Source organism: Ensifer sp., assembly GCF_031989085.1.
Taxonomy (GTDB): domain Bacteria; phylum Pseudomonadota; class Alphaproteobacteria; order Rhizobiales; family Rhizobiaceae; genus Ensifer.
On sequence record NZ_DALZXU010000002.1, the window covers coordinates 55,695 to 113,365 of the forward strand.

44 protein-coding genes, 1 pseudogene and 1 riboswitch (1 of these 46 only partly in view) are annotated in these 57,671 nt (G+C 56.4%); of the genes and pseudogenes, 33 read left to right on the forward strand and 12 right to left on the reverse strand.

All coding sequences use genetic code 11. From position 1 onward, the window contains the following. A protein-coding gene (locus RTP54_RS13270; RefSeq protein WP_312363338.1) for a LacI family DNA-binding transcriptional regulator crosses the window boundary here: on the reverse strand, window positions 1-245 show its start. Its footprint begins 787 nt before the window's first position; 245 of the gene's 1,032 nt are visible here — the first part of the coding sequence; the start codon lies at window positions 243-245; its stop codon lies off the left edge, out of view. 143 nt (window positions 246-388) lie between these two features. Between RTP54_RS13270 and RTP54_RS13275 the strand changes: the two genes are divergently transcribed. From RTP54_RS13275 to RTP54_RS13380, 23 genes and pseudogenes are all read left to right on the forward strand, one after another. Further along, window positions 389-1,480, forward strand: coding sequence for a fatty acid desaturase family protein (locus RTP54_RS13275; protein WP_312363340.1), 1,092 nt, complete (start codon window positions 389-391; stop codon window positions 1,478-1,480). 36 nt (window positions 1,481-1,516) lie between these two features. After that, a complete protein-coding gene (locus RTP54_RS13280; RefSeq protein ID WP_112811413.1) occupies window positions 1,517-1,834 on the forward strand; it encodes a MocE family 2Fe-2S type ferredoxin in 318 nt (105 codons plus the stop codon). A 53-nt stretch (window positions 1,835-1,887) separates the two neighbouring features. Continuing rightward, window positions 1,888-3,114 carry an FAD-dependent oxidoreductase gene (locus RTP54_RS13285; RefSeq protein WP_312364375.1) on the forward strand — a complete coding sequence of 409 codons (1,227 nt, stop codon included), beginning with the start codon at window positions 1,888-1,890 and terminating at the stop codon, window positions 3,112-3,114. 45 nt (window positions 3,115-3,159) lie between these two features. Next, complete coding sequence (locus tag RTP54_RS13290) at window positions 3,160-3,957, forward strand: 3-methyl-2-oxobutanoate hydroxymethyltransferase (protein WP_312363344.1); 798 nt, start codon at window positions 3,160-3,162, stop codon at window positions 3,955-3,957. Between the two features lie 85 nt (window positions 3,958-4,042). Next, entirely contained in the window at window positions 4,043-4,861 is an 819-nt protein-coding gene (locus RTP54_RS13295; protein WP_312363345.1) for a sterol desaturase family protein, read from the forward strand. Between the two features lie 160 nt (window positions 4,862-5,021). Continuing rightward, entirely contained in the window at window positions 5,022-6,008 is a 987-nt protein-coding gene (gene cysP, locus RTP54_RS13300) for a thiosulfate ABC transporter substrate-binding protein CysP (protein ID WP_312363346.1), read from the forward strand. 92 nt (window positions 6,009-6,100) lie between these two features. After that, complete coding sequence (gene cysT / locus RTP54_RS13305; protein WP_112811417.1) at window positions 6,101-6,922, forward strand: sulfate ABC transporter permease subunit CysT; 822 nt, start codon at window positions 6,101-6,103, stop codon at window positions 6,920-6,922. 2 nt (window positions 6,923-6,924) lie between these two features. Beyond that, complete coding sequence (gene cysW, locus RTP54_RS13310; protein ID WP_409517126.1) at window positions 6,925-7,812, forward strand: sulfate ABC transporter permease subunit CysW; 888 nt, start codon at window positions 6,925-6,927, stop codon at window positions 7,810-7,812. After that, on the forward strand, window positions 7,809-8,828 hold the full coding sequence (locus RTP54_RS13315) for a sulfate/molybdate ABC transporter ATP-binding protein (protein ID WP_312363350.1): 1,020 nt from the start codon (window positions 7,809-7,811) through the stop codon (window positions 8,826-8,828). The genes cysW and RTP54_RS13315 overlap by 4 nt, the downstream gene beginning before the upstream one ends. Before the next feature lie 126 nt (window positions 8,829-8,954). Then, window positions 8,955-10,886: a glycosyltransferase family 2 protein gene (locus RTP54_RS13320; protein ID WP_312363352.1), complete on the forward strand. Its 1,932-nt coding sequence runs from the start codon at window positions 8,955-8,957 to the stop codon at window positions 10,884-10,886. Window positions 10,887-11,005: 119 nt separating this feature from the next. Beyond that, entirely contained in the window at window positions 11,006-12,046 is a 1,041-nt protein-coding gene (locus RTP54_RS13325; RefSeq protein WP_312363353.1) for a hypothetical protein, read from the forward strand. Then, on the forward strand, window positions 12,046-12,618 hold the full coding sequence (gene rfbC / locus RTP54_RS13330) for a dTDP-4-dehydrorhamnose 3,5-epimerase (RefSeq protein ID WP_312363355.1): 573 nt from the start codon (window positions 12,046-12,048) through the stop codon (window positions 12,616-12,618). The genes RTP54_RS13325 and rfbC overlap by 1 nt, the downstream gene beginning before the upstream one ends. Before the next feature lie 13 nt (window positions 12,619-12,631). Then, a complete protein-coding gene (rfbB, locus tag RTP54_RS13335; RefSeq protein ID WP_312363357.1) occupies window positions 12,632-13,687 on the forward strand; it encodes a dTDP-glucose 4,6-dehydratase in 1,056 nt (351 codons plus the stop codon). A 2-nt stretch (window positions 13,688-13,689) separates the two neighbouring features. Beyond that, complete coding sequence (gene rfbD, locus RTP54_RS13340) at window positions 13,690-14,568, forward strand: dTDP-4-dehydrorhamnose reductase (protein WP_312363359.1); 879 nt, start codon at window positions 13,690-13,692, stop codon at window positions 14,566-14,568. 130 nt (window positions 14,569-14,698) lie between these two features. Next, a complete protein-coding gene (gene rfbA / locus RTP54_RS13345) occupies window positions 14,699-15,559 on the forward strand; it encodes a glucose-1-phosphate thymidylyltransferase RfbA (RefSeq protein WP_312363361.1) in 861 nt (286 codons plus the stop codon). Between the two features lie 31 nt (window positions 15,560-15,590). Then, complete coding sequence (locus RTP54_RS13350) at window positions 15,591-20,381, forward strand: glycosyltransferase (protein ID WP_312363363.1); 4,791 nt, start codon at window positions 15,591-15,593, stop codon at window positions 20,379-20,381. Between the two features lie 246 nt (window positions 20,382-20,627). After that, window positions 20,628-21,107, forward strand: a pseudogene (locus tag RTP54_RS31065) (glycosyltransferase); the annotation flags it as partial. A gap of 165 nt (window positions 21,108-21,272) precedes the next feature. After that, entirely contained in the window at window positions 21,273-21,824 is a 552-nt protein-coding gene (locus RTP54_RS13355; protein ID WP_312363365.1) for a hypothetical protein, read from the forward strand. A gap of 50 nt (window positions 21,825-21,874) precedes the next feature. Continuing rightward, the gene (gene wecB / locus RTP54_RS13360; protein ID WP_312363367.1) at window positions 21,875-22,987 is read left to right on the forward strand and encodes a non-hydrolyzing UDP-N-acetylglucosamine 2-epimerase; all 1,113 of its coding nucleotides are present in this window, start codon (window positions 21,875-21,877) and stop codon (window positions 22,985-22,987) included. A 13-nt stretch (window positions 22,988-23,000) separates the two neighbouring features. Continuing rightward, on the forward strand, window positions 23,001-24,455 hold the full coding sequence (locus tag RTP54_RS13365; RefSeq protein WP_312363368.1) for a glycosyltransferase: 1,455 nt from the start codon (window positions 23,001-23,003) through the stop codon (window positions 24,453-24,455). Further along, entirely contained in the window at window positions 24,452-25,468 is a 1,017-nt protein-coding gene (locus RTP54_RS13370) for a glycosyltransferase family 4 protein (RefSeq protein WP_312363370.1), read from the forward strand. The genes RTP54_RS13365 and RTP54_RS13370 overlap by 4 nt, the downstream gene beginning before the upstream one ends. Before the next feature lie 103 nt (window positions 25,469-25,571). Continuing rightward, window positions 25,572-28,433, forward strand: coding sequence for a hypothetical protein (locus RTP54_RS13375; protein ID WP_312363372.1), 2,862 nt, complete (start codon window positions 25,572-25,574; stop codon window positions 28,431-28,433). Between the two features lie 339 nt (window positions 28,434-28,772). Further along, window positions 28,773-29,123, forward strand: coding sequence for a transposase (locus RTP54_RS13380; RefSeq protein ID WP_409517127.1), 351 nt, complete (start codon window positions 28,773-28,775; stop codon window positions 29,121-29,123). Window positions 29,124-30,015: 892 nt separating this feature from the next. On the opposite strand, the gene RTP54_RS13385 is transcribed toward RTP54_RS13380, so the two are convergent. The 6 genes from RTP54_RS13385 to RTP54_RS13410 are packed head-to-tail and all read right to left on the reverse strand — an operon-like array spanning window position 30,016 to window position 36,892. Beyond that, entirely contained in the window at window positions 30,016-31,317 is a 1,302-nt protein-coding gene (locus RTP54_RS13385; RefSeq protein WP_312363374.1) for a hypothetical protein, read from the reverse strand. Further along, a complete protein-coding gene (locus RTP54_RS13390) occupies window positions 31,310-32,365 on the reverse strand; it encodes a hypothetical protein (protein ID WP_312363375.1) in 1,056 nt (351 codons plus the stop codon). The genes RTP54_RS13385 and RTP54_RS13390 overlap by 8 nt, the downstream gene beginning before the upstream one ends. A gap of 14 nt (window positions 32,366-32,379) precedes the next feature. Continuing rightward, the gene (locus RTP54_RS13395) at window positions 32,380-33,633 is read right to left on the reverse strand and encodes a hypothetical protein (protein WP_312363376.1); all 1,254 of its coding nucleotides are present in this window, start codon (window positions 33,631-33,633) and stop codon (window positions 32,380-32,382) included. A 10-nt stretch (window positions 33,634-33,643) separates the two neighbouring features. Then, window positions 33,644-34,297: an ABC transporter ATP-binding protein gene (locus RTP54_RS13400; RefSeq protein WP_312363377.1), complete on the reverse strand. Its 654-nt coding sequence runs from the start codon at window positions 34,295-34,297 to the stop codon at window positions 33,644-33,646. After that, the gene (locus RTP54_RS13405; protein WP_312363378.1) at window positions 34,294-35,043 is read right to left on the reverse strand and encodes an ABC transporter permease; all 750 of its coding nucleotides are present in this window, start codon (window positions 35,041-35,043) and stop codon (window positions 34,294-34,296) included. The genes RTP54_RS13400 and RTP54_RS13405 overlap by 4 nt, the downstream gene beginning before the upstream one ends. 13 nt (window positions 35,044-35,056) lie before the next feature. Continuing rightward, the gene (locus tag RTP54_RS13410) at window positions 35,057-36,892 is read right to left on the reverse strand and encodes a glycosyltransferase family 2 protein (RefSeq protein ID WP_312363379.1); all 1,836 of its coding nucleotides are present in this window, start codon (window positions 36,890-36,892) and stop codon (window positions 35,057-35,059) included. Between the two features lie 636 nt (window positions 36,893-37,528). Here RTP54_RS13410 and glmS point away from each other — a divergent pair. Then, window positions 37,529-39,355: a glutamine--fructose-6-phosphate transaminase (isomerizing) gene (glmS, locus tag RTP54_RS13415; protein WP_312361927.1), complete on the forward strand. Its 1,827-nt coding sequence runs from the start codon at window positions 37,529-37,531 to the stop codon at window positions 39,353-39,355. A gap of 720 nt (window positions 39,356-40,075) precedes the next feature. Here the strand turns inward: glmS and RTP54_RS13420 are convergent. After that, window positions 40,076-41,026 (reverse strand): class I SAM-dependent methyltransferase, encoded by a 951-nt coding sequence (locus tag RTP54_RS13420; protein ID WP_312363380.1) that lies wholly within the window; start codon window positions 41,024-41,026, stop codon window positions 40,076-40,078. Window positions 41,027-41,495: 469 nt separating this feature from the next. After that, a riboswitch (TPP riboswitch) is annotated at window positions 41,496-41,598 on the forward strand. 141 nt (window positions 41,599-41,739) lie between these two features. Here RTP54_RS13420 and RTP54_RS13425 point away from each other — a divergent pair. From RTP54_RS13425 to traA, 9 genes are all read left to right on the forward strand, one after another. Then, complete coding sequence (locus RTP54_RS13425) at window positions 41,740-42,483, forward strand: ABC transporter permease (protein ID WP_312363381.1); 744 nt, start codon at window positions 41,740-41,742, stop codon at window positions 42,481-42,483. Between the two features lie 34 nt (window positions 42,484-42,517). After that, on the forward strand, window positions 42,518-43,465 hold the full coding sequence (locus RTP54_RS13430) for an ABC transporter substrate-binding protein (protein ID WP_312363383.1): 948 nt from the start codon (window positions 42,518-42,520) through the stop codon (window positions 43,463-43,465). Then, a complete protein-coding gene (locus RTP54_RS13435; RefSeq protein ID WP_312363385.1) occupies window positions 43,462-44,202 on the forward strand; it encodes a hydroxyethylthiazole kinase in 741 nt (246 codons plus the stop codon). Before RTP54_RS13430 ends, RTP54_RS13435 begins: the two co-directional genes overlap by 4 nt. Continuing rightward, window positions 44,189-44,851 (forward strand): thiamine phosphate synthase, encoded by a 663-nt coding sequence (gene thiE / locus RTP54_RS13440; RefSeq protein ID WP_312363387.1) that lies wholly within the window; start codon window positions 44,189-44,191, stop codon window positions 44,849-44,851. The genes RTP54_RS13435 and thiE overlap by 14 nt, the downstream gene beginning before the upstream one ends. After that, window positions 44,848-45,657, forward strand: a complete 810-nt coding sequence (gene thiD / locus RTP54_RS13445) for a bifunctional hydroxymethylpyrimidine kinase/phosphomethylpyrimidine kinase (RefSeq protein WP_312363389.1) — start codon at window positions 44,848-44,850, stop codon at window positions 45,655-45,657. The genes thiE and thiD overlap by 4 nt, the downstream gene beginning before the upstream one ends. Continuing rightward, complete coding sequence (locus RTP54_RS13450; protein WP_312363390.1) at window positions 45,647-47,527, forward strand: TRAP transporter large permease; 1,881 nt, start codon at window positions 45,647-45,649, stop codon at window positions 47,525-47,527. The genes thiD and RTP54_RS13450 overlap by 11 nt, the downstream gene beginning before the upstream one ends. Window positions 47,528-47,548: 21 nt before the next feature. Further along, entirely contained in the window at window positions 47,549-48,550 is a 1,002-nt protein-coding gene (locus RTP54_RS13455) for a TRAP transporter substrate-binding protein (RefSeq protein ID WP_312363392.1), read from the forward strand. A gap of 11 nt (window positions 48,551-48,561) precedes the next feature. After that, window positions 48,562-49,437, forward strand: a complete 876-nt coding sequence (locus RTP54_RS13460) for a LysR substrate-binding domain-containing protein (RefSeq protein WP_409517128.1) — start codon at window positions 48,562-48,564, stop codon at window positions 49,435-49,437. A gap of 425 nt (window positions 49,438-49,862) precedes the next feature. Then, window positions 49,863-53,177, forward strand: a complete 3,315-nt coding sequence (traA, locus tag RTP54_RS13465) for a Ti-type conjugative transfer relaxase TraA (RefSeq protein ID WP_312364379.1) — start codon at window positions 49,863-49,865, stop codon at window positions 53,175-53,177. Window positions 53,178-53,276: 99 nt separating this feature from the next. On the opposite strand, the gene RTP54_RS13470 is transcribed toward traA, so the two are convergent. The 4 genes from RTP54_RS13470 to ugpB form a co-directional block, all read right to left on the reverse strand. Next, window positions 53,277-54,329 carry a sn-glycerol-3-phosphate import ATP-binding protein UgpC gene (locus tag RTP54_RS13470; protein WP_312363395.1) on the reverse strand — a complete coding sequence of 351 codons (1,053 nt, stop codon included), beginning with the start codon at window positions 54,327-54,329 and terminating at the stop codon, window positions 53,277-53,279. Further along, the gene (ugpE, locus tag RTP54_RS13475; RefSeq protein ID WP_312363396.1) at window positions 54,329-55,177 is read right to left on the reverse strand and encodes a sn-glycerol-3-phosphate ABC transporter permease UgpE; all 849 of its coding nucleotides are present in this window, start codon (window positions 55,175-55,177) and stop codon (window positions 54,329-54,331) included. The genes RTP54_RS13470 and ugpE overlap by 1 nt, the downstream gene beginning before the upstream one ends. A 9-nt stretch (window positions 55,178-55,186) precedes the next feature. After that, the gene (gene ugpA, locus RTP54_RS13480) at window positions 55,187-56,068 is read right to left on the reverse strand and encodes a sn-glycerol-3-phosphate ABC transporter permease UgpA (RefSeq protein WP_312363398.1); all 882 of its coding nucleotides are present in this window, start codon (window positions 56,066-56,068) and stop codon (window positions 55,187-55,189) included. A 71-nt stretch (window positions 56,069-56,139) separates the two neighbouring features. Further along, window positions 56,140-57,447: a sn-glycerol-3-phosphate ABC transporter substrate-binding protein UgpB gene (gene ugpB, locus RTP54_RS13485; RefSeq protein ID WP_409517129.1), complete on the reverse strand. Its 1,308-nt coding sequence runs from the start codon at window positions 57,445-57,447 to the stop codon at window positions 56,140-56,142. Window positions 57,448-57,671: the final 224 nt, after the last annotated feature.

Here is a 57,671-nt window from a genome sequence, read left to right on the forward strand (position 1 = left end):
ACGATCTGATAGAAGGCTTGCTGCGGCTTCTGCAGCAGGAAGCCGAGGCGGTATTGCGGCAGATCCTCGAAGACGCGCTGTCGCAACAGGCCGACGGCGTGATAGCCGATGCCCTTGGCGGCGTCATAGACCCGGCGCGCCGTCTCTTCGCGCACCGGGTGTCGGCCGTTGAGAACGCGGTCCACGGTGGCGACGCTAACACCGGCAGCGCGGGCAAGATCGGCGATCGTCGGTCTGTTGCTCATGGGCGGCCCCTGAAATGATTCCATCACTCATGCAATGCAGGTCTTGATGGTATTTGAGAGAATATATCATCACTGCATTGAGGACTTGCAGAAGTCAACCTATCGTCAAGGTCACGAGATCGGGAATGGCGGAGGAGAGAGTGATGGCGGTGGTTCCGACGAAGCGTGATTACAGCCTGCTGGGGCGCGATGCCCAGGCAGCCGTCGCCAACGGGCTTTCGGCGGCGGAGTGGTATCACACCGACATTCCGCGCAAGCAGATGAAGGAATTGATGAAGCGCGAGGATGGGCCGGCCATTCGCGATACCGCCATCTGGTTCGGCAGCCTCATTCTCTTCGGCGGCCTCGGCGTCTATTTCTGGGGTAGCTGGCTGGCCGCCCCCTTCTTCCTTGCCTATGGCGTGCTCTACGGATCGGCGTCCGACAGCCGTTGGCACGAATGCGGCCACGGCACGGCGTTCAAGACGATGTGGATGAATGACGCCGTCTACCAGGTCGCCTGTTTCATGATCATGCGCAATCCGGTGACCTGGCGTTGGAGCCACACCCGGCACCACACCGATACGGTTATCGTCGGCCGGGATCCCGAAATCGCTGTCATGCGCCCGCCGGATCTCATGCGGCTGGTCCTGAACTTCTTCGGTATTCTCGATGTCTGGCACGCGGTCATCGATATGTTGCGAAACGCCTTCGGCGTCATCAGCGCGGCGGAAAAAACCTTCATTCCGGAAATGGAGCAGCCGAAGGCGATCCGGGTCGCGCGTATCTGGCTTGCGATCTACCTCGCAACGATCGGCCTGTCCTTCTATCTCGGCTCGATCCTGCCCCTGATGCTGATCGGTCTGCCCCGCCTCTATGGCGCCTGGCACCACGTTTTGACGGGCCTGCTTCAGCATGGCGGGCTTGCCGACAACGTCACCGATCATCGGCTGAACAGCCGAACGGTCTACATGAACCCGATCAGCCGCTTCATCTACTGGAACATGAACTACCACGTCGAACATCACATGTTTCCGATGGTGCCCTATCACGCGCTGCCGCGCCTTCACGCGATGATCAAGCACGACCTGCCGGAACCCAACCCATCGATGCTTCACGGCTACCGAGAGATGATCCCGGCCTTCCTGCGCCAGCTGAGGAACGAGGACTACTTCCTCAAGCGCGCACTGCCGCTGACGGCAAAGCCCTATCGCGAAGAGTTTCATAACGACGCCCTGGTGCATGCCGCCGAATAGGCACACCAGCCGATAACCAACATTGGGAGGAAAGCCATGAGCGGCAACTGGATAGAAGTCTGCGCGACTGATGCGATCGACGAGGAGGATGTCATCCGCTTCGACCATGAGGGACGGACCTTTGCCGTCTACCGCAGTCCAGACGACGAGTACTTCGCGACCGACGGGCTTTGCACCCACGAACACATCCACCTCGCCGACGGGCTTGTCATGGACGACATCATCGAATGTCCGAAACACAACGGTCGCTTCAATTACAAGACAGGCCAGGCCAAGGGCGCGCCGGTCTGCGTCAACTTGAAGACCTATCCGGTCAAGGTCGAAGCCGGCAGCGTTTTCATCGCGGTGGCTTAAGCGCAAACCCCATTGCCCAATGTCAGAACAGGGACAGGCCGATGAACAAGCCCTTGAACAGTATCGTCATCGTCGGTGCCGGAGAATGTGGCGCACGAGCGGCCTTCGCCCTTCGGGAAAAGGGCTATGAAGGCGAGATCACTCTCGTCGGCGCCGAGCCGCATCTGCCCTATGAGCGGCCGCCGCTGTCAAAGGAAGGCTTGGCCGAAGGGTACGGTCCCAAACATGTCGCTGATGCTAAAGGGTATGATGCCGCGAGGATTGCGGTAATCACTGACGCGATAGTCGAGGCGATTGATCGCGCCGCCAAGACGGTGCGAACAGCCGACGGACGGGAGCTTTGCTACGATCGGCTTTTGCTTGCAACGGGCGCCAGCCCCAGGCTCTTTCCCGGGCAGCCTCTGGCAACACCGCAGATCCTGACGCTTCGCACGCATGCAGACGCTGCGGCCATTCGCTCGAAGCTCGCACCCGGCAAGGTGCTCGCCATCATAGGCGGTGGGTTTATCGGGCTGGAGCTTGCAGCCACTGCCCGCAAACTTGGCGCAGAGGTCGTGCTGCTCGAAGGTCTGTCACGGGTGCTTTCCCGTGGTGTGCCGGAAGAGATTGCCGCAATCGTTGCCGAACGTCATCGCCTGGAAGGCGTCGACATCCGGTGCAACGCCGCGATCGCCGGCATCGAAGCAAGCGCGCAGAAGGTCAACATTGCCCTTGCAAATGATGACGTCGTTGTCGCCGACCTCGTCGTTATCGGAATTGGTGCCGTGCCGAACACCGCACTGGCCGAGGCTGCCGACCTTGCCATCGACAATGGCATTGCCGTCGATGAGACGCTTTGCACCTCCGATCCCGACATTTTTGCCGCGGGCGATTGCTGCTCCTTTCCGCTCGGTCATTATGGTGGCCGGCGCCTGCGGCTCGAAGCCTGGCGCAACGCCCAGGATCAGGGAACCCTCGCCGCCGCCAATCTGCTCGGTGCCGCAGAGCCGATCGTCAGCCTGCCCTGGTTCTGGTCTGATCAATACGACCTCACCCTGCAGATCGCAGGCCTTGCCGAAGGCGCTGAGACGACCGTGCGGCGCGACCTAGGGGACGGCGCCTTCATTCTCTTCCATCTGGACGCGAGCGGCCGACTGCTAGGCGCCAGCGGCATCGGCAAGGGCAACGCTGTCGCGCGCGATATTCGCCTTGCCGAGATGCTGATTGCCGCCGGCAAGCGACCCAACCCGCAGGCGCTCGGCTCGAACGAAACCAAGCTGAAGGCGCTGCTTGCCGCCTGAGGCGTGCCCTTCTTTCATGATGACACGCGATACCAGGAGATCCTGATGCAAAACCGCCGCCCGACCGTTGCCGACCTGCTGTCGATCAAGGGTAAGAGACAATTGACGATGCTGCGGGTGGAAACGCTTGAGGAGGCCGAAGCCGCCGAAGCGGCCGGCATCGATCTTGTATCGGTTCCGCCAGCCCTGCTCGGGCCGGAGTTTCGCGAAGTGGCGCCAACCTGTTTTGCCTTTCCCGGGCTCGAATACGGCGATCTCGTCACGGCGGACGAATACATCCGCGCCGCCTTCAAGGCGCTGAAGGCGGGCGGCGATGCCGTCTATTGCGCTGCCAGCCTCGCAACCGTCCGGCGTATGCGCGAGGAGGGCATCCCGGTCTGCGGCCATGTCGGCCTCATTCCCTCAAAGGCCACCTGGACCGGCGGTTTTCGTACAGTCGGCAAGACGGCAGCAAGCGCGATCGATATCTGGCGGCAGGTGAAGGCGCTGGAAGAGGCCGGGGCCTTTGCCGCCGAAATCGAGGTGGTGCCGGGCGAAGTCGCCGCCGCAATCAGCATGAAGACATCGATGCTGATGCTCTCCATGGGCGCCGGCACGGGCTGCGACGCGCAATATCTGTTCAGCGATGATGTGCTTGGCGCCAATCGCGGCCACGTTCCCCGCCATGCAAAGATCTACCGCGATTTCGCCGCCGAATATGAGCGATTGCAGCGCGAACGCATCGCTGCTTATGCGGAGTTTGCGCAGGATGTGCGGTCCGGTGCCTACCCGGAGAAAGCCCATCAGGTCGGGATTGAGAAGGCGGAACTCAGCGCGTTCCTCTCTGACCTGGAACGGGCGTAGGACTGCGCCTTGCTTGCCTTGCGTGGTGGGGTTGGTGTATTCAGCCTGTCTGTCCATCTCCCACGCTGCAGCACCGGATCTCCACTTGAACGCGTTCGTCGAGGGTACCCTGACATTTCTCGCCATTCTCGCGGCCATCTATGCCGCGACGGTGCTTGTCTATTTCGCGCTCGGCTATGGCATCACCTGGCTAAACGACCGCAATCCGGAACGCCGCATCCAGAAGGGGCGGCGAGGGGAGAAGCGCAAGGCGATCGAGATCCGCCAGAGCATGGCCTCCATCCTCGTAACCTGCACGTCGGTGGCGATAGGCCTCTTCGTCCAGTATCAGGGATGGACGCTGTTTGCGCCATGGGACTTCAGCTGGTGGACGGCTGTGCCGCTCTTCCTGCTTTGCATGGTGCTTTTCGATGCGTGGTTTTATTTCGCCCATCGGCTGCTGCACACCAAGCTGTTCTATAAATACCACCTGCTGCATCACCGCAGCGTTGCCCCGACGGTGTGGAGCAACGATTCGATCGGTCTCGTCGATACGGCGCTGTCTCAGGGCTACTATGCCGTCATCACTTTCGTTGTTCCGTTTCCACCGCTGATCCTGCTGGCGCACCGGCTCTTCGATCAGATCAACGGGACTTTCGGTCATGCGGGCTTCGAGTACTTCGCCTCGCCGACTGCGCGCTATCCCTGGCCGCTGCTCTGCACCACCTACCACGACCAGCATCACGCCGAGTTCAAATACAATTACGCCAACTTCTTCTCCTTCTGGGACCGCGTTTTCGGTACGATTTCCCCGGTCTATGATCGGCGCGTGGAGACTTTCGAGGGCGAGGCGCCGGCCATCACCCTGAAGAAACCTTCAACGCCTGCTCCCGCGCAGGAAGCAACGGCAACCTCAGATCGGTAAATGGCGGGCAACATCCGCAACGCCATTTTCTCTGATATCCGAATTCGTTAGTTGATTTTTCCCGCACGGATAACAACCTCGGATCACCGTGCCTCGTCGTCTCCGGTAGCGGCAGCTAGGTTCCATGCAACCTACCGCCTCTATTCCACCGGAGATACAGATGAAGAAACTGCTGATCGCGGGCGCCGCCTTTGTCGCGCTGTTGACCGGCCCGGCCTTTGCCGATGCGCCGACCACCCTTCTCAACGCGTCCTATGACGTGGCGCGCGAAGTTTTTGCGGCCGAGAACGAAGCTTTCATCAAGGCGCATCCCGGTATCACCGTCGACCAGTCGCATGCCGGCACCTCGAAGCAGGCACGCGCCATCGTTGAAGGCCTGGAGGCCGACGTGGTGACCTTCAACCAGGTGACTGACATCGACTTCCTGGCAAAGAACGGCTTCGTTGCCGAGGGCTGGCAGAAGGAATTTCCGAACAATGCCTCGCCCTTCTACTCCTTCCCGTCCTTCCTGGTGCGTGCCGGCAACCCGAAGGGCATCAAGGACTGGAGCGATCTCGCCCGCGACGACGTGAAGGTGGTCTTCCCCAACCCGAAGACTTCGGGCAATGCCCGCTACACCTATCTGGCGGCAACCGCTTACGCCAAGGAAGCCTTCAAGGATGATCCGGCCAAGGTCACCGAGTTCGTCAAGAAGATCTTCGACAACGTTCCGGTCTTCGACACCGGTGGCCGCGCGGCAACGACGACCTTCGTCGAGCGCGAAATCGGCGACGTGATCATCACCTTCGAGGCGGAAACCCGCTCGATCGCCAAGCAGTACGGTACTGACAAGTTTGAAAGCGTCGTGCCCTCCGTCAGCCTGCTTGCTGAATTCCCGGTCGCCGTCGTCGACAAGGTGGCCGACAAGCGCGGCTCGCGTGAACTGGCCAAATCCTATCTCGATTTCCTCTACACTGAGCAAGGCCAGAAGATTGCCGCCGAATACGGCCACCGCGTCCACAACGAAAAGGTTGCCGCCGAGTTCAAGGACCAGTTTCCGGAGATCCGCCTGGTCAAGGTTGAAGACGTCTTCGGCGGCTGGAGCAAGATCAAAGACGAACATTTTGCCGCCGGTGCCACGCTCGACCAGATCTACGGCAATCGCTGACACGCGATAGCAGGTCGAACCTTTTTGCCCGGCGAGCCCTGCTCGCCGGGTTCTGCCGTGAATGAAAGCCATGCCGCCGTGGAGGCGATCTCTTGAAACGCAATGTTCTGCCCGGACTTCCCTTGTCGCTGGGCATCACCCTCTTTTACGTCGGGCTGATCGTCGTGCTGCCGCTCGCGGCACTCGTGTTCAAGGCGGCAAGCCTTGGTCCCTCGGAATACTGGGCGATCGTCTCTTCCCCCCGTGCCGTCGCCAGCTACAGGGTAACGGTGCTTTCGGCGCTCGTCGCCACCGCCTTCAATCTCGTCTTCGGGCTGGCGCTCGCATGGGTTCTCGTTCGCTACCGCTTTCCGGGCAGGCGCATCGTCGATGCGATCGTCGACCTGCCTTTCGCGCTGCCGACGGCCGTTGCCGGCATTGCCTTGACCACGCTCTTTGCCTCGAATGGCTGGTTCGGGTCGCTGCTGGCGCCCCTCGGCATCAAAGTCGCCTACACCCCGCTCGGCATCATGGTCGCCATGTGCTTCACCAGCCTGCCCTTCATCGTGCGCACGGTGCAGCCGGTGCTCGAAGACCTCGATCCGGCGCTCGAAGAGGCGGCGCAATCGCTCGGGGGATCGGACCGCACCATCTTCCTGCGCGTCATTCTGCCCTTGCTGATGCCGGCGCTGCTCGCCGGCCTGTCGCTCTCCTTTGCCCGCTCGCTAGGGGAATTCGGCGCGATCATCTTCATTGCCGGCAACCAGCCGATGGAGACGGAAATCACCGCTCTGCTCGCCTTCATCCGGCTTGAGGAATACGACTATCAGGCGGCAGCCGCGATCGCTTCGGTGCTGCTGATTACCGCGTTCCTGATGCTCGCTGCCACCAATCTGCTGCAGGCGCGTGCCTTGCGCTACACCGCGAGGTCCTGACGATGACGCCGAGCAGACGCAAGCCGCCCCGTGTCGGCGACGGGCCGATCATCCGCCGCGTGCTCATCGGCACGACGCTGTTCTTCGGCGCCATCCTGGTGCTCGCGCCGCTGATCGTGATCGCTGTCGAGGCCTTCAGCCAGGGTTTGAAGGCCTATGCCGCGACGATCGCCCATCCCGATACCCGCCACGCCATCCTCATGACGGTGGCGACCGCGCTGATCGCCGTGCCGATCAACACTGCCTTTGGTCTGGCCGCGGCCTGGGCGATCACCAAGTTCGACTTCTGGGGCCGGCGCGCGCTCCTCGTCGTCATCGAGATCCCGTTCTCGATCTCGCCGATCGTTGCGGGCGTTGCCTATCTCTTCGTCTACGGCCTGCAGGGTCTGTTCGGCCCGATGCTTGAGGCGGCCGACGTCAAGATCCTCTTCGCTCTGCCGGGGATCGTTCTCGCCTCGATGTTCGTGACGGCGCCGTTCGTCGCGCGCGAACTCATTCCGCTGATGCAGGCGCAGGGCAGGGACCTTGAGGAGGCAGCAACGTCGCTTGGCGCTTCCGGCTGGCGCACGTTCTTCTCCGTCACGCTTCCCAACGTGAAATGGGCGCTGCTTTACGGCATCGTTCTCTGCAATGCCCGCGTCATGGGCGAGTTCGGTGCGGTCTCGGTAGTCTCCGGCAACATCCGCGGCCAGACGAACACGCTGCCGCTCCATATCGAGCTGCTCTATCACGACTACCAGGCGGCTGGCGCCTTTGCCTCCGCCTCGATCCTCGCGACGCTTGCCGTCGTCACCATCATTGCCAAGGTCGCGCTCGAGCGCCGCGGTGCCGGCCGCAGGCCTGCACTTGCCGCTGCCGCCAAGGACCAGAACGCAGGAACCAGCCCATGAAGATCCGTCTCGACCAGGTGGTCAAAACCTTCGATACGTTCCGCGCCGTGCGTGGTGTCTCGCTCGATATCGAGAGCGGACAGCTGGTGGCGCTGCTCGGGCCTTCCGGCTCCGGCAAGACGACGATCCTGCGAATGGTCGCCGGCCTCGAATATGCTGACGGTGGTCACATCTATTTCGGCGATCAGGACGCAACGGATATTCCCGTGCGCGACCGCGGCGTCGGATTCGTCTTTCAGCACTATGCGTTGTTCCCGCATATGACCGTCGGCGAAAACATCGCCTTCGGCATGAAAGTGTCGAAGACCAGGCGCAGCAAGCCGGAAATCGCAGCGCGGGTTCAGGAACTGCTGCGCCTCGTCAGGCTCGAAGGGCTTGGTGACCGCTTTCCCGCCCAGATCTCCGGCGGCCAGCGCCAGCGCGTGGCGCTTGCCCGCGCGCTGGCGGTCGACCCGAAGGTGTTGCTACTCGACGAACCTTTCGGCGCGCTCGACGCCAACGTCCGCCGCGATCTCCGCCGCTGGCTGCGCGAGATCCACGACGAACTGGGGATCACGACCCTCTTCGTGACGCATGATCAGGAAGAGGCGCTCGATCTCGCCGATCGCGTTGTGATCCTCGACCAGGGTCGGGTCGTGCAGGAGGGCACGCCTGCCGAAGTGTGCCGAGAGCCGAATTCGGCATTCGTTATGCGGTTTCTGGGGGATGCGAACCGGCTCTCGGCGAATGTTCGGGGCGGGCAGGCCTTTGTCGGCGAGACCGCGATCGAGGCGCAGGCGTCGAGCGATGGTCCCGCGGAGATTTATCTGCGGCCAGGCGACATCGAATGGCAGCCCGCGGGAGAGGGGCTGGCCGCTTCGGTCGTCCGCGTCCTCGACCGGCCGGGCAGCCGACGTGTACTCGCGACGGTGGAAGGTGGAGCCGCACTGGAGTTTGACGTCGCGCCCGAGACCGACGTCAGGGCCGGCCAAGAAGGCCGGCTGACGATCAAAAGGGCGCGCCTGTACCCAGCCTGAGCCGCGTGGGAAAGACCGGGAATGGGTTTGCTCGGGTAAAGCGACATTTACGAGTTAAATTTCGGCCAAGCCTCTGGCATAAGCGGATACCGAATCCGGTTTCGTTGAGTTGCAAGATTGAGAACGATGGCTGACGCTTTAGAGGATGCGTTCGAGGTGCCGCTCGACGGGGCTCCGGAATCCTATGCCGACCATCCCATCGTGCTGACGGTCCATGACCCGGAGCATCGGCTCGGACTTCGTCCGAGACTGGCACTGCACCGGAAAGGCAGGGTTCCCGCGACGGTATTCCGCTCTTTCCTGATCAGTCGCAAAGGGCGGGGGCGGTTTTACGGCTGGATGCCGGTGCAGTTCGAAGGCGCCACGCTCTTCGCCGATGGTGCGACAACGCAAGGAGCGGCGGAAACAGCGCCCGAGATCCGCGTGCGGCGCCTGTCACTGTTCGAACTCGCGATCACTCTTGTCCTGCGAGCCCCCCTGATGATCCTGCGCATCCTGCGCCTGCTGTTGGTGGGTAACGTGAAAGGTGCCGCGTTCCGTTTCGTCAGACAATGCGACGCCCTTTCGGCGCCCGACTATCGCGATTGGCTCGCGGCTCAAGAGACAGCAGAGCGCGCGGAAGCGCCTGATCCGCCCGACGAATGGCCGCTGAAACCCCTTGTCTTCGTTTCTATCGAAGACGGAAACGAAGGGGCTGTGGCTGAAACTCGGGTTTCGCTTGCCAATCAGACCTGGCGCGGCCACGTGGAGGTGCCAGCCATCGACGTTGCCGGCCGGAAAAACGGCGATGCGGCGCAAGCTCATCTGTGGATGCGGATTCCGGCGGGCATGCGCCTGGCCCCGCGTGCGTTGGAGCGTTTGGTCAGGCCTTTCGCCTTCTCGTCTTTGGTGGCGGCCGTCTATAGTGACGAGGATCAAATCGACAGGCGAGGCCGCCGCGTTGCGCCGTTCTTCAAGCCGGCCTGGAACCCGCCCTTGGCGCAATCGGGGTGGCTTCCGCTCGATGGCGCGCTCGTTCGCCTGGCTGACCTGCCCGGGGGCGTCGATCTCGTATCCATGCCGTTCGCAGAGCTTGTCGCAAAAGCTGCCAACCGACGGCCAGGTGCGGTTCTTCATGTGCCGCGGGTGCTCGTGCACAGGAACGCTCCATACCGACCAACGACACGGGTTGTCGCGCCTCGGCCGCGTTCTGCTGAGGCCCCCAAAGTGAGTGTCGTGATCCCGACGCGCGACCGGGCCGACCTGCTCGAGGCGTGTTTGAAGGGCCTGTTTGAAGGGACCTCGGGTGTCGAACTGGATGTAATTGTCGTCGATAACGATAGCAGCGATCCGGCCGCGCTCGCACTTATGCAGCGGTATGAAGTGGCTGGGCTTATCCGCCGCGTGGCGCTTCCCGGGCCGTTCAATTTTTCAACGGCTTGCAACCTCGGTGTCGCCACATCGCGCCACGAATTGATCCTGCTGCTCAACAACGACGTCGAGCCATTGCAACCCGGATGGCTCGCGAATCTCACTGCGGAACTGGATAATGAAGAAGTCGGTGCGGCCGGCTGCTTGTTGTTCTTTCCGGACGGATATGTGCAGCATGGCGGCGTGACGTTCGGCGCCGGCACTGTTGCCCGCCACAGCTTTCATTTCCTCCATCCGCAGTCCGGCGAGGATCATGGCCTATTGCGCGAGCGACGCGAGGTCTCGGCGGTTACGGCAGCCTGTCTGTTGACGCGCAGAAGCCTTTGGCAGCATCTCGGCGGTATGGATGAGGAAAATCTGACTGTCGCGTTCAACGATGTGGACTACTGCGTCAAGGTACGGCAAGCGGGCATGAAGATTATCTGGACGCCTGATAGTGCCATGTTGCATAGAGAGTCGGTCTCACGAGGTGCGGATAACACACCGGAAAAGCTGCGCCGTTTTGCGCGCGAGGAACAGACAGTCTACCAGCGGTGGGGCGATTTCTTGCGGAACGATCCGTACCACAATCCGAACCTTTCGCTGATCGCCGAAGATCTGGTCCTCGAGGCCCATCCGCGCGATCTGTCGCCGAGGTCATCGGGATGACGGCTCTCAGAGAACGGCTTGCGCTTTGGATCGAGAAAGGGCTGCCGCGACCGCGCTTGAGACGCGGCGCAACCGGTTCTCCCCGCGGGCCGGTCAAGAGGATCATCGTCTTCGGACGCATGCCCAACCCGACCTACGACTATTATTTCGCAGCGCGGCTCGAAGCGCCGGGCATGCCCCCGTTCCAGGCTGTCGACATCAGGCACGGCAATCTTGGCGAACTGGACCCGCAAGGGGCCTTCATCATCGTCTGCCGCTACGCTTCGCCGGACGTGCTGACCTGGCTCGACACCCATGCGGATCGCTTTTCCGGGGTCGGCCTCTTCCTCGACGACGATATCCCAGCGGTTGTGACGGGAAGTGACGCCGATCTCTCCTACCGCCTGTTTCTTTATTTTCGAGCCCTTTGGCCCCTGCGCCGTCTCAATCGCCACCTCGATATCGTCTGGGCCTCGACACGGCATTTGGCGTCGACATTGCAGTTGCATCAGGTCCAGGTGCTGCCTCCGGCGCCGCCGGAACGCTTGTGGAAGCGCGCTGCCGATGACGCCCACGCTGCAAACCCAGCCTCGGACCAGGTGTTGATCGCCTATCACGCGACGGGTGTTCACCTCGAAGAACACCGCTTTCTGCGTCCTGTTATCGAGAAAGTCTTGGCGCAGCGACCGCAGACTCGCTTCGAGGTCTTCGCCGACGGGCGTGCGGCATCAATCTGGGCCGGTATGGAGCGTGTATCTGTGCGAAAACCGATGCCCTGGGCCGACTATCTTGCCGACGCCGAACAACGCACGATCGACATCATGCTCGTACCCCTTCACCCGTCGCGCGTGAACGATAGTCGCGCTCCGACGAAGCGGATCGATGTCGCGCGGTACAAGGCAGCCGGGGTGTTTTCAGAAGGGGTCGTGTATGGCTTTCCCGGTGATGATGCTGAAGTTCGCCTTCCTTATGACGCCATGATCTGGTGCCAAACGATCAATGAACTCGCCGGCAATCTGCAGGAGCGCCGGACGAGCGCCGCGGCGACGAAAGAGGCCGCCTTGCAAATGACGTTGGCAGCAGCTACGGGAGTTGCTGATCTGAGCCCTGAGCAATCCATTCAGCGACGCCATCCGGGCTCGACCACTGTCACACACGATCGAAATACGGGTGCGTTCTGATGACTTCCAAGGTGCTGTTGCTTCACCCGAAACGATTTGGTGACGATCGAGGTTGGTTTTCGGAAGTTTACAACGAAAAGGCATTCGCGGCGTACGACATTCACGACCGCTTTGTTCAGGACAATCACTCGCTCTCAGTTCCGATCGGTACGTTAAGAGGCTTGCATTTTCAGACGCCGCCTTATGCGCAGGCAAAACTTGTTCGATGCATCCGTGGCCGGATATTCGACGTCGCTGTTGATATTCGTCGTGGTTCACCGACCTTCGGACGGTGGGTTGGTGCAGAGCTTTCTGCTGAAAATGGACACCAACTCTACATACCCATCGGTTTCGCACATGGATTCGTGACGCTCGAAGCCTCAACCGAGGTGACCTACAAGGTGTCCAGCCTTTATTCTCCGCAGAACGATGGCGGTATCATCTGGAGTGATTCTGAGCTCAGTATCGAATGGCCGCTGCCCATGGGCGTTGCACCGATCCTGAGCTCAAAAGATGGTCAACTGCAACGACTGCGTGATTTCGATAGCCCCTTCGACTATGACGGTATTCCGCTAGAGCTGGCTGAAGTGTAAGGGAAGATAGACTATGCGCATTCTTGTTACCGGCGGCGCCGGCTTCATTGGATCGGCCCTTGTTCGACATCTCATTGGGAACACCGAACATGAAGTCCTGAACTTCGATAAACTCACTTATGCCGGTACGCTGACATCTCTTTCCTCCGTCGCGTCTTCGCCACGATACAGCTTCAAGCAGGGGGATATCTGCGATGAGCGTGCCGTGGCCACTGCAATCCAGGACTTTCAACCTGATGTGATTACCCATTTGGCCGCAGAGTCGCACGTTGATCGATCGATCGATGGGCCGGGGGCATTCATACAGACGAACGTTGTCGGCACGTACACCATGCTGACAGCGGCATTGGACTATTGGCGCGGGCTCGAAGGCAGACGGCGAGAGCAATTCCGCTTCCATCACATTTCCACAGACGAGGTTTTCGGCTCACTCGGTGAAACCGGCTATTTCACCGAAAAGACACCGTATGACCCGCGCTCGCCTTATTCAGCGTCCAAGGCAGGGTCCGATCATCTCGTCTCCGCTTGGGGGCACACGTACGGTCTGCCGGTGCTGATCACCAACTGCTCGAACAATTACGGCCCCTACCATTTTCCAGAAAAGCTCATTCCGTTAATGATCGTGAAGGCGCTGGCCGGCGAGCCGCTCCCGGTGTACGGAAACGGTGCGAATGTTCGCGACTGGTTGTATGTGGAGGACCATGTTCGGGCGCTGCAAAGCGTTTTCGAGCAGGGCGTGCCCGGCCAGACCTACAACGTGGGCGGAAATTCGGAGCGCCGGAACATCGATGTCGTCGAGGCCGTGTGTGGTGTATTGGATCGCTTGCAGCCGCGCGAAGACGGCCACTCCTATTCCCAGCAGATCACATACGTCGCTGATCGACCTGGCCACGATCAACGCTATGCGATCGACGCGGCGAAGATAGCAGATGGGCTAGGCTGGCGGCCACTCGAGAGTTTCGAGAGCGGTATCGAAAAGACGGTTTCCTGGTACTTGGACAATCGCAATTGGTGGGCGGAAATTCTCGACCGAACGCAAGCGGCGACACGACGCGGTCTGGGTGGTTGAAGATGCGGAGGATCTTGATAACCGGGGGCACGGGGCAGGTTGGTACCGAACTTCAGGCGTGTTCATGGCCTGACGATATCCAACTCGTCGCGCCGACGCGGCGCGAACTCGACCTGAGCGATTGCGAAAGTATTCTCGACTATATCGCGAACGGCGAATTCTGCGGTGTCATTAATTGCGGCGCCTATACTGCGGTAGATCGCGCAGAAAATGACGTCCTCGCTGCTTGGCGAATAAACGCATTGGCGCCGGCAGCAATTGCGGCGGCGACCGGGAAGCGGGGCATCCCGGTCGTGCACATGTCTACCGACTACGTGTTTGACGGACGGAAAAACGAGCCTTACAGCGAAGATGATGCGGTCGCCCCAATCGGTGTCTATGGTGCCTCCAAGGAAGCAGGCGAACAAGCGATTAGGACGGGGAACCGGCGCCATGTAATTGTCCGCACCGCGTGGGTTTTTAGCGCCCATGGCGCTAATTTTGTGAAGACGATGCTGCGCCTCGGCGAGGAACGGGCGCTAATCAAGGTGGTCGATGATCAACGCGGATGCCCGACCGCTGCTTCGGATATCGCGTCTGCCCTAGCCCTGATTATACTTCGCTTAATCGAGGATGGACATGCTCCCGCAGGCACCTACAACTTTGTCAACGATGGCTCCGCGACTTGGTTCGATTTCGCACGCGAAATATTTGAGCAGCGCAGGGCCGCCGGGTACATGGTTCCGGCGCTGGAAGCGATATGCACAGATCAATATCCGACCCCGGCCCGACGCCCGACGAACTCCAGGCTAGGAACTGAGAAATTTAGAAGGGATTTTGCGATGGATCCGCGCGATTGGACATCAGCCCTGCGCCACGTTCTGGACGCGCTTTCTAAATGAGCCTGCGAACAAGAGGTGTTGCACGGTTGACTTTCGAAGGTGCACCCTCGACCCTAGTTCTAACGATCTTCCGATATCATGCAGTTCATTTTTCCCTGCGTGGAAAAGTAAGTAGGGGAATGGAGTTTTGATGAAAGGTATCATTCTGGCTGGGGGCTCGGGATCGCGGTTGTATCCTGCGACGCTTGTTGTGAACAAACAGCTTTTACCAGTTTATGACAAGCCGATGATCTACTACCCACTTTCGACATTGATACAGGCCGGTATATCGGATGTGTTAATTGTCTCAGCAGGGGAATTCGTTGAAAGCTATAAGCGGCTTTTGGGAGACGGTTCTGACTGGGGAATTAGCATAAGATATGCCGTGCAAAACTCCCCAGACGGACTAGCGCAAGCGTTCGTTATTGGCGAAGATTTTATTGGCAGCGACAATGTATGCTTGATACTTGGCGATAATATTTTCTTCGGCGCAGGGCTGGAGAACATGCTTTCTCGAGCCAGGGCTCGCGCTTTCGGCGCGACAGTTTTCGCATACGAAGTAGAGGACCCCCGGCGTTATGGTGTCGTCGAACTCGATATACATCGACGCGCTGTGTCCCTAGAGGAAAAGCCTATAACGCCAAAGTCAAACTTTGCAGTGACGGGCTTATATTTTTACGACAACCGAGTCATAGAAATCGCAAAGCAGCTAACGCCGTCTCCTCGTGGAGAGTATGAGATTACTGATGTCAACAAAGAGTACATGCAAAGGGGTGAGTTGTTCGTTGAAACGATGACCCGTGGCTATGCTTGGTTAGATACCGGAACCCACGATAGCCTTCTTGAAGCGTCGGAGTTCGTTCGAACAATTCAACATCGCCAAGGAACGCAGATTGCGTGCTTGGAAGAAGTCGCCTACCTCCGCGGGTTAATAAGCAAGTCCGATGTTCAACGGATAGGGCGGAAGTACGAAAAAACAGCATATGGACGATATCTGCTTCGGATCACCTAGCAGGGCGCCGTCGATGAGAATGGAAAGTTTAATGAAACGAAAGCTCGGTTGGTTTGCAAGAGTAGTCCAACGGGTTCGCCCGAGCGCTAGGGTGCTGTTTGATCCTGATTTCTACCTAAGGATGAATGGCGATGTCCGGTTGAGTGGCATTGAGCCCTGGTATCATTACCGCAGGCACGGCTTCAAAGAAGGTCGAAAGCCAAATTACATCTTTGATCCGAGTTGGTACTTGGCGCGATACCCCGATGTGAAAGCGTCGGGAGTTGAACCGTTGCTTCATTATTTCGCGCACGGCTTTGGCGAAGGGAGAGACCCGGGGCCAAAGTTCTCAACCAGCGCCTACCTTTCAATGTATCCCGACGTGGCGGCAGCGCACGTAAATCCTTTACTTCACTATTTGAATTACGGTCGAAGTGAAGGGCGGGCAACCGTATTGGCGGGGGCCGCCCTGAACTGCTCGGCCGGCGGCACAAGAATGAACGGTGAGCCGAATGCAAATTCGGTTGACGAGCATTATGCAATCGCCAGCAGCGGCTTTTTTGACCGTGAATATTATTTGTCGAGATACCCTGAAGTTGCTGCGAGTGGATTAGACCCGGTCACACATTTCTGCACTCAGGGTTGGCGAGAGGGATGTTGGCCAAATCCAGACTTCGATGTCTCCTACTACCTGGAGAACAACCGAGATGTTGCGGCGTTGGGTCTGAACCCGTTGCTACACTGGATTGATCACGGGCGCGGAGAAGGACGTAAGGTTGGCGCAGTCCAACTGCGCCTTGACGATACTGACCCGAACGGAAATCCCACCGTAATATTCTTGTCTCACGAGTCCTCCCGCACGGGAGCCCCTCGCGTATTGCTCAATCTAATCGAATGGGTTTCTGTAAATACAAGCATACCATTTCGTATTGTAATTGGATCTAGAGGGCCGTGGTCTGATAGGTTCGAGGCGCTTGGCGAGTGCTTCCATATGGATGCTGATCACGGGATTTCTTTCGACCGCAAACTTAGGGAGTTTTGTGGCGATAGAGTTGGTCTCATATATGCAAATACAATTGCCGCTGGACACTACATCCACCACTTGGATTTCCTCGACGCGGAAGTGTTAACTCATGTCCATGAGATGGAGAACCTTTTTTTACTTTATGAAGACTCCTTCCGAGCCCTGAAGGAGCGATCGTCCAGGTTCATAGCGGTGTCCGAGGGTTCCACGACTGCATTGCGAGATCGTGGAGTTCCCACCCGTTTTATAGATTACCTTCCACCATTCGTGACGCCGCAGTCGCCAACGGAAATTGGGGAGCGGTTGAGTGGCCATCGCATAATCTTTGGATGCGGGACGGCCGAAAACCGTAAAGGCTTCGATATTTTCTGTGAGGTGGGCGCGGCCTTGAAGCGATCTGCCTCATTGAATTTTCGAATGTATTGGATTGGCGCTGCCAGCGAAAGTATGCCTGATCCAGAGCTTGAAATCATCAAACGTGGCGTCAGTGATGTTGTAACGTGGCTTGGACCCAAAGACGCACCGGTAGACTATTTTCGACAAGGTCATGTTTTTTTGCTTCCTTCTCGCGAGGATCCCTTCCCATTGGTTTGCCTTGAAGCAGCGCAGCTTGGCTTGCCAGTGGTTTGCTTCGATTACCGCGCAGGGGGCATGTGCACTTTCGTAGAAAAAGACGCCGGTGCCGTTATCGACTATTTGGATGTAGAGCAGATGGCTGCAAAGGTGCGTGATCTGCTTAATGATGATTCTTACCGCGCGGCGCTTGGCATGAGAGCTAAAGAGAAGGCGCATTCCGACTATAGCGTCGATAAAGCTGGTCGACATATTGTTGGCCACTTTCCGGAGTTTACGCTTAACCCTGATGCTACGTGGCTTGATGTCGCCCTGCGGCGTATCGACCGGTCGCAAATCGTTTCATTCGATATATTTGACACATTGATTACGCGGCGGCTGAACCAGCCCGATATCGTCTTCGACCTACTGGAGTTTAGGCACACTCACCGCGAGGCCGCACCAATAAAACTATTTTCCGAACGCATGGATACCGCGGGCCGTGTTCTGATGGCGTTCGGCGGAAGTCGAGATGATGTTGATATAGATCAGATCTATGCCGAAATGGCGTTCTTCCGGAACTCGGAGATAGAGAAAGATCTCGAAATATCTGTTTCTGTTGCTCATCCTACCGCATTGTCTCTATACAGGTACGCATTGGAAAAGCGAAAGAAGATATTTATTGCAAGCGACATGTATTTAGATGCAGCTACTATAGAAACGATTCTTCGACGGAATGGGTTTACGCATTGGGATCAACTTTTTCTTTCGTCCGTCCTTGGTAAAAAGAAGGAAAGCGGGCGCATGTATGATTTACTAAAGGAGCGCGCAGAGGAATTTGGTGTAGCGCCAAATAACATCCTACATTTTGGCGATAACCGGCATAGCGATGTGGATATGGCCCGTCGAGCCGGCTTGAAGGCCTCGCATTTTCCAGCGCTCTACGAAGAGCGTGTATCAGCTGTAGATCCCCATGTTGATGTCAGCAATCTTTCCCAGATTGGTCGGCTCTGGGGTAGTTTCTCTGAACAGTCGTTGAAGCTTTGGCGCAAGACCCCAACTGGCTCCTCCGCGACGTTCCTCACTCGCCTTGGCTTTGAGGTCTCTGGCCCGCTCGCAGCGATGATGGCGCTATTCGTGAAGCAGACCGCAGACGAGGTTGGTGCGTCCAATATTGTCTTCATGGCCCGTGACGGGCGGATTATGAAGGACGCATTTGACGAATTGTTCAAAGATGATATCGCGTCCAGTAAATATGTTTCGCGCTACCTGCACCTATCTCGTGCAACAGTCGTTCCAGCCACCTTTGAACGCCAGTTATCGTCGAATGATGTCTATTTCCTGTTAGAGGGGCTGCATTTAGGCGCGATGCCACTGTCTTACTATCTTGTTAAAGCAGGGTTGGACCCCTCCGATCGTCATGTCGTTAGCAAGGTGAAAAAGCACTTCATTGGCACAGAGTTTGTTCCCGATTGGAGCCATCTTTCTATCGCCGCAAAACTCATCCGCAGTTTATCGGAGGAGATTTTCTTGGCGGCTTCTCAAAAGAGAGACCTTCTGAAGGGATACTTGGAGCAAAACGGTCTACTAGAGCCTGGGAAATTTCTCATCGTGGATGTTGGTTGGTTACTCAATATACAATCACGCCTTGAAAGTTTCATTAATAAAATCGATCGTAATGTAACTGTACTTGGCTGTTACGTCGGATCTCGAGATCGCGTGAGCAAAAGCGTGAAACACAGGGCGCTTTTGTTTGATTGCGGTGACCCAAGTTATTATGCCAAATTCGTAGAGGCTAATACGACGCTTTTTGAACTACTCTTTTCCGCTCCTGAGCCACCGGCAGACCGTCTTGAACGGACAGAGAGCGGGCAGGTGGAGCCTGTATTGAAGAAGCTAACTTCTCCACTTCCCACAGAATTTAGCACTGCATTAGAACTTCAGTTTGGAGCCCGCGCGTACTTCGAATACATCTCGGGGGCATTTTCGGATTTTCTTCCGCAGCAGGTTTCCCGGGATTACTTCTTCGCTCTGTTTAAAGGACTGGTACAAACTCGTACGCCCTTAGCACATGTCATGCTTAACGGAGTTGAGGTCAAGCTCGGGGGACACCACGAACTTCGACAGATCCAGAACCTTCTACCGGAGCGGCTTAATGTAGAATACACAATAAGCCCGCGAGACGAGTATTTCGAGCCAAAGGTGCTGTATGGAGATCCGAATCGCCGCGTCGTAGTAATTACTTCGGCCGGCCTCGGTAACGCTTCGACCCGGTATCGAGCGTTATGGTTCGCGGAATCTATGAACAAAGTTGGCTACGAAACCGTGGTGATCCATGCGAGCACCCCCTTAGAAAAAGCGCAACATTTCATAACTCGAGCCTGTGTTGTCGTCTTCCAGCGCTGCTTCGAGGCGCAAGGAAATGTCGAGTCGTTCTACCGCGTTGCGAGGGGGGCCAGCTTGCCTTGCATAGGTGAAATGGACGATTTGATTCTACCTGACCAGATAGCCATTGTAGGATCAGTTAAGGGTGGCGAGTGGAAAGTTGACGAAGCGGAGTTCGTGGCGCGGTCCTATGACAATTTTATGCGTAAGATGGATGGTTTCGTAGTTTCGACACCAGCCTTGAAGAGTGTGTTTGAAAGTCGGTACGCCAAAAAGGCTGTTGTCTATCGCAATAAAGTGCCAGCGACGTACGTGAGTGAGCCGGAGAGAAGCTTCGATGAGCTTCGGATGGTGTACGCATCGGGTACGCTTTCCCACAAAGCCGATTTTTCAATAATTGAAAACTCACTGTATCAGTTCTTGAAAGAACGTCCCGGTACCAAGCTGACATTACTTGGTGCAGTACAAAGTTCAGATCGGCTATTATCTCTGAAAAACGTACATAGTCTACCGTTATTGCGTTATGACGCTATGATGAGTGAGCTTAAGAAACACAATATTCTTCTTGTGCCGCTCGAACAGACGACGTTCAACGAATGCAAGTCTTCGGTGAAGTTCGTAGAAGCTGGTTCGGTCTCAATGGCGGTTTTGGCTTCCAAGGTTGCCGAATTTGATATGGCAGTTGATAATTGTCGGAGCGGGTTCATCGCTGTCACAGACGAAGATTGGTATGAAGTTCTAAGCCGATTGGCGGACGATCCCTCGATACTGCGTAAAATTGGAGGTGCAGCGCGGACGTCTGTGGTGACATCTTTCACAACTGACTTCATAGAATCCGAAGTTCGCGAGTTTTTCGATTGCTTGGGTCGCGCAGACGAGTAGGGTGTAAGATTAGCTGCAGGTCAATCTATCGGTTGGACCTCGGATAGTTTCGCCGGGCTCAGCTGGAGCAATTCTGCCAAGGGATTGCCCAAATTCGGGGGATGGTAGGTCTCCGCCAAAGAGAGAGCGGAGCGTCAAGCGTGAAATCATTTGAAACTGATAGTAATCTCAAAATGATGCTTCAATTTCTTCCAAAAACTGCAATTAAAATGGAGGTCGAAAAGGGAGCATATCGTGCAATCAGTAGTGCATATTCATATTCTAGAGGCCATTGGTCTCGGTGGCCTGGAGTCACGCCTAGAAGCAATTCGATGTCTCGATAGTACTGTCCAGCATATATTGGCGATACCATCTGGCTGGCGTAGCAGCGTCCCAACTTTTTGGGGCGGAGATGTTCTTGAGCTCCCGGTCAATCCAAACTTGCTGTGCGACTACAAAGGGCTCGTGCTCTTCCAAGAATCGCTATCAAGCATTCTTCATCTCTATCCACGCAGTGTCATTCATACGCACACACCGTGGCCCGCTATCGCAGTTGCGTCGGCGCCGTGTATGGCAACAAGTGTACACGTCCACACCCTTCACGGGCCAATATGGATACCGTGGCTAGGAAAGGGCAAAGGCATCTTTCACGCTGTAATCACGAATTTGGTTGACCGAGCGATTGCTGTGTCCGGTGAGGTGCGAGCGCGCGCAAACTCAGTCGGCCTAACTCGTCGATTGCTAATGATCTCAAATGCTTCAGCAACGGAGCGCTCAAGTGTAACGAAAACGAAGAAGGCTTCCGGAACTTCAATGCTAAAGGCCGCGTTCGCGTCACGGTTTGATGTCGGAAAGTGTGAGGGTCTCTACGAACTTTTGGAAATGTTAAGAGATTGCCCTGACGTGGTCCGCTTGGACATTTTTGGCGACGGCCCACTGTTACATGAAATCACACAAAAAGTTAAGGAAGTTGGAGGGCAGATTCGAGTGATGGGGGCCGATCATTCGTTCAAAACTAAAATACCTGACTATGACTTGATAATCGGCGAAGGGCGCGTCGTATTGGAGGCTTTGTCGGCTGCCAAGCCTGTGCTTTTGTGCGGTTCACAGCTTGCTGGCTTCGTAACGTCTGAAAACATCGACGCTATTGAATACTCGAATTGCACATCTCGTGGGTTGAGCGATGTCAAGCCACCGTCTTTAGCTGAACTACTAAATCCTCCCGCTCCACCTCCGATGCCAGCGTGTCTTTCAATACCTGAACTGAACGCATATCTAGCGATCCGTTCAAATAGAGCAGTTGTTGCGAGGCAGCAGTTCTCGGCCAATTTTAAGAATGTGATCCTTTGCCAGGAGCGCGAAAGGATGAATGTAATTGACATAATAGACGGGCTGGAACAAGAGAGCGGCGGTGGATGTGCGTTGTTGTCCAACCAGTATAATCGATTGTCTGATTGTCGATGATCGATTGATGTATCTGTATCTATTCTAATAAGCAAAAATTGGAGCTTGGCTTGAGTAACACTGTTATTGTTGTTTTTGGCACGCGCCCTGAGGCCATCAAGATGCTTCCGGTTCTTAAACAGCTCCGTGCCGAGAACTTTTGTAATGTGCTTTCTGTTTCAACGGGGCAGCACAAGCAAATGTTAGAGCAGGTACTTCGGATTTTTGACGAGAAAGTTGACGTAAATCTCGACGTGATGACGCAGAACCAGTCCTTGGCTGAGCTTACAGCTAAGATACTTGGGGAGTTTACAAAGCTTCTCGTAAAAGTGCAGCCATCCCTGGTTCTTGTACACGGAGATACGACGACTGCGATGGCCGCGGCACTAGCCTGCTTCTATGCAAAGATTCCGATCGGCCACGTCGAGGCCGGGCTTCGATCGCGCGATTATTCTCAGCCCTGGCCCGAAGAGTTAAATCGCGTCTTCATTGACTCGATTGCAAAACAGCTCTACGCACCTACAGCTCAGGCAAGACGCAATCTATGTGACGAAAAATCGGTGCTTGGGGAAGTATACGTAACGGGAAATACGGGAATTGATGCACTATTCTACGCGGAAGCGAAGTTAAGTGGAGCAGCATCGCAGCTTGAAAAATTCAGTTTTCTTTTAAATGACAAGCGAACAATTCTCGTTACTGGTCATCGAAGAGAAAACCTTGGGGAAGGTTTCCGCTCAATCTGTAACGCATTGCTGGAGCTCGCAAATAGGCCGGATGTACAAATTGTCTATCCTGTGCATCTGAATCCGGCAGTCAGAGCGACTGTAACCGGAATGCTAGAAAGTAGCGACAATATCCATCTCATTGATCCGGTAAGCTATATCGAGATGGTCTTTCTGATGAAGAACGCTCATCTGATTTTGACTGATTCCGGTGGAATTCAGGAAGAGGCGCCAGCACTGGGGAAGCCCGTTCTCGTCTTACGCGATGTGACCGAACGACCGGAAGCTGTCGCTGCGGGAGTCGTGAAAATAATTGGTACAAAAAAGGACGTAATCGTGGAGGAGACAAACCTCCTTCTCGATGATGACGAAGTGTACAAGGGGATGGCGCGTAATATTTCACCATACGGTGACGGTACATCTTCAAAAAAGATTGCCAAAATTATTAGGGAAACACTTTAAGGAAATTTATTTTATGAACGCTCAAGGCAATCACAATGCTGACATGCATTCTCAGTTGCGCACGGACAATGTTCGGCTGCACTCAGATATTATCCGGCTTTCTACGGAGCTGAAAACATTGAGAGTCCTTTTGGCTTCGGAGCGCTCGGGGGAGCAAGAGCTGGAGCAATTGCGGCAGTCTTTGTTTGAGGCCAGGTACACGTCCAAACAGATTACGGTGGCGCGCGATAGGCCAACGATTGATATTTCTTCTATTTCGTTTCTATTACAAAACGCTGTTGCCCGCCTTAGTGAGCGTAACGCAGCTGGCGATGGGGTGGTAGATCTAGAAGCATTGTCGGACATCATGTCGTTTGACGTCGTCGATGGTGTTCGTCTTGGCTGCGAGCTTGTGAAGACCGGCCTGCGTCGAGGTTTGTTCATCGTGAATTCTGCGTTCGAGTTTAAACCCGAGTATAATCAGCGCCCTATTGCGCTTGCAAAAGAGGCTGCTGCGGCCGGATACTTTGTGATCTTCGCAGCGTGGCAATGGGATCCGGAAGAGAAGCTGAAGCATAGAGGGCGCATATTTGGAGGTTCAGTACTTGAGATAGGTCGTTTCGATCTCGAACTACTAGAGAAACTAGTCCGGGAAGCTGCGCTCGAAAGCGAGGGTACCTACCTTCTGACGCTGCCGAGTGAGGATTTTGTGGAGTTTGTCCCGACCGCTCAATCGCTGGGCTTCAAAGTGATTTACGATATCATGGATGAATGGGAGGAGTTTAGCGAGGTTGGTCAAGCGGTTTGGTGGCGTGAAGAATTCGAGTTGAGGGCTATTCAAGCGAGTGACAAGGTAACGGCGGTCTCCAATGTGCTTGCAGAAAAGTTTTCGCTTCTGCGTACGGACATCGTATGCATCCCGAATGGGCTGCGTGGAATGAGCCATCGTGAACATTTTGTTTCGAATAGGAATCATTCACCGAACGACAAGATCGTCGCTGGTTATTTTGGTCACCTGACGGATGCTTGGTTCGACTGGCCGGCCGTTCTAGATTTAGCCTCTGGGAATCCTGATATCGAACTACGTTTGGTTGGTTACGGCGAGCCAGAATGGGTTCGGGAACGGATACAGAGTCTCCCGAACGTGAAGCTGTTAGGGTTCATTCCCGCCGATCAGTTGGCAGAAGTAGCAAGCACGTGGCACGTCGCACTCATTCCATTTGTTAATGGTCCGTTGGTGCGAGCCGTGGATCCGATAAAGATCTACGAGTATCTCTACTTTGGATTGCCGGTGATTGCGAGCGGGATGCCGCATCTTGCAAATTACCCGGAAACAATTGCGCTTCAAAGTTTGGGTGACAGTGGTCAGTTGATCAAGGAAGTCTTCGCGCGAATTTGTGCCGGGGAGTTAGATTACTCAGCGATGGCCAGTTTCACGAGCGCGTCCTTGTGGCGCGAACGTTTTGCTGCGTTGGTGGCACCAAAATGAAGCGGGTCCGCATCCTCACTGTGTATCAGTTCGCTACCTTAGGGGGCGTTGAGCGTGCACTATTGAACCGTGCGTTAGCATTGAAGGCGACCGGCGCACAGGTCACTCTTGATCTCCTTTTCTTGCGGGATCATGGTGGGTTGGCGGCGATAAAGAAGGCCATCGACTCTTACGGCCTGCATGATTATGCTCGTGTCGTCACTAATCCTCGACTCGCGGACTATGAGTTTTTTAGTCTTATAGATACTCCCGAGTTCTTCGAGTTTGTCCCCAAACGCAGTAAACTCTTTGCAGAGTGCCACGCTAGTGGCTATCAAGCACAGGTCTACCTTAGAACATTGCCAGTTCACGTGCGCGCGGTGGGCGTACCATCATTGTCTGTCCAGAGGCGTGTAAGCGAGCTGGTCAACGTTCCAGTTGAAATTCTACCAAACCGGGTACCCCAGCCAAGATCCGCCTTGGGCAATGGCCGCTGGGGAATGCCAGTTATCTTTTATATCGGCCGAGTCGAGCCGGGGAAAAATGTCAGCGAAGCATTGAGAATTCATGCTCTGGCAAAGAATATTGAACCAGAAATCTCCATGCTCATTATAACCCCAAGCCGCGATTGCTCATCTGTGTACGACGAAGCTAGTCATCTAGGGACCCTCAAGAACGTCTTCATAAGAGGTGCAGTGCCCTTCGACGAGTTTGATGAGCTATATTCCGAAATTGGATCTCAGCGGAGTGTGTTTGTATCAAGCTCGCGGCATGAAACGTGGGGCCTTTCGGCGGCGGAGTCCATTGCCGCAGGGATTCCAGTGGTGTTGGCTGCCAATGAAGGACACCGCGAAGTTGCCCGAGAGAATGAAGCTTTCCTTTATCCTCTCGGGGATGAAGAAGCCGCTGCTGGGAAAGTGTTGACTGCCTTGAATAGGAGCGAGCGGATCATGGAAGACCTTTCCGACCTTAGAGACTACCATACGCGCTTGGCAGATGTAACGTCGGCTACTATTTCCTTCTTTGGACTCTGAACTAATGAATATCTTCTTTAAGAGCTTCGGCCATCGAAGCACAACGTCGACGCGGTCTCAACAGTCATTTCAGGTGGCGCCACTATTCGATAGTTCGTGGTACATGGACACCTACCATGACGTAGCAGGTTCGCACCTGGCACCATTTGACCATTACATCAAGTTCGGATGGCATGAGGGGCGTCGACCTCATCCGCTTTTTGATCCGAACTGGTATCTGGCAGAGAACCCTGATGTCAAAGAAGCAAACCTGGAGCCGTTGACGCACTACTCAGAAGTCGGCTGGCGGGAGGGCCGCAAGCCCCACGAACTCTTCGACGGTCCGTGGTATCTGCGTCAAAACCCTGATGTCTTGCACTCGGGGTTGGAGCCGCTGGCACATTACGTAGCAAATGGCTGGCGAGAGCGCCGCCAACCCCATCCACTCTTTGACGGACAGTGGTACTTAGCGAGGAACGCTGACGTCAGGGACGCGGGAGTTGAGCCGTTGGCACACTATTCTGCGACCGGTTGGCGCGAGGGCCGCCAGCCACATCCTCTTTTCAACGGGCAATGGTATCTTGGAAAAAACAGAGACGTGAGAGATGCGGGCCTTGAGCCGTTGGCGCACTATTCGAGTTTCGGTTGGCTCGAAGGACGCCAGCCACACCCTCTTTTTAATGGGGAGTGGTATCTGGATCGGAACCGGGACGTCCGGGAGGCGGGCTCAGATCCGCTAGCGCATTTCGTTGCAAATGGCTGGCGCGAAGGACGTCAACCGATGGCACTTTTTGACGCTGACTGGTATTATAGAAACAATCCGGACGTTGCCAAGCTTGGCGGGAATGCGCTCATTCACTACATCGAGTTCGGTAGTGCTGAAGGGCGGTCACCACATCCACTTTTTGATGTGAAGTGGTATGCTGAAGTAAACGCCGATGTAAGCCTCGCCGGACACGAGCCACTCGCTCACTATATTGAATTTGGATGGAGCGAGGGCCGATCACCGCACCCGTTGTTCGATACAGCGTGGTATTTGGCGACAAATCATGAAGTCGCGCGATCCATTGGTGAGCCACTCACACACTACATTGAAACCGGCTGGAAGAAAGGGTGTGAACCGCACAGGATCTTTAGCGGGAAGAGGTATCTGGTTGGCAACCCAGATGTGCTTGAGGCTGGTCGCGAACCGCTTTCTCACTACGTGGAATTCGGATGGCTTGAGGGTCGTTCACCGCATCCATTATTCGATGTGAGTTGGTATCTCGCAGGGAATCCTGACGTAAAAATATCTGGAAGGGAACCCCTGTCTCACTATGTTCAGCGTGGGTGGAAAGAAGGACGAAAACCAAACCCTTACTTTTCTCCACTTTGGTACAGTTCAGTTTACTCCGTAGGAAACGGGGAGCCACTTGCGCATTATGCTACTGTTGGGGAGGCGCAAAATCACAAGCCTTGCCCCTATTTTGATCCGATATGGTATCAAGAACACTACAAAGACGTGACGGTCAGCGCGCTAGAGCATTTCGTGGCCCAAGGGGCTCTTGAGCGCCGTAAGCCGAACGCCGCATTCGACTCCGATTGGTATTCTAGGGAATATCAGCTACCAAGCGAAGTATCCCCCCTCCAGCATTTCTTGGAGATTGGGCAGGCAGCGGGTTTGCGGCCAAACTGTGCTTTTGACACGTGTTGGTACAGGCGGGAGCACATCGACGCCCTCAACAGCACTGGATGCGCCCCGTTCGAACACTATCTTGTATATGGAATTCATTCGAGGGCTTTTAGATCAGAACTGGAAAAGCTCTCGGGCCGAGATCTAGCTAATCGCTCGGAATCTGATTTCCCGAGCGCCGGTAATCTGGTTCCGGCCGTCATAGAAAATATTGTCTCCGTATTTTTCGGAAGGGAGCCGTATATTGTATTTCTTTCGGTTGTCGATCCCTTTAATTGCCCTTCGGGCGAGGGGTATGTCCAGCGGTTGCGTTCTATTGATGCCCGATTCAAGGACTGGAAACGGCTTTATGTTTGTTTAAGCGGCCAAGGCGAAGGAAGTAACTTCCGAAGGCATGCAGAGGGAGTCTTTGCTCTCTATTTGTCTGATCCGCTTATCGGTGAGGTCGTGGTGGGCCTAGCTAAGAATGCAGCTGCAGTTTATACCCATACAATCTTCCCGCTGAGGAACGCAGATGCGTTCGAGGCGTTCACTAGCGCAAAGAGGCGGATTATTGATTTGCATGGGGTGGTTCCCGAAGAGCTTGAACTTCAGGGTGATCCTATAGGGGCGACCCAAGCGCATGAGCTCGAATGTCAAGCGCTTCTGGAAGCAACAGAGATTGTCTGCGTTACGCATTCGATGAAAGATTGGATTTCGGCGAAGTATCCGGTACTGGAGGATACAAGGCTTATAGTTGTCCCTATTGTCGTTGATTACCCTTACCTTTCTACTGTAAATGAAAGGTCTAATCTTGAGGATAGGCTCATCTATGCAGGCGGCGTTCAAGAATGGCAGTGTTTACCCTTAGTGGTGGCGCATGCAGCATCTATCGACCTCGCGGTAACGATTGTGACCCAAGAGACCGATGCCGTTGAGAATATCTTGGCGAAATACTCGGAAAACCAACGTAAGAGCATTTCGGTTAAAAGTGCCGCAAACACACAACAAGTATGGATCGAGTATCTGAAGGCCGATTTTGGCTACGCTTTGCGAACTAACTCGATTGTCAACCGAGTGTCCTGCCCAACGAAAATAGTCGAGTATTGTGCAGCTGGCGTGATCCCTATACTTCATTATGAGGAAATCGGTGATTTCCAGCGAATGGGCTTATCTTACATCCTCCGCGATTCGTTCATTGAAGGTCAGATTCCGACACAGAAGCAGAGAATGGTTATGATGGAGAACAATATTAGGATATTTCAGCAAATTCGCCTACAGCACTACGAGGGTGTCAATCTTCTTCTCGATCGCATTGTCACTTCTCTTCACTGACCATACATTTCGGGCAGCGCATAGCATGCAAGGTATGCACTGAGCGAGAATGAGTTGCTTTATGGTTTAATTCGAAACCGAGAACCTAGGCCGGAGGTGGTTAGGTTAATCCCGGGTTCCTACTTAGAAGAGTAGTCATCTGAGGAAGTCCGATTGAAATGATCAGTCGGTGGCGCTGATCGGGCCGGATGCGGTTCGCGAAACGGATCCAACTGCGGCAGCAGAAAGGGCCGCACCGAAACGGTCCGCAAAGCCGTCGCTCATGGAGATCGGCTGGAGGTCTATCCGCCAGAACCGGGCCAAACCGAAGATCGCGGCCTCAAGCAGTGGTAGGACAACGTGCTTTCGGACCTGGCGCGCTCAACCAACACGGCGGAGGCGATCCGCTATGCGATGACCCGATGGGCCTCTCTCTGCCGCTTGCTCGATGCCGGCACTATAGAAGTCGGCAACAATGCCGCCGAGCGGTCAATCCGGCCGATCGCGCTCGGCCGCAAGAACTGGCTGTGCGCCGGATCGGACAAGGGCGGTGAGCGCGCTGCCGCGCTCCTGTCGCTCATCGAGCCCGCGACGCTCAACGGTCTCGATCCCGAGACCTATCTTTGCGACGTTCTCACATGCACCGCCGATCATCCGATCAACAGGGTGGGTGCGCTGTTTTCGTGGCGTCTCGCAAAAGAAGACAACTGATTTGGGGAGAATTCGTGAAGGCGCAGACGACTGCTCTGCTATTGGCACTCACCCGCCCCCCGGTCCACAGCTTGCTTCATATCCGAGCTGCGGGACCTTGCCGTCTTCCAGGAGGCAGAAGTAATCATCAGTGCCAGAGTTACACGATGTGAAGCTGCCAGTGTCCCACATCGCGATCTTTGCCTTAGAGGTCGTTGATACGAAACGCACCGCGGGCCCCGCGGTACCGGGGAATGGACAGCACGCTGGCAGCGCAGCTCATTCGGGGAACCCGACAGGTGGGATGGCCCGGCCGATGTTATCGTCGTCTTGAAGGCCGTGATCGATTACGATGGCATCGCTAGAATTGAAGTTGTCCAACAATCTTGCGGGCCGACGAGCAATTTGGCCGACACGCCAAGAAACGTGCAGCAAATAGTGGACGAGCTGCGGTAGGGCACTGGCTTCACCGGACGCTTACCCACGATGGCGGTTATGATGCGATCCGGCGTCATCGCGGCGAATGGCAAGTGTCGAGAGAATGCCGCGCCGATCATCGCCGATGACACTTGAAGCCATCAAACGGACGGAAGCCTACTCTACGTGGAGCGGTTGATCGACTGAATTACCGTTGACCCAGGCCGAAGCCGAAGCGTCGTCGCAGGACAGCCTGCCGCTCGTCGGCTACCTGGTGACTGGCTTCAAACCGAGCAGGCAACACTGTCGTGCGGTTCCCCACCGCCTATTATGAGCGATATACTCAACTATATTGATCCTCAAGCCGGGCTGGTATGCCCTGCGGCCCTTACCGGATGCTTGGGATGTCTTCACACGCTGCGGCCTTGCCCTGAATGCAGCGCCAGGGAAGTATGCGATGCATTCCTAGTACAATTTTTCTTCGGGATTCCAAAAATTACACTTTGCTGTCTTTTATGCTCGCGAACAAAAGACATCCGATTCCCCATAGCACGAATAATCCCAGAAAGACCACGAATGTGTCCAGAATGGGTCGGGGTAAAAGTGCACTCTGGGGTATTAAAGGCGGGACAACAACGACAACATACAATTGCTGAACCAAAATACGTCTCCGTGCTTCCTCGTAAGCTGACCGCGCAAGCATATAAATCTTCTCGGAAAACTCCTCTTGGAGCTTAAGCAGTTGATATTCTTTAAGCTGCTCCGAGAGGGTGCCCTTGGACATACCCGTTAGTTTTTCTGCAAACGTTTGTATCTGGTCTTCTATAACCTTGACCTGTGTTTCGAGGTATTTATCGCCAGGGCGCTGAGTGAGGCCAGAAAGGTTCCCGACGTCAATTTGGGCTTGAAGCTGTATTCGCTTTAACGAAAGCTCCGTCATTGCCGAAGTGATTTGTTTAACGGCCATGACTGGATCGATACTTCCGGATCTCTGTTGAAAGTTTAAGATCTGTGTTCGGGCGTTGGCCAGGTCGGCCGCTGACCTATTAACCTCTTCATTAGCCCGACGAAGAGCATCGTTCTTGGTGCGCTCCGAGATACGATTGATTAACCGTTCACTATTTTCGACAAGTTTGTTTGCAAGGACGTATGCGTCGTCGCTGCTATACGCGCGAACTCGCATGGTGAGAATGTTCGAGACTGAATCAAGAGAAAGAGTTACATGATCTCTCCAATAATCCCACACTTGTTCTTTGTCGGAATTCGGGCTTAGCCTAGAGAACCAGTCAATTTCTATTTTGGAGTAGTATTCGTAAACTGCAGGCTTCCCGCCAATATCTTCAATTATGGCTCTGCTTTTCAGGTAGTCAGATATTATCTGCGTGTCTTGCCCTGAGGAATAGGAGGATCCCAAGTTGAGTTTGTTAATAAATGAGCTCGCCACAGACGACGAAGTTTCTCCAGGAGAGGATTCTTGCGCTTTCCTAACTGTAAGCTTCACCTCGGTAACGTATATGTCCGACGCGAAAAAAATGTAGTATAATAGTACCATCAGGGTTGGGACGATCACTACGAGAAGAAGTGATCGGATGAGCGCGCCGCCACCCGCCGATGCGAGCGTAGTCGGTTCACTCGCCGCCTCGCTCGTCGTAATTGCACGACTACTGCTCCCCCGCTCGATCGCTTGAAGGAGACGCGCCCTTGTCGTTACAACGGCAGACCTTGGCCTCCATGAAGATTGGGAGAGTTTTGATGTCGGAGCTGTGCGCGAGTCTCGTCGCGAGAATATCTTAAACATCGGTTTTTCCGGCGTTGTGCCAGGCTTCCTTTGCGAATGAGTATAGGGCAACATCTTCGTCAAGAAGATCTAGGACCAATCCAATTCTCGCAAGACGTGCGCTCAATTCGAACGTTGCCGGGAGTTCATCCAAGCCTTGTGACGGAAAGATATCCGCGTTGAGTTGCGCGTTGGCCATGCAGGCGAACATCTCAAAATTCTCCCGCAATCCCACAACGGTAAATTGAGCCAAATTGTCGAGCGCAACACTAACATTACGCCTCTGAATCTCTTCCTCTGGCAGTGAACCATATAGCCTAGTCATTGGTGAGCGAAATGCCCTTCGGGCGGATGGGGGCATCGTTCGAAATGCAGTGAGCAGTGATTTTTCGTCGGAGAAGTCGATGCTAGAAAGTTGGGGCAAAATCTCGGAAAAAGTTGAGAACGCCGCATATGCGCCCAGGGGGCTCTTGCTAGGGTTCTTCGCCAAGTGCGACAAGAATAGAAGCTTCTCCGCAAGCTCATCAAACGGGTCTCGCAACAACGCGCACGACACAAATCTTTGTTCCAATGCAACGCTGCCATACCGCATCCAATTCACGCTTCCGCCTACAAAAATGGAGTCGGAAAACCGGAGCGCTAAAATTCCAGACAGCGTGTCAAGCGACAGTCTCTCAGCGAGAGGGTAGCTCATCGCAAAGTTTTGCGATACCTCACGTAATAGTTTCAACTGAGGCAGGAGGCTCGCGTCGGTAACAAGAAGCTTAAGGTCCTTGTGTTTCGCTAAGTTAAAACGTCGGTAAATTATGAGTCCACTTTCTGCCTCGACGATAGTAACGTCAGCAAGTTCACCAAGTTCAGGTACCGTACTCTCATCAATATGAAACCCGGCTAGACCGGTAGTATGCATTCCGAGATCACGGAGATCAGTTCGCAACACGTTCGCTTTGAATTGAACGTCCTTGCGCGAGGCAACTTTGATGGTTAGCTCGGGTGTATCACCTGGATTATCTGGAATCAGCCAGCCAGAGATAACGGAGCCGTTGTCAATATCGATGAAGAATTGCATTTAGCTGCGCCGAGTTATGCTGTGTGATCGCGGGCGAGCATGGCTAAACCGACCGTGATGGCCCACAACAGACCGGTACCAAGTGCCACCGTGAACACAATTAAGATACGTCTTGGATAGAGCGCCTCCTCAGGCAATGTTGGTTGCACATGCGTAAGGATATAGGACCGTTGTCGTTCTGTTGTCATTCGCGCAGCCTCAAAAACGGCCACTGCCTTTTGGTACTCTGTTTGCGCTACTTTTAGATCAGTTTCAGCCTCGGATAGCTCAGCGCCTCTTGATGCTATACTGGAATCGGTGTCGCCGCCTGCGATTGACTGTTCGTACACAGCAATTTGCTGGCCAATAGCAGTAGCTTGGTTCTTGAGAGAACCAAGTTGAGGGGCGCTTCCCGAATCGTTTTCTTCCAAAGACTGTATTTGCACATCAAGTTTGGCCTTTTCAAGCCTCAATTTAGTCAGTACCTCTGTGTTCGCCGCGGCCGCCAACGTTACGTCGAGGATACCGGTCGAGTCTCTCATCGCTTTGAGCTTAAGAATAGAGTTGGTCAACCGATCCTTCGTTGTATGAACTTCAGCCTCAGCCTCACGTAATCCATTGTCTTCTGTCCGGCGCGTCAAACGGTTCACCATCAGTTCCGAGATGCGGAGTATCTCGTCCGTGAGGCGGAGACTATCCTCAGCACTGAAAGCTCGGACTCTCAACGTCGTTAGGCCGGAGCTTCTCTCGACCGAAATGTCCACTTTCCCCTTCCAGTATTTTATCAAATCTTCTGACGTGGGGTTCGCCGCAAGGCTGGAGATTGGATCCCAGCGTTTCGTCGTGAACAAGTCAGTAAGGCTGAAGGAATCGGTCAATTGGTTGATAATCGCTCCGCTTTTTACGTACTCAGCCACTATCGCCGCATCCGTTGCTTGGCCGCTGCCAAGCAACGCTGATAGTCCAGCCATTGGACTAGACCCAGAAGAATCGGCCGATCTAATTGAGAAACGCGCCTCTGAAACGTACTGATCTGATGCAACTATCGAATAATAGAAAGCGACCACTGCGGTGGGGACGACAAACAACAACACCAAGGAACCGACTGCAAAGAGGCGAAATAATCGATCACCCTTGCGTGCGCGGAATCCCCCTCCTCCGCTTATGGTTGGCCTGGGAGTGCGTGCCTTCCGAGCGACTTTCCTGAGTTCCACTGAAATGGCCCTAGCCCGGCGGATACTTTCGTCGACAGCGAGGCGCCGCTCTTCTTCCACGGCAACTTCTTGCATCTACCCACACCTACTGATTGAGCTTGTTGTACAACTCGATAGCGTCATCAACATTGGAGAATTCATATGCCACACCATGCGCCAACACAATCGCCCGGCTACAGTAATCGCGAATCGTCTCCATCGAATGAGACACCATTATGACGTCTGATCGAGCACGCCTGCGTGAAAATTCCTCGTGGCATCTGGCTTGAAATCTTGCATCTCCAACTGCGGTAACTTCATCGATCAAGTAGCATTCAAAATCGATAGCCATTGATAGGCCAAACGCCAACCGTTGGGCCATTCCCGATGAGTAGGTACTATATGGCTCGTCTATGTAAGCACCAATCTCGGCGAAGTCTTCCACGAAATCGGTCGCCTTTTTGGGATCTTGTCCGTAAATTCGCGCAACAAATCCTATGTTTTCTCTCCCGGTCATCGCGGGATGTAGCCCGCCCGAGAAACCCAATGGCCATGAGATTCGAGCTGAACGCCTTATTCGACCCGAATTTGGTAGTTCTGTTCCAGCCAGCATGCGCATGGTTGTGGACTTCCCGGCGCCATTGATTCCTAGTATTCCGTATGAGGTTCCGGCGCGAAACGTCAAGTTCACGTGATCCAGGATGACTTTTGTGCTTCCGCGGATCCGATAATATTTGAAGACGTCATCCAGAAAAATCATGGCGCTAGTAGCTTGCCTCTTAGAAAGCGCTCCCCGAGCAATCCGAGAAAAAACGATACTGTCGCAACAGACAGCAGGTATGTCCGAGACAACGCATCGTCGCCGTAACCTTCATAGTAGGCGGACCGAAGCCACTCGACGCAATGGAAAAGGGGATTGAACCACATTAGTTCTCTAGCATCGGCAGTCAGGGCGGAGGGAACGGCAAACACTCCTGCAGTCATATATAAAACAATCATGATCATCACAAACGTGATGTTCCACATTCGAAACACGGAAGCCAAAACGACGTTAAGAAAACCAAACGATAGTGAAAGATATATGGTTGCGAGCAACCCTGATGCGAGTGTAACTTTGTCAATTGGCGTCACATCCACAGATATTAATGTGAGCGCAACATACGCCAGAATTACAACGACGAAGGCTGTTAAGAACTCAATTGCCGCTCTAGATACGATTACATCAAATGGCCGTACTACCGGAAAAAGAAAAAGTGGTCGGTTGACGTCCAGCGCCATCCCCATCATTCGCGCTGGGTAAAGACAAACTATGTACGGCAGAACGCCGGTCGCCACAAATACCGCAGGATCACCGCCAATTGGCGCAACCTTGTTAACGAAGGCCATGATCGTCACAAGCACGGTCAAGTGCACGAAAGGCCAGGCGATAGCAAGCAGGTAGCCGACGTGCGAGCGTCCAAAACGGGTCCTCATATCACGCAATATCAGCGCGCCAATAACGTTCATTCTTGCCTGTATGCTAACTGCCGGCATAATTTGGCCACACGGAATTATTGCTCGTCTCATTGCCAATGCCTTTCAGATGTCGGCGCGGCGGAAACGAAAGGGAGTAGTCTTCATATTTAAGCGTTAGGTTAATGGAGTACCAGGGGTCGTGAACGAGCCTGTCACCCCAACGCCTGTTCATAAATTCAACTTCACTGCGAAACCTTTGTATCTTTTGCGGGGTGTCTTCTTTCCCCCGGGTCAGGCTTTCATGGTGAATTAGCTCTGCAAATGGGGTAAAAACGTTGCGATAGCCGGCATCCAACGCCCTCAGACAAAGGTCAACATCATTGAACGCAACCTTGAGGTTGACCTCATCGAGGCGACCGATCTCTTCAAATACGGTCTTTCTCACAACCAAGCACGCTCCGGTTACGGCCGATACGTTTCTATGAATGCACAAGTTCGAGAAATATCCTGAAGCTCTTCTGCTGGCATATTTGTAAGAGTGACCGGCGATACCGCCGATCCCGGTCACAACGCCCGCGTGTTGTATTCGCCCTCCCGGGTAAAAAAGTTTGGGGCCGACGCAACCAATGCCTTCTTGCAATGCGATGGATACCAGTTCGCCCAACCAGTCAACCGATTTGACTTCAACATCGTTGTTCAACAGGCACAATACGTCGCCTGAGCTCGCCATTACTGCCTTGTTGTTAAGTTTGGCGTAATTGAACTCTCCGTTTAAGGGGATTACCAACGCAATATTTAAATCTGAGAGTTTTTTCAGGTATTGAATCGTTTTCTCTTCGACGGATCCATTGTTGACTATAATAATTTCATATTTATAGTATCTGGTCTTTTGTACGATCGACTCGATGCATTTCTGCAGCGTTTCCTTTTGATCACGCGTCGGAATGATAATGCTCACCAACGGGAGATTCGCGGGGAGAGCGAACCGAGTTCTGTAATACGGAAGTCCGTCCACCGGCGAGGCTTTTGCATCTAGTTTTAGGCGATCAAGGTGCGCCTGTAGGGCGCGTTGACCGGCAAGCACTGCGTACGACTTGTTGTGAATTGAGCGTGCTGTTGAGCCCTTGGAAGCTCGCCAGTGATACAGCACAAAAGGAATGTGAACTATATCAACAGCCTCTACTACTTCAACGACCCGAAGATTTAGGTCATAGTCTTGGCTTCCGTCAAATTCGGAGCGCCACTTTCCTACCCGAACAATATTGCTGGCCCTGTGCAAGGTAAAATGGTTGAGGTAATTCTGCGCCCTAAGCAATTCGAGCGAAAAATCGGGCTTGAAATAAGGTTGGTAACGATTGCCACTCTCGTCAAGTTTGTCCTCATCTGTATATATGAGCTGCGCTCTCGGATTGTCGTTTATGGTTTGAGCAACTAACGAGAGGGCTTCTTTGTGCAGCAGGTCGTCTTGATCAAGCAATCCAATCCATTCGCCCGCCGCAAGATCGAAAGCGCTATTTGTTGCATCGCTAATATTCCCGTTTTCGGTCCTGAATACGGTTTTTATACGAATATCGGTCGAGGCTAATTGGGAAACTACTCTCCTTACCTGGTCTGAGGTGGAGCAGTCATCAGCAATGCACAGTTCCCAATTCTGATAGGATTGCTTACCCAGGCTAGAAACCGCAGCAATTAATTGCGCAATATCCGGATTATAGACGGGCATAAGTATTGAGATTAAAGGGCCCGTGGTGACTCCTTCAAATGATAAAGAGGTGCTGCTAAGGTCATATTGTTTAACCCATCGAGCGTACACCTTTGGTCGTTTTCTAAATAACCGTGATGCCAACTCTTTGTGGACGATGTAATATTCAATTATTTTACGATAGGCAGATTTAAGCATCTATTTAAACTTTTGACCGGGCATTGCTTGCATTTTGCCATCTCGCGGCAAGCGGCGGATAAACGTTGACCGCGAGCGACGTGGTCGCGATGACCTTTATAGACTGTGTAGGCGCTCCATTCAACGCGGGACAGAGGCGCAGTTGACTTTTAGGAAGGCTCGGGCTGCGTGACCGTTGCATAGCATCTCGGCCCGAGGGCACGCTTCGCTCCGAAACAGGCAGTTTGCTGTCTCGACATAGCTGTCGTTGAGAACGGTGGCCATTAAGGACCGTCGGTTTATCTGCCAAGTGGTGCAGGCGCGGAAGCGCGTCTAGAAGTGTTATTTACGACTCATGCAACGCAAACTGCGTGCAACGGGGGCGCGATGGCGGCTCAGGCGCCACTTCGGTCGCACGCGCCAGGACATCAAGCCGGGCAGGGCACGTGTCCTGCGCGAGCGCTACGAGGCACTGAAGGCTGCGAAAAAAGGCGACCAAGGCCGACAAGTAGGTTCGCGTTAAACACTGAAACCGAAAGTGAAATCGGGGCGGATTGCCTCGTCCGGCAAATGCGTTACCAAGGCAGCGCGCCGGGCGGGACTTCCGCCCTGTCGATTGGGGCGTCGAGACGGCGCGGGATGAATTCGGAGACGATTATGTGCGGTATTGTTGGCGTCGTTGGGAACCAGCCGGTCTCGGAGCGTCTGGTCGATGCGTTGAAGCGGCTGGAATATCGCGGGTATGATTCGGCAGGTGTTGCGACCATCCATGCGGGTGCGCTTGAGCGCCGCCGCGCCGAAGGCAAGCTCGTCAATCTGGAGGCCCGCCTGCGCGAAGAGCCGCTGGCCGGCACGATCGGTATCGCTCACACCCGCTGGGCGACGCATGGCGCCCCCACCGAGCGCAACGCCCATCCGCATTTTACCGACGGCGTTGCCGTCGTTCACAACGGCATCATCGAGAACTTCTCCGAGCTGAAGGACGAGCTGATCGCCGGGGGGGCGAAGTTCGAAACGCAGACCGACACCGAAGTCGTGGCGCATCTGTTGGCAAAGTTCCGCCGCGACGGCCTTGGCCGGCGCGAGGCGATGCATGCGATGCTGAAGAAGGTGACCGGCGCCTATGCGCTGGCCGTCCTCTACCAGGACGATCCGTCGACGATCATGGCGGCGCGCAACGGCCCGCCGCTGGCGATCGGCCACGGCAAGGGCGAGATGTTCCTGGGGTCCGACGCGATCGCGCTGTCGCCCTTTACGAACGAGATCAGCTATCTCGTCGATGGCGACTGGGCGGTGATCGGCGCCAATGGCGTGCATATCTTCGATCTCGCCGGCAATGCGGTCGATCGCCCGCGGCAGATCTCGATGGCGGCGGCCTATTTGATCGACAAGGGCAATCACCGGCACTTCATGGAAAAGGAAATCTATGAGCAGCCGGAGGTCATCTCGCACGCGCTCGGCCATTACATCGACTTTTCCGAAAACCGCGTGAAGACACTTGCCGGCTCGATCGATTTTGCCGGCGTGCCGAGTCTCGCGATCTCTGCCTGCGGCACCGCCTATCTCGCCGGTCTCGTCGGCAAGTACTGGTTCGAGCGTTACGCGCGGCTGCCGGTCGAAATCGACGTCGCCTCCGAGTTTCGCTACCGCGAAATACCGTTGTCGTCGCAGTCGGCGGCGCTGTTCATCTCGCAGTCGGGCGAAACCGCCGATACGCTGGCGTCGCTTCGCTACTGCAAGGACCATGGCTTGAAGATCGGCGCCGTCGTCAACACGCGTGAATCGACCATCGCGCGCGAATCCGATGCGGTGTTTCCGATTCTGGCCGGCCCCGAGATCGGCGTTGCCTCGACCAAGGCATTCACCTGCCAGCTGGCGGTGCTTGCAGCCTTGTCGATCGGCGCCGGTCGCGCCCGCGGCACGGTCTCAGCGGACGAGGAGCAGGTGCTCGTTCGTCACCTCACCGAAATGCCGCGCATCATGGGCCAGGTGCTGAACGCCATCCAGCCGAAGATCGAGGCGCTGTCGCGCGAGCTGTCAAAGTGCAAGGACGTGCTTTACCTCGGCCGCGGCACCAGCTTCCCGCTGGCGATGGAAGGTGCGCTGAAGCTCAAGGAAATCTCCTATATTCACGCCGAGGGTTATGCCGCCGGTGAACTGAAGCATGGTCCGATCGCGCTGATCGACGAAAACATGCCGGTGATCGTGATTGCCCCGCATGATCGCTTCTATGAGAAGACCGTGTCGAACATGCAGGAAGTGGCGGCCCGCGGCGGTCGGATCATCCTGATCACTGACGAGAAGGGGGCGGTCGCCTCCAAGCTCGAGACGATGGCGACGATCGTGCTGCCGAACGTCGACGAGATCATCGCGCCGATGATCTTCTCGCTGCCGATCCAGCTCCTCGCCTATCACACCGCCGTGTTCATGGGCACCGACGTCGACCAACCGCGCAATCTGGCAAAGTCGGTGACGGTCGAATAAGTTGGACCTAGTTCGATGTACCGCTTGAGCAAATTTCTCTGCGCGAATGAGTTTACGCCCTCTCAGGATAGAAATTTGGTTCGCTCGCTACCGGGCTGCGTTTGGTAGCCATTTGGTATGAATCCATCGAGTGAGCCTCATATCGCTCCTTCATAAATCGAAGCCCCGTTCGTTTTTTAAGAGATCGCGTTTAAACTCATCTCCCCAGGGATTGGAAGGCCGTTCGTCATTCTCCGGCCTCACCTTTACCTGATCTTTAGATGCTGTTTCTACGGCTGATCGTCCATCGTGCGTCCTACAATAACGCTCAGAATTTTTGTGTGATGGGTGCTATATTGCGCCTACGCTATTCCAATTATATGTTCAACGCCCTGTATCCGTAGTCTATCGGCATTCTATTGATTGATTGGCGTCGGAAAATTAGATCTGGCGCACGCATTTCACAGGGACTAATAAGATTATGTCGCCCTTTGTACTTCGATGGCTCAGGTGTTGTTCAGAGCATGCCTGTGGAATGCAGAGTTTAAGATAATCAGGGTAGTAGAAAGCTAACGTTTGGTAACTTCCGGCATAGCAAGAAGGCGAGAATTTACATCGAAACGTCTTAACGGAGTTACTAAGCGCAATTTGTACCAACAGCCCTCGCGGGAGCTCACAGGCCAACAGGCATAACGAGATCTTCTGAGGGTGTAGCCTCTTTAGTGGATTGCTTATTGGAAGTTAGATCTTGTTCATTCGGAACTTGATAACGGGCGAGACCCATCTCCGTAGAAAGTCTTTCTCGGCGCACTCTTCGGTTGCGCGCTCCTTGGCGGCGAAGAGGCGCTGGCAGTACTGCGAGAACCGTACCTCAATTTCGTGCTGTAGATAGTCGTCAAGCCGGTGAAAGGAATCTTGGCGCCAAGCATGGTACTTGACGAACAGATTCTTAATTGCGTCTGATACATCCCAGTAGGCCGGTGGCTCCACAGCTTCCATGACTGCGCCATATGTACGGCCCAATCCCAAATACCACTCCATGTCCCAGAAATCGGAGACTTGGTAACCGTTCCACCCCGAAACCTGCTTAGCGGCTGCGGAGGCCGAATGATGATCAAGTAGCGTAATTCCGAATTGTCCCATATGGATGTCGGCCGCCACGTTTAGTGCGCTGCGGCGGTTGACCGTTTCCAAATGAGCGACGCCACCATGATCTAGGAGATCATAGATCCGGCGCAGACAGATCTTTGGGCTCGACACATGCTCGATAGCGTCGGTGCAGATAATAACATCGAAGACTTGGCCGGCAAAATCATAGGTTAGAAAATCGCCGACTTGTATGTTCGCGGTGCTGCCTATGCCAGCAAGGTTCAACTGACCCATCTTTGCAACATTCTCGTCAATTTCGACTCCGAGCGCCCGATGTCCCGCTTCCGTACAGGCATTGATCATGCCGCCGTATCCGCAGCCGATATCGAGGACTGAAAGTTCTTTATCGGTCGTAGGCGATATAATTTCTGGCAAAAGCTCTCTTCCGCGGGTGTTCGACGAAAGGGCGTACTCGACAAATGCCACTGACCGAGCGTAGTGCACTTCGTCTTCCTTGCTGGATCCGCCAACGAAGAACGATAAAGCGAATTCGGCAAATTCCTTCCCGACTTTGTGGCGTTCTGCAAGTTCTGAAGCGTCCATTTTATTCTCCCTAGAGTGCGCGGACAATAAGCCATCAATCGGGGAGTTGTCACCATCCCAAGAGCATGGATTGGGAAGTCTTCGGGGGAATTCTTCTGCGCCATTAAGCGTTTGTTGCCGTTTCAACGATTTTGGAGAGACTGCGGCAATTGCGGCACGCAAGAAAGTCACTGCAGCCGAAAATGGAATCAAATCTTAGTTGCCGGAGCATCTGCTCAGGCCCCATTTCCAGTCGCTTATGCACCACATTGCGCATATTGCGGTGGAACGAAAGAGCTGTGAGGAAAGCAAGTATAGTCCACAAATTCGCTCGCAACGTGTGAGAGATCGCAACTGACTTCCTCGGCATCGTGTTATTGCGCTGGGATCTAGTGTCGTATCGCGGCCTGACGGGGGCACAAACGACATGACGCGCAAAGCATTTCTACAATTGGAATTGACGTTCACTTCCATTTCCTACATAAAATTAGACGATTCCGAGGGGGGCACTTTGCAGTGCTGAGATGGCGGTGAGCCGGACCCTTGAACCTGATCCGGGTCATGCCGGCGTAGGAACGGGAAAAGAGCCGCTCTCGGCAACCTAATCGCGTCTTCGCTTTCACCTGGGTCTCCGTGATGTTCTGTCTGGAGATCGATCGATGTTGTCTTTTGCCACGTTGCCGCCGGATGGCGGGATTGCATTTCGTCCGGGTTGCCGCGTCGGCTGACCGGCGATGCGACTGGCTTTCACATTCGCTCGCAGCCTTGCGGTGCTTGCCATTGTCTGGCAGGCGGCCGTGGTCTTCTTCGCGTTGCCACGCTATGTGCTGCCGTCGCCGTTTGAGGTGTTGGCCGTCTTTGGACGGCAACCGGGATACCTTTTTGAGCAGAGCCTGGTGACGATCGCTGAAATGCTTATCGGTCTTGCAGCCGGCGCCGCGTTCGGCGTTGCGACAGCGATCGGGCTTGCTGCTTTTCCGCGGCTCGCTAAGCTCGTCTGGCCTTTCGTGCTCGTCCTTCAAGCCTTTCCCGTTTTCGTCGTCGCGCCGTTGCTGGTCGTGTGGTTCGGCTTCGGCATGGTGTCGAAGGTCGTCATGGCCGCGGTCATCATCTTCTTTCCGGTCGTATCCGCATTTTCCGACGGTCTGCGCCGGACCGATGCGCAGATCCTCGATGCGGTAGCCCTGACGAAGGCGAGCCATTGGCAGGCGCTTCGGCTCGTGCGCTTGCCGCTGGCGCTGCCCGGGCTGGTTACGGGCCTACGGGTTGCAGCACCCCTGGCGCCGCTTGGCGCCGTTGTCGGCGAATGGGTGGGCGCGTCAGCCGGGCTCGGCTTCGTCATCGTTCAGGCCAATGCCCGCATGCAAACCGACGTTGTCTTTGCGGCCATGGCCATTCTTGCCGTCCTTGCGGTCGTGCTCAGGCTGATCGTCGAGGAAGCGACCCGTCCCCTCGCGCACTGGGCGCGAGAAACCTGAATTTCTACATTCGATTGGGAGACATCACGCCGTCATGTTCCGCAAATTTCTGCTTTCCGCCAGCCTCGCGCTCGGCGTCACCCTTTCGGCCGGTTTGGCGACTGCCGCCGAACAGCTAACGGTGATGCTGGAGTGGTTCGTCAATCCCGACCACGCCCCGATCGTCGTCGCCAAGGAGCTTGGGCTGTTTGAGAAGGCGGGGCTCGATGTCGAGCTCGTTCCGCCCGCCGATCCTTCAAGCGTGCCGAGGCTGGTTGCCGCAGGCAAGGCCGATATCGGCGTGCACTACCAGCCGAACCTCTACCTGGACCACGCTGCCGGCCTGCCGCTGGTACGCGTGGGCACGCTGGTCGAGACGCCGCTCAATACCGTCACCGTGCTGGACGATGGTCCGATCCGCAGCCTTGCCGATTTGAAGGGCAAGAAGATCGGCTTTTCCGTTTCGGGCTTCGAGGATGCGATGCTCGGTCGGATGCTCGCCTCGGCAGGCCTGACGAAGGAGGACGTGGAGCTTGTCAACGTCAACTTCGCGCTCGCTCCGTCGCTGATCGCCGGAAAGGTCGATGCGACCGTCGGTGGTTTCCGGAATTTCGAGCTGACGCAGATGCGGCTCGAGGGGCATGAGGGACGGTCGTTCTTCCCGGAAGAACATGGCGTGCCCGTGTATGACGAACTGGTGTTTGTCACTGACAGGGCCAGGGTTGCCGACAAGCGCCTGCGACCGTTCCTCGTCGCGGTGGAGCAGGGCGCAATCTATCTCACCAATCACCCCGATGAGGCGTGGAAGCTGTTCATCAATGCTTATCCGAATCTAGACGACGAACTCAATCGTCGCGCATTCACGGACACGCTGCCGCGTTTTGCCAAGCGGCCGGCGGCGCTCGATCGTGGTCGCTACGAGCGGTTCGGCGCGTTTCTCGCCGAAAGTGGATTGATCGGCAAAGCGCCCGCCGTTGACGATATCGCGGCGGAAATCCGATGAACGGCCTGTCGAACCTCGTTGAAAGTGCCGCAGCATCGCTGGCGTTCGTCCGGCAGCGGTGCCCTCGCGTGCATTGCCTGATGAACACGGTGGTGCAGAAATTCGTCGCCGATGGCCTGGCGGCCCTCGGCGCCATCCCTTCGATGACATCCTCTCCGGAAGAGGTCGAGGCCTTTGCCCGGCGCGCCGATGCGCTTGTGGTCAATCTCGGTACGCTCAACGAAGAGCGCCGCACGGTGATCCGCCTGGCAACATCGGTCGCATGCGATGCCCGCAAACCCTGGATCGTCGATCCCGTGCATTGCGATTACTCGCCGTCACGGCTCGCCTTTGCCCGTGAGCTTATCGAGGTTGGCCCTGCCGTCGTGCGGGGCAACGCGAGCGAGATGGAGCTTATCGGTGACGTCGACGGCGTCCTCAGGATCAAGACAGGCCCGGTCGATGAACTCCGCCTCGATCCAGATGCGGTCAGGGTTGCGAACGGCCACCCGCTGATGGCGCAAGTCACGGGCACCGGATGCCTCTCCGGCGCCCTGATCGCGGCCTTCATGGCGGTCGAGCCGGACCGGCTGATCGCGGCGACGGGCGCCTTGCTGACGAGCGGCATTGCTGCCGAAATGGCCGCGAAACGCTCAAGCGGCCCCGGAACGTTCGAAGCCGCGTTCCGCGATGCGCTCGCAGCACTTCGACCGGAAGATATCATTGCTAATGCCAGGATTTCCCATGCCCAGGGTTGATTATCGCCTCAATGCCATCGCCGATGCGCGCCTTGCCGACAGGGCGAACCTGGCGGACCTGGCGCGTGTCGCAGCGCTCAACGGTGCAACGCTGATCCAGTATCGCGACAAGACCAATTCGACCCGCACAATGATCGAACAGGCGCGGGCGATCGGTGTGGCCCTTGCCGGTACCGGGGTGCCCTTCGTCGTCAACGACCGGGTCGACGTGGCGCTGGCGGCGGGCGCCGATGGCGTGCATCTCGGCCGCGACGACATGGATGCAGCAATGGCGCGGTCGATGTTGGGCGATGCCGCGATCATCGGCCTGACGGTCAAGAACGAAGCGGATGCCAGGACTGCCATTGCCGCGCCGATCGACTATGCCTGCATCGGCGGTGTCTACGAGACGCTCTCCAAGCACAACCCCGATCCGCCGGTCGGAATTGATGGGTTCGCTAGACTGCGTTCCATGCTGCTCGCCGCCAGGCCGGATCTACCGATCGGCGCCATTGCCGGCATCGATGTTGGGCGCGCCGGCGAAATCGTTACCGCCGGAGCGGATGGCGTAGCGGTCATCTCGGCGATTTTCTCGGCGGCGGATCCGGCCAGGGCGACACGTGAGTTGCGTGCCTCTGTCGATCGCGCATTGAAGGAGGCAGCCCGATGACCGCTATCGCCGCTACCATTGCAGGCTCGGATTCCGGCGGCGGCGCGGGCATCCAGGCGGACCTGAAAACCTTCTCCGCGCTCGGCGTTTTCGGCGCCAGCGTCATCACGGCGATTACGGCACAGAACACTCGCGGCGTCACCGCGGTCGAGGATGTATCGGCCGTGATGGTGAAGGCCCAGATTGATGCGGTGTTTTCGGATCTCGCCGTCGGCGCAGTGAAGATCGGCATGGTGTCGCGCGAGGAGACGATCGCCGTCATTGCCGATGGCCTTCGACGATACGGCCGGTTGGCGGTGCTCGATCCGGTGATGGTGGCCACATCGGGCGACCCGCTGCTGCGCCCGGACGCGATTGCGGCGCTCAGGGAGCAGTTGTTGCCGCTGGCGCTTGTTGCCACGCCCAACCTGCCGGAGGCAGCCCTCTTGACCGGCCGCGCCATCGCGTCGAACGAGCGGGATATGGTGCTCCAGGCCGAGATTATTCTCAAAGACGGCGCGCAAGCGGTGCTGATCAAGGGCGGTCACGGTACAGGCGTCGAGGCGACGGATCTCTTTTTCGACGGCGGCGAGCCGCTTCGGCTAGCGGCACCGCGCATCCAGACGACGAACGATCACGGTACGGGGTGCACGCTGTCGGCGGCGATCGCCGCTGGCCTTGCCCGCGGCGCGTCGCGTGCTACGGCCGTCACCGCTGCCAAGGAGTATCTGCACGCTGCCATCGTGTCTGCGGCCGATCTGAAGGTGGGTGAGGGCAGGGGACCGGTGCATCACTTCCATCGCTGGTGGCAGGACGATGCTCGCTAGCGCAGCGCAGGCACTGTCGCTGCGGCTGGAGCGCATGCTCGAGGCGGCAGGTGCAATGGTGCTCGCGGTGCTGCTTGTGACCGTGACGGTTTCTGTTGCGCTTCGGTATCTGGCGGCGAGCGGGTTGACGGGTGCCGAAGAAGCGGCGAGCTGGCTGCTGGTGGCGCTCGTCTCGATCGGGCTGCCGCTTGCCTCGACCGCCAAGGGATTGCGAATCGATCTGTTCGCAGGTCGGCCGGGGACCGACTGCGGCGCGGATCACGGTCGAGGAGCGGCGCAATGCGGCGGGGAAAACGAAGTGCAGACGTTCCTCTCGGCAAAGCGCCCAACAGCACACGACATACGCTCGGTGTTTTCGGGCGCCATCACGATCTTTGCCTGCGTCGTGCTGCTGTCCGGTAGCGGCCGGGCGGCGCTCGATCTTGGCGGCGTCTCGCCGTCGCTCGGTCTTTCGGAGGGCCTACGGCCGGCGATGTTGAGTGCGGGCGCCGGGCTGGCGATTGTGGCAGTGCTGCTCAGGCACATGGCCGAAAAACGCATTGTCGAGTTTGCACTGATGCTGCTGGTCGCCGGCGGCTTGCATTCAGTTGTTGGCGCCGTGCCAGCGCTCACCCTATTATCACCCAGCTTGATCCTCTGCTGTCTTGCGCTCGTCGCCATTTTGGCCGGCGCTCCGATTCCCCATGCTTTTATCGCCGCGGCCTATATGGCTGTCTCCTTCGGATCGCCGATGCCGGAAGAGGCCATGGCGGCGGCCACCTTGTCCGGACTGTCGCGTTATCTGCTGTCAGCCATTCCCTTCTTCCTGCTTGCCGGCGGACTTTTAACCGCGTCCGGTATCGCCGGTGATCTCGTTCGCTTTGCAGCTGCCCTCGTTGGTCACCGTCGTGCCGGGCTCGGTCAGACCGTGCTTTTGACCGGCGTGCTTTTTTCCGGGGCTTCCGGCTCGTCGATCGCCAATGCGGCATTCGGCACCGCGGCTTTCATGCCCCAGCTGACGGCGCGCGGTACGCCACCCGAGCGCGCCGGCGCGCTGATTGCCGCCGTGGCGGTGCTCGACAACATCATCCCGCCATCGATTGCATTTCTCATACTTGCGGCCGCCGCGGACCTGTCGACCGGCAAGCTTCTGGCCGGCGGGTTTGTCGCAGGCCTGGTCATGGCGACAACGCTTGCGATTGCCATCCATCTGAACGGCGCGACCGCCGCCAGCGAACGCAGGGCGTCCGCGGCGGAATGCCGGCGTTTTGCCGTGCGGGCGCTGCCCGCCTTCGGCCTTGGCGTCATCGTCGTTGCCGGCATTCGTGCCGGTATCGTTGCGCCGACGGAAGCCGCCGCCCTTGCCGCCCTCTATACGTTGGTTGCGGCCATCCTCAAGCGGACGACGGTGGCCGATATTGGCGCGGCTTTCCGGCAATCGGCACGGGAAACGGCGGCCATCCTGTTGCTGATCGGTTCGGCAGCCCCATTTGCCTTCTTGATCGCTGTGGATGGCCTGGCGGCCCAGGTCTCGTCTGCTGCGAGCCTGCTCGGACACAACCCGTTCCTGGTGATTGTCGCACTCAACGTGTTGCTGCTCGGTGTCGGGCTTTTTCTCGATATCGGTGCGGCGATCCTTTTGTTTGCGCCGCTGACGCTGCCGGTTGCCGTGTCTACCGGCATCGACCCCATCCATTTCGGCGTCATCCTCGTCGTCAACCTGATGATTGGCGGCTTGACGCCACCGGTCGGCATTCTGGTGCAGACCGTCGGAAATGCGTCCGGTGTGCCGGTTGTCGCACTGTTCGCCGCTTCACGGCCCTATCTCGTCGCGCTGATTGCAGCACTCGCACTTCTCAGCTTTTCCGCGGCACTTGCCGCTTGTTTTTAACCCCCTCGGGAGGGATTGAATATGCTTCGCCTCGATCGCCGTCAGTTCAATCTGGGTCTGCTCGCCACCGGCGCCGCGGCGCTTGCCACTCCGGCGCTGACCGGCCGTGCCGTTGCCGCACGCCCGGTTCTCGTTGCTTCGCTGCTTGGCGAAACGAAGCCGGAAACCAAGGTCTGGCTCAAGATCCGTGACCTCGTCGAAGCAGCGCTTCCGGGGCTGTTCGCATTCAACATTGTGCCGAGCGCAGCCCTCGGCGGCGAGAAGGATGTCAATGAAGGCCTGCGGCTGGGGGCAATACAGGCAAGTCTCTCCACGCTTTCGGCCCTGTCCGCCTGGGCCCCCGAGAGCCAGCTCTTCGATATGCCGTTTCTCTTCCGTGATGCCGAACATGTTCGCGCGACGACTTCTTCGAAGCCAGGTGAGGTGCTCAAGGCCAAGTTGGAGGCGCAGGGCTTCATCCTTGGCGATTACGTCAACTACGGCGCTCGGCATCTGCTGGCGAAGGAACCACTGACACGGCCGCAAGATGTCGCGGGCAAGAGATTGCGGGTGATCCAGAGCCCGCTGCACGCCACCTTGTGGGAGAGTTTTGGTGCCATTCCAGTGGGTCTGCCGATCACCGAAACCTACAATGCGCTGGCGACCGGCGTCGTCGATGCCATGGACCTGACCAAATCCGCCTATGCCGGTTTCAAGCTTTACGAGGTCGTGCCTGACGTCATCGAAACCGGCCATATCTGGGCATCGGGCGCCCTCGTTTACGCCAAGCCGTTCTGGAACGGCCTTTCCGGGGAGGAGCAAACGATCTTTGGGAATGCCGCGCGAGAGGGCGCACGACATTTCAATGCTTTGATCGTTGCCGAAGAGGTTGCCTCCGTCAAAACGGCGAAGGTGGCCGGCGCGCGCTTCCACGCAGCCGAGGACCGTGATCAGTGGGTCGCCGTGGCTAGCAAGGTTTGGGCGACATATGCCGACAAAGTGGGCGGCATGGAAGCGATCGAGGCGGTGCGTGCTTCGAGTTAGACAGCGCGGACATGGCGAATTCGACGACTGGTCGAAAAGGCGCCCTGTCCGTGTCTCTGAGACTGTCGAGGAAAGCCAATTTCTCAAATTGCCGACCTCATCCGCCGTCACTCGAGAAAGAGCTTGGTGTCCGATTGCTGGAGCGGTCAACGAGGAAGGTTGAACTCACTCGAGCAGGTGAGGTTTTCTATGACCGATCCGTTCGGATCCTGAGCGACGTCGGTCAGTCGGCGGAGGTTGCACGTTCGGTCGCCGGGAAGGCTGCGCGTGTCATTCGGATTGGAACCGTCTATCCGGCGACGATCGGCGTCCTGCCAGCGTTTCTGGCTCGCATAGGGCGCAAGTACCCCGATGTCGAACTACATATATCCAGCGGCTCCACCAGCGACATAATTCGTGGGCTGGAACACGGTCAAATCAATCTTGGCTTCATTCGACCGGTTGAAAACATCGGTTCCTTGCGCTTCTTTTCGATTGCGTATGAGCGCTACCTGCTGGCGGTCGAAAAGACGAGCACGCTACTTGGCCGAAGCGAGATAGAGATTGAGGACCTCAAGGGTGAGAAGATCATTTCGTTTTCCCGGCGCAACCTCTCTTACACGGAACGATATTTTTCTGGGGTTTTCGAAACTCATGGCCTGACCAGCAATATAGCGTACAGCTGCGACGACACCTTCTCGCTTGTGTCCCTTGTCTCAGCCGGCCTGGGAATCGGCTTCGCTCCGGAATGGACGAGGGATCTTCCTAATCGGAAATTTGAGCTTCGGCCAGTTAGAGGGGTCGACCTGAAGATCGGACTTGGGGTGGCGTGGAATAAGGACGATCCCGCGACGGCACGCGATGATATAATTGACATCGCCCGGTCTTTAGGCCGGGCGGGTCGGTGAGGGGTATTCGGCAAGCTCATACGCTTCGTGAGCTGTGTTCATGTCAAGGAATAGTGTCGCTGAAGGATAGACGGCCGTAGTGCCGTCGCAGCGGAACGGATGACTGATTGAGTTTTCATTCATTCGCAGCAGCTCGCGAACTGCAAGCAGGCCTGATCGAATACCAGCCATCAAGACGACAAACTTGCGTCTAATCGAATTACTCGGGCGGCCCTAGCAAAGGCCAGCGGCTACCAGCGCCGATCGGTTCCCCTAAAATGGGCTAGGGACAATTGTGCAGTAGCGCACTTCGCCAATCTCTTAGATCCTTCATCTACGAGAAGTTGCTTCGAGCCTGACAGTCTCGCGCTCAACATGATGCACGCTCGCGATTCAAGCGCGACAAATCCGACGCCTTGATGAAAACAGGAAGGGAGCGGATTGCCGTGGTGAGCCCACATTTTGACGTGCGAGTGCTGAGCCGCGGAAGCGGAAACAGCGCCGTGATGGCAGCTGCATATCACCACCGCTCGAAGATGTATTTCGAGCGGGAGGCTCGATTGGTCGACTACTCCGGCAAGCAGGATCTCATTCATGAAGAGTTCGTTGTCCCTACCGATGCGCCTGAGTGGATACGCAAGATGATCGCCGACCACTCACCATTGTCACTGTCGGAAACCTTCTGGAACCGGCTCGAAAATTTCGAGAAGAAATTGGATGCTCAACTCGCCACGGACGTAACCTTGGCGCTACCTGTCGAGCTTTCATTCACTCAAAATATCGCGCTGGTGCGCGATTTTGTTGAGCAATTCGTGCTGGCTAAAGGCATGGTCGCCGATTGGGTTTACCACGATGCTCCAGGTAACCCCCATGTCCACTTGATGAAAACGCTAAGACCGCTCAGTAGTACTGGGTTCGGCTCTAAGCGGGTCAAGGTCCTTCTTGCCGATGGTAGTCCAAAGCGGAACCGCCACGGCCGCATAGTATACATGGTGTGGTCGCGCCCGCGGGAGTTCAACGCGTTTCGTGACGGCTGGTTCGCTTGCCAAAATAGTCATCTTGCCGTTGCCGGCCTTGATGTTCGAATAGACGGGCGATCCTATGAAAGCCAAGGCATCGATCTTGAGCCAATTATTAGATTCAGTGCCACCACAAAGGCAATCGAGCGACGAATTGAGGAGGGAACTCTCACCGGCAATCGAAAACCTAAGTCGCTTGAGTTGCAGTCAGAACGGCGAACTGAGAACGCCCGGAGAATTCAAAGTCGTCCCGAATTGGTCCTCGACCTGATCAGCCGGCAGAAAAGTGTCTTTGACGAGCGAGATGTTGCCAGGGTACTTGACCGCTACTTCACCGACGTCGCGTTGTTGAAACCTCTGCTGGCCCGTATCCTCCAGAGCCCTGAAGCGTTACGCCTCGAGCGCGAGCGCATCGATTTTGCAACGGGCATCCGCGTCCCTGATAAATACACGACTCGAGAACTGATCCGCCTAGAAGCCGAGATGGTAACGCGAGCCGTCTGGCTCTCCGGGCGATCGACACATGGCGTCGGGGAACGCGTCCGAAACCTAATAACTGCACGCCATACGCTGCTATCGCAAGAGCAGCTAGCGGCGCTGGCAGGGGTCACCGATACAGGGCGTATGGCCGTGATCATTGGTCGGGCGGGTGCCGGAAAGACGACGCTGATGAACGCTGCGCGCGAAACCTGGGAGATGGCTGGATATCAGGTCCTCGGTGCGGCGCTTGCGGGTAAGGCTGCCGAAGCGTTGTCAATGGAGTCGGGTATTCGGTCGCGTACACTTAGTGCCTGGGAGCAACTCTGGTCGGAAGGACGACGAACGCTCAACGCTCGCACGATTTTTGTGCTCGACGAAGCCGGCATGGTCTCGTCACGCCAGATGGCGCTCCTCGTCGAAGCTGTAACGAAGGCCGGAGCGAAGCTTGTCCTCGTCGGGGACCCAGATCAATTGCAGCCAATCGAAGCGGGCGCCGCGTTGCGCAGCATAGCTGACCGCATAGGCTACGCGGAGCTTGAGACAATCTATCGCCAGCGTGAGGATTGGATGCGATCAGCCTCGATCGCCTTGGCACGCGGTAGAGTCGCCGATGCGCTCCATGCTTATGGCTCCAACGACAATCTCATTGCTTCGGAACGCAAAACCGATGCTGTGGATCGACTGATCGCTGATTGGGACCGTGACTACGACCCGAACAGAACGACGGTTATCCTTGCACATCTACGCCGAGATGTTCGTATGTTGAACGAGAAAGCGCGCGCAAAACTTATTGAACGTGGCGTTATCAAAGGCGGACATGCGTTCGCGACAATGGACGGTAAGCGACACTTCGCGGCAGGGGACCAGATCGTGTTTCTGAAGAACGAGGGCATGCTCGGCGTGAAGAATGGCACAATTGGCCGGGTGTTAGACGCAAGCATAAACCGGATCGTCGTCGAAGTCGGAAAAGGCGAGGGTTTCCGAGAGGTCGCGATCGAGAGCAGTTTTTATTCCAGTGTGGACCATGGCTACGCTACTACGATCCACAAGAGCCAAGGGGCTACCGTCGATAGCGTAAAGATGCTCGCTTCGCTTTCGCTTGATCGCCATCTCACTTATGTCGCCATGACGCGGCATCGCGAAAGTCTCGCAATCTATTATGGCCGTCGCTCCTTCGAAAACGCTGGTGGACTGGTATCAATCATGTCGCGCTCTGATGTGAAGGAGACGACGCTCGACTACTCACAGAGTTCTTTCTACCGCCAAGCCCTTCGTTTTGCAGGAACGCGTGGTTTCCACCTTATCGCGGTCGCCCGGACAATTGTTCGTGACCGGCTGGACTGGATAGTTCGACAGAAAGAACGGCTCAGCAATCTTGTTGAAAGATTCACGAGAATCGGGAGGCGCTTAGAACAGGCCAGATCCGTTTTGCTTTCCTCCGTCCCCAAACCAGTCGACAAAAATCGTCCTATGGTTGCGGGTGTCGCGACCTTTATCAATTCATTCGAGCAGGCAATTGAAGAGAGGCTTGAGGGGGATGCAGGCTTGACCGACCAATGGCAGAAGGTTTCCTTTCGTTTCCACCTTGTCTACCAGGACGCGCAGGCTGCGTTCAGAGAGATTGACGTGGACCGGATGCTAAAGAACCACGAGGAAGCGAAGGTCACGATCGATCAAATTGCTCGGGAACCGGAGCGTTTCGGCGCGCTCAAGGGCAAGACTGGACTGTTCGTCTGGAAAGCTGATCAAGTTGATCGCGAACGGGCGCTTGTCAACGCGCCTATGCTTGGTCGCGACCTTGAGCGTTATCTTCAAATGCGCGCACTGGCCGTGACGAGGTGCCAGGAAGAGGAGCGCATTCTCCGCGAGAAGGCATCAATTGATGTTCCGGACCTATCAGCAAATGCGCGCCAGGTGTTGGAGAGCGTACGCAATGCCTTAGAGCGAAGCGATCGGACAGGCGCGCTCGACCTCATGCATGGCAACAGCGAAGTGACCACGGAGCTAAGGGCGTTTTCCAAGACTGTGGCGGATCGATTCGGCGAGCGCACTTTCTTAGGAAACGCAGCAAGTGATGCCGGTGGGGCAACCTTCGATAAAGTGGCGCGGGGTATGACATTCACTCAAAAAGCTGAACTGCGTTCGGCCTGGGGCCTCTTGAGAACCGCCCAGCAGCTTGCGGCTCAGGAGCGAACAACCCTTGCCATCACGCAAGCGGAAACACTTCGAAATACGAAGAGCCGCGGCCTTTCTCTGACTTAGCCAACTGGCAGTTCGTAGCAATACGCCTCACCCCAACGTCTCGCTGGCCCACTTGATTGAATGACATGACAGCGGCGTGTCTCCCGCAGTTTGTCGCTTTCACGACACGCGTTTGCCGTTCCCGTCAAACACATGCAGGTCCTTGGCGAGCGCTCCGACCGTCACGTGATCGTCGATCTGTCGGACTGAGCGGCCGGGAACGCGGAACACCAGGTCTTGGCCGTTGCCGAACTTGCCGTGCACATAGCTTTCAGCGCCCACGAGCTCGATGCTGTCGATGCGGACATTTGCCTTGAAATCATACGCCATTTCGTTCGGTTCGCACACGGACAGGTCCTCCGGCCGGATGCCGATCGTGAATGCGCCCGTCGGTTTCGGCACGTTGGGCGAAACACTCCAGCCCTCAAGCGTTTCGGCGTGTGCGAGCAGGTTCATCGACGGCGAGCCGATAAAGGTCGCGACGAATGTCGTCGCCGGCTTTTCATAAAGTTCGATCGGCGAGCCAACCTGCTCGATCTGGCCGCCATTGACGACGACAAGCTTGTCGGCAAGGGTCATCGCCTCCATCTGATCATGGGTAACATAGACGCTGGTGGTGCCGAGAGACCGCTGCAGGCGCTTGATCTCGATGCGCATCTGGCCCCTCAGCTTGGCATCTAGGTTGGACAGCGGCTCGTCGAACAGGAAGGCGGCCGGTTCCCGCACGATCGCGCGCCCCATTGCCACGCGCTGGCGCTGACCGCCTGAAAGCTGGCGCGGCTTGCGGCTGAGATACTGCTCGATCTCGAGCGTCTTGGCGGCCTTGGCGATACGGCGCTCGATCTCGTCTTTCGGCGTGTTGCGGTTCTTCAGCCCATAGGCGAGGTTCTGGTGCACTGTCATATGCGGATAGAGCGCATAGTTCTGGAAGACCATGGCGATGTCGCGTTCGGCCGGCTCCAGGTCGTTGACCGTCCTGCCGCCGATGGCGATCTCACCGGAGCTGATGCTTTCAAGGCCGGCGATCATGCGCAGAAGCGTGGACTTGCCGCAGCCGGAGGGACCGACGAGGACGACGAGTTCGCCATCGTTGATCTCCAGCGACACGCCCTTGATCGCCTCGATATTGCCGCCATACACCTTGCGGACGTTGTTCAGGGTAATTTGAGCCATTACTTTTCAGTCTCCACTAGGCCCTTGACGAACCAGCGCTGCATCAGGACGACGACGAGGATGGGCGGGATGATCGCAAGGATCGCCGTCACCATCACATAATTCCAGGGCGTCGAGGCGTCGGTGAAATCGACCATGCGCCTGAGGCCGATGATGATCGTGTTCATCTTGGCGTCGTTGGTCACCAGCAATGGCCAGAGATACTGCGTCCAGCCATAGATGAAGAGGATGACGAACAGTGCCGCGATATTGGTTTTCGACAGCGGCAGCAGGATATCGCGCATGAAGCGAAAGGGACCTGCATTGTCGATGCGTGCGGCCTCCACCAGCTCGCCGGGGATTGTCAGGAAGAACTGGCGGAAGAGGAAGGTCGCGGTAGCCGACGCCATCAGCGGCAGCGTCAAGCCGGCATAGGTATCGATCAGGCCAAGGTCGACGATCACCTTGTAGGTGGGCAGGATACGCACCTCCACCGGCAGCATCAGGGTGATGAAGATCATCCAGAAGAAGAGCATCTTCAACGGGAAGCGAAAGAAGACGATCGCGAAGGCCGACAGGAAGGAGATGACGATCTTTCCGACCGCGATCGCGATCGCGACGACGGTCGAATTGAACAGGAGCCGTTCAAGGCTCACGCCGACGACGCGCTCGACGCCGCCGGCCATCGCCGCGGTGTAGTTCTCCGTCAGATGATCGCCGACGGTGAGCGACATTGGCGGACGGATGATCTCGACCGAAGTCCGACTGGAGGCGACGAAGGTGTAGTAGATCGGAAAGGCGACGATGATGACGCCGATGATCAATACGAGATGGCCGATGAAGTTGGCGATGGGACGTTTTTCAATCATCAGATCGCCTCATGAATAATGAACCCGCTTCTCGACGAAGCGGAACTGGAAGGCGGTCAACGCGATGACGATGACCATGAGGATGACCGACTGCGCGGCGGAACTGCCGAGGTCGAGATTGACGAAGCCGTCATTGTAGACCTTGTAGACGAGCGTTTCCGTCGCCTTGGCCGGGCCGCCGCCGGTCACCGCATGGATGATGCCGAAGGTATCGAAGAAGGCGTAGACGGTGTTGACCACCAGCAGGAAGAAGGTCGTCGGTGCAAGCAGCGGGAAGACGATCGTCCAGAAGCGTCGGGCGCCGCGCGCGCCGTCGATAGAGGCGGCCTCGATCAGCGATTTCGGGATCGCCTGCAGGCCTGCGACGAAGAACAGGAAATTGTAGCTGATCTGCTTCCAGGCAGCGGCAACGATGACGAGCGCCATGGCCTGATCACCGTTCAACAGCGGATCCCAGGCAATGCCGTTGCGCCGTAGGATATAGGCAAATGTGCCCATCGCCGGATTGAACATGAAGAGCCACAGCATGCCGGCGACGGCCGGAGCGACCGCATAGGGCCAGATCAAAAGCGTGCGGTAGACGTTCTTGCCGCGAACGACGCGGTCCGCTGCCGTTGCCAAAAGCAAGGCTACCGCCATCGACAAAAGCGCGGTGGCCAGGCTGAACACCACCGTCACCTGCAGGGAATGCAGGTAATCCGGATTGGAAAGAACGGCACGAAAATTGGCAAGCCCGACAAAGCCGGACTTCAGGCCGAAGGGATCCTCCCGCAGCAGCGACTGATAGAGCGCCTGGCTCGCAGGCCAGAAGAAGAAGATGACCGTGAGCACGATCTGCGGCGCGAGCAGCAGGTAGGGCAGGATCTTGTTGGGAAAGACGACAGGCTGCAAAGCGACACCCTTCTTTGCGCGAGGATATGGCCTGCCCCGGTTCGCGCCGAGACAGGCCCGCTCATGCTACGTTAGTTGCCGACGGCCGCCGCGATTGCGGCGTTTGCCTTCTTGACGCCTTCGGAAAGGGCCGTCTGGGCATCTTTCTGGCCGGCGAGCATTGCCTCGAATTCTTCGTTCAGGATGTCGCGGACCTGGGGAAGATTGACGAGCCGAACGCCCTTGGAATTTTCCGTCGGCGCCTTGCCCATCATCTGCAGGATCGGCGTTTCGCGGCCCGGATTCTTCTCATAGAAGCCCGACTTCTTGGTCTCGTCGTAGGCGGCGATCGTGACGGGCAGGTAGCCCGAGACCTGATGCAGCCGCGCCTGCGTTTCCGTCTTCGACAGGAAGTTGAAGAACTCGGCGATGCCCTTGTACTCGTCGTCGGATTTGCCGCCGAACACCCAGAGGCTGGCGCCACCCGGAATGGTGTTCTGCGGGCCGTTGCCCTCGTAATAGGGCAGCTGGCCGATGCCGTATTTGATGCCAGACTTGATGATGTCGCCGAGCCCGCCGGAGGATTCCGTCAGAATGGCGCATTCGCCCGACATGAACAGCTGCTTTGCCTCGGAGGTGCGGCCGCCATAGCGGAACGTGCCATCCTTGGCGAGGTCGGCAATCGCCTGGAAATGCTGGACGAACAGCGGCGCATCGATCTTCAGTTCGACGTCGGGGGCGGCAAGGCCGTTTTCGTGGGTGCCGTAAGGCACGTTGTTCCAGGCGGCGAAGTTCTCCGTCTGGATCCAGGTGAGCCAGGTCGAGGTGAAGCCGCACGCCGAAGCGCCGCTCGCCTTGATCTTCTTGGCGGCGTCGAACACTTCTGGCCAGGTCTTCGGCGGCTTTTCGGCGTCGAGCCCGGCCTTGGTGAAGGCGTCCTTGTTGTAATAGAGGATCGGCGACGACGAGTTGTACGGGAACGACAGCATCGTGCCGTCGGCCTTCGAATAATAGGCGACGATACCGGGCAGATACTGGTCCTTGTTGAACTCGAATCCACCCTTCTGCAGCACCTCGGCCACCGGCAGGATTGCGCCTTCTGCACCCAGCATCACACCACTGCCGGCATCGAAGACCTGCAGGATTGCGGGCGCCTGCTTGGACCGGAACGCGGCGATGCCGGCGTTCAACGTTTCCGGATAGGTGCCCTTGAACACCGGCACCACCTTGTAGGCGCTCTGGCTGTCGTTGAATTCCTTGGCGAGCTTGTCGACCACTTCGTTGTTGGCGCCGGTCATGGCGTGCCACCAGGAAAGTTCGGTGGCGGCCAACGCGTTCGAGGCAAAGCCGGCTGAGATTGCGGACGCGACCACGACGGTCCAGTTCAAATGTCTGAACATGATTCCTCCCATTTTCTAAGATGGCCAGGCCGAAAGACCCGCCTGGCGAAATCGATCCTCCTCGACCGAAGCTTGCGCAGCCTTCGCTGCGAAACTAAAAAGTAGTAGAAACGAAATGAAATGAATATGCAACGAAAATATGACAATGGAATTTGTATTCCATTGAGGCGAAAGCGCTCGCCTCGGCTTTCGCCAGTAAACGCTTCCCTGACGTTTTGTCTCGA

What these genes read in the sequence shown, in the direction of transcription:
- RTP54_RS13395 (WP_312363376.1), bottom strand. Translation starts at nt 33,633, where the DNA reads ATGCAAGAAGTTGCCGTGGAAGAAGAGCGGCGCCTCGCTGTCGACGAA.
- rfbB (WP_312363357.1), top strand. Translation starts at nt 12,632, where the DNA reads ATGCGCATTCTTGTTACCGGCGGCGCCGGCTTCATTGGATCGGCCCTT.
- glmS (WP_312361927.1), top strand. Translation starts at nt 37,529, where the DNA reads ATGTGCGGTATTGTTGGCGTCGTTGGGAACCAGCCGGTCTCGGAGCGT.
- cysP (WP_312363346.1), top strand. Translation starts at nt 5,022, where the DNA reads ATGAAGAAACTGCTGATCGCGGGCGCCGCCTTTGTCGCGCTGTTGACC.
- RTP54_RS13385 (WP_312363374.1), bottom strand. Translation starts at nt 31,317, where the DNA reads ATGTTTAAGATATTCTCGCGACGAGACTCGCGCACAGCTCCGACATCA.
- RTP54_RS13460 (WP_409517128.1), top strand. Translation starts at nt 48,562, where the DNA reads ATGGCGAATTCGACGACTGGTCGAAAAGGCGCCCTGTCCGTGTCTCTG.
- RTP54_RS13320 (WP_312363352.1), top strand. Translation starts at nt 8,955, where the DNA reads ATGGCTGACGCTTTAGAGGATGCGTTCGAGGTGCCGCTCGACGGGGCT.
- RTP54_RS13390 (WP_312363375.1), bottom strand. Translation starts at nt 32,365, where the DNA reads ATGCAATTCTTCATCGATATTGACAACGGCTCCGTTATCTCTGGCTGG.
- RTP54_RS13280 (WP_112811413.1), top strand. Translation starts at nt 1,517, where the DNA reads ATGAGCGGCAACTGGATAGAAGTCTGCGCGACTGATGCGATCGACGAG.
- RTP54_RS13425 (WP_312363381.1), top strand. Translation starts at nt 41,740, where the DNA reads ATGCGACTGGCTTTCACATTCGCTCGCAGCCTTGCGGTGCTTGCCATT.
- RTP54_RS13450 (WP_312363390.1), top strand. Translation starts at nt 45,647, where the DNA reads ATGCTCGCTAGCGCAGCGCAGGCACTGTCGCTGCGGCTGGAGCGCATG.
- RTP54_RS13420 (WP_312363380.1), bottom strand. Translation starts at nt 41,026, where the DNA reads ATGGACGCTTCAGAACTTGCAGAACGCCACAAAGTCGGGAAGGAATTT.
- cysW (WP_409517126.1), top strand. Translation starts at nt 6,925, where the DNA reads ATGACGCCGAGCAGACGCAAGCCGCCCCGTGTCGGCGACGGGCCGATC.
- RTP54_RS13275 (WP_312363340.1), top strand. Translation starts at nt 389, where the DNA reads ATGGCGGTGGTTCCGACGAAGCGTGATTACAGCCTGCTGGGGCGCGAT.
- thiE (WP_312363387.1), top strand. Translation starts at nt 44,189, where the DNA reads ATGCCCAGGGTTGATTATCGCCTCAATGCCATCGCCGATGCGCGCCTT.
- RTP54_RS13435 (WP_312363385.1), top strand. Translation starts at nt 43,462, where the DNA reads ATGAACGGCCTGTCGAACCTCGTTGAAAGTGCCGCAGCATCGCTGGCG.
- rfbA (WP_312363361.1), top strand. Translation starts at nt 14,699, where the DNA reads ATGAAAGGTATCATTCTGGCTGGGGGCTCGGGATCGCGGTTGTATCCT.
- RTP54_RS13405 (WP_312363378.1), bottom strand. Translation starts at nt 35,043, where the DNA reads ATGAACGTTATTGGCGCGCTGATATTGCGTGATATGAGGACCCGTTTT.
- RTP54_RS13410 (WP_312363379.1), bottom strand. Translation starts at nt 36,892, where the DNA reads ATGCTTAAATCTGCCTATCGTAAAATAATTGAATATTACATCGTCCAC.
- rfbD (WP_312363359.1), top strand. Translation starts at nt 13,690, where the DNA reads ATGCGGAGGATCTTGATAACCGGGGGCACGGGGCAGGTTGGTACCGAA.
- RTP54_RS13470 (WP_312363395.1), bottom strand. Translation starts at nt 54,329, where the DNA reads ATGGCTCAAATTACCCTGAACAACGTCCGCAAGGTGTATGGCGGCAAT.
- ugpB (WP_409517129.1), bottom strand. Translation starts at nt 57,447, where the DNA reads ATGTTCAGACATTTGAACTGGACCGTCGTGGTCGCGTCCGCAATCTCA.
- RTP54_RS13325 (WP_312363353.1), top strand. Translation starts at nt 11,006, where the DNA reads ATGCCCAACCCGACCTACGACTATTATTTCGCAGCGCGGCTCGAAGCG.
- RTP54_RS13350 (WP_312363363.1), top strand. Translation starts at nt 15,591, where the DNA reads ATGAAACGAAAGCTCGGTTGGTTTGCAAGAGTAGTCCAACGGGTTCGC.
- RTP54_RS13290 (WP_312363344.1), top strand. Translation starts at nt 3,160, where the DNA reads ATGCAAAACCGCCGCCCGACCGTTGCCGACCTGCTGTCGATCAAGGGT.
- ugpE (WP_312363396.1), bottom strand. Translation starts at nt 55,177, where the DNA reads ATGATTGAAAAACGTCCCATCGCCAACTTCATCGGCCATCTCGTATTG.
- RTP54_RS13455 (WP_312363392.1), top strand. Translation starts at nt 47,549, where the DNA reads ATGCTTCGCCTCGATCGCCGTCAGTTCAATCTGGGTCTGCTCGCCACC.
- RTP54_RS13370 (WP_312363370.1), top strand. Translation starts at nt 24,452, where the DNA reads ATGAAGCGGGTCCGCATCCTCACTGTGTATCAGTTCGCTACCTTAGGG.
- RTP54_RS13400 (WP_312363377.1), bottom strand. Translation starts at nt 34,297, where the DNA reads ATGATTTTTCTGGATGACGTCTTCAAATATTATCGGATCCGCGGAAGC.
- thiD (WP_312363389.1), top strand. Translation starts at nt 44,848, where the DNA reads ATGACCGCTATCGCCGCTACCATTGCAGGCTCGGATTCCGGCGGCGGC.
- RTP54_RS13365 (WP_312363368.1), top strand. Translation starts at nt 23,001, where the DNA reads ATGAACGCTCAAGGCAATCACAATGCTGACATGCATTCTCAGTTGCGC.
- RTP54_RS13315 (WP_312363350.1), top strand. Translation starts at nt 7,809, where the DNA reads ATGAAGATCCGTCTCGACCAGGTGGTCAAAACCTTCGATACGTTCCGC.
- rfbC (WP_312363355.1), top strand. Translation starts at nt 12,046, where the DNA reads ATGACTTCCAAGGTGCTGTTGCTTCACCCGAAACGATTTGGTGACGAT.
- RTP54_RS13375 (WP_312363372.1), top strand. Translation starts at nt 25,572, where the DNA reads ATGGACACCTACCATGACGTAGCAGGTTCGCACCTGGCACCATTTGAC.
- RTP54_RS13430 (WP_312363383.1), top strand. Translation starts at nt 42,518, where the DNA reads ATGTTCCGCAAATTTCTGCTTTCCGCCAGCCTCGCGCTCGGCGTCACC.